Consider the following 57,671-nt stretch of genomic DNA (forward strand, 5'->3'; position numbering starts at 1 on the left):
CTGGTGTTTATCAAAGTGAAAAAATAAGTACAATTGTTGAAGATACTGTAAATTATGTAAATAAAAATAAACTTGATGACCGGAGAAATAATTTATTGCATAGGATTAGAGAATACACTGTAGTGACGCAGGAAGATCAAAAACAATTAAACAAACTTCTAGTCGAAAAACTTGAACTTGATAAAGAAGTTCAAAGTCTAGGTAAAAAATAGGTGAGCATTTTTATGGATGAAAAAAGCGACGAAGCTTTACCCGTTAATCCTGCAGTTGAAAGACTTGTGGAATTTGCAAAAACCAAACGTGTGATTACATGGGACGATGTGATTGAGTATCTTGGGCAGGAATTTGTTAATTCTGATGAATTGATGGAGCCTGTATTAAAAATACTGAAAGATATAGGTTGCGAACCTATAGAAACCGGAATAATCGGTCAAGATGAAATAACCGAAGATGAAATTACTCCTGAAGATGAAGAAGAAGACGACGACATAATGCTTGAGCAAGACGATGATGTTGCTGCTTTGCCTCAGGAAGATGAATCGATTTCTGAACTTGAACAGGAAGAAAAAAAACTCACAGCTTCAAAAAACAAGCTTGTAAACAGCGATAAAGATTCAAGTGTCGATGATCCGATAAGGCTATATCTTCGTGAAATCGGTAAAGAAAATCTCCTTACTGCGGAGCAGGAAGTTGAGCTTTCAAAAACAATGGAAGACGGGAACAATATCATAAAAGATGTCATCAAGCAATCTGGCATAATGATTCCCGAATTTTTTTCAATTGCACAAAAAGCTTTTACTCGCATCGATATTCATGAGACAGGAAAAACACGCAAAGAGATCAACGAAGAGATGGCTGATAAGCGTCGTCTTAAAAGTTTTTATGGCGAAAATATAAAACCTGTTCTTTCGGAAATGAAACAGTATATGGCTTTGAAAAAGCAACTTTTTGAAGCAGAGCAGTCGAGCGCGATTTTTGAGAATCCTAAGCTGGCTGAGCTCCGTGAAAAAATTTTGCCGGAATTGCACAACATCGATATTCAGACTGAAGAACTCGACAAATTTACACAAAAATATCGCGATGCCACAGAGAAAATAGACGAATATCATCAAAAACAAGAAAAGAAGATGAAAGAACTGAAAATTTCCAATTCTTCTGAACTTCGCAACCTTGGTCGTAAAATTTCAATTCGTTCTCAGGCAGCAAGTCTTGAGCAAGATTTGAATATGAGTGCAGATGAGATCCGAGATATCTATACTCAGATTCAAAAAATTGAACGTAAACTTCACAGGCTTGAATATGAATTTGAAAATGATGTTGAAAAGATTTTGAAAATGGCAAAAGACATCGAGCACGGTCGTGTTATGATGGAAAAAGCTAAGAATCGCCTTATCAATGCAAACTTGCGACTTGTAGTTTCAATTGCAAAAAAATATACAAACCGCGGGCTTCATTTCTTTGACCTCGTCCAGGAAGGAAACATCGGTTTGATTAAAGCTGTAGAAAAATTTGAATACCGAAAAGGTTTTAAATTTTCAACATATGCTACGTGGTGGATTCGTCAGGCAATCACTCGTTCTATATCTGACCAAGCTCGTACAATCCGCGTTCCTGTTCACATGATTGAACAGATAAATAAAGTTGTCCGCGAAAGCCGTCAGCTTATGCAAAAATTAGGTCGCGAGCCTACTGATGATGAGATCGCACAGCAGCTTGGTTGGCCGTTGGCACGTGTAAAACAGGTGAAAAATGTTGCTAGAGAACCAATTTCTCTTGAAACTCCAATCGGTGAAGAAGAAGATTCTATTCTCGGAGACTTTATCGAAGATAAAGAAGTTGAAAATCCAGCAAATCAGACTGCGTTTACTTTACTTCAGGAACAGTTGCGTTCTGTTCTAAACACTTTGCCACCGCGCGAGCAGGAAGTCCTCAAAATGCGTTTTGGGCTTGAAGACGGCTATTCACTCACTCTGGAAGAAGTTGGACTTTACTTCGATGTAACTCGCGAACGTATTCGTCAGATTGAAGCAAAAGCTTTGCGGCGTCTCAGACACCCGAGAAGAGCAAACGGTTTGCGTGACTATATTGAAACGTAATTGCAGTTTAGATTCTGCATATAAGCGTTTCAAGTTTAATTCGGCATTAAACATAGCAATAGACAATTGTAGTAAATTATTATACAATAGCAAAATATTTTTAGAGGAACCATAATGGTAACAACAGAAGTTTTTGAAAATTTAAAGTCTTTGCAAGATATTCTTGTAAAAAAATACGAACTTGAAAAAAAAGTCAGCGATGCTCCAAAGCAGTTGAGTAATCAGGAAGATTTACTTGCAAAAACTCAGAAAGAATACATTGAGCAAAAAGAAACATTTGACGCAACTCAGGCTACTGTTACAGAGCTTAAAGAAAAGCTTTCTGAAGCTGTAAAAATGAGAGAAGAAGGCGAAAAGGGAATAGCAAACAGCGTCACTCACAAAGAATACGAAGCTCTTGAAAAACAGATAACAGAAGCAAAGTTTCAGGAAGATGACCTTAGAAAAGAACTTCAGCAGAAAGAAAAAGAACTCGCCGGCATAAACGACGATTTAAAAACTTCGGAAGATTCAATAAAATTTCAGCAAGATGAACTCAATGCCAACAAAGATTCTTTAAACAAAGAACTTGATTCATTTAATGCAGAACTTAAAGCTCTAAATTCCAAAGAAGAAAAAATTACAAACAATATAAAAGAAATCTATAAAGATGAAGAAAATGCAGAACTTAAAGTTCAGGAAATTCTCTTTAAGTTCCAGAGAATTATTCAGAGAAACTCGGAAGGTATTGTTTCTGTGAAAAACGGAGTTTGTTCCGGATGTCACATGATTCTTCCTGCAAATTTTGCAAATGAAGTTCGCGAAGGTGCAGACATCAACTTCTGTCCATATTGTTCGCGCATCCTTTATTACGAAGAAGTCAATGAAAACGAAGAAGAAAATTACTTTACAATGGGCATCGCTGGCTCACTTGCCGGTCTTAATTTTGACGATGAACCTGATGAAGAAGATGAAGATCTAAACGAAACAGATGAAGATTCAGACGAATTGGACGATGAAGAAATTTCTGATGAAAATGAAGACGGTGACTATGAAGATGATGATTCAGACGAATCTGAAGATTCTGATGATTCTGATGAAGAAAACGACGACGAATAATTTATTTTTTTAAACTTTAATTAATAGCAGACGGGATATAACCGCGTTGTTGTATCTTGATGATAAGATATAAAAATGAGATAAAGTCCGGGCTCCTTCGGAAAAAATGCCGGGTAACCACCGGGCATAATCTGGTAGTTGCATAATTTCTTGCATAACCCGGATTGTGACAGATAGTGCAACAGAAATTGTACCGCCTGAAAAGGTAAGGGTGAAAAGGCAGTGTAAGAGACTACCGCGTAAATGGTAACATTTACGGCTTGAAAACCTCATTTGGAGCAAGATTAAGCAGCAGTTATGTTATTCCGAGCAATACTGTGGGTAAATCGCTAGAGTCAGCTGGCAACAGTTGATGCGGATAGATGGTTATTGTGAATACCTTTCGGTGTTCATAGACAGAACCCGGCTTACAATCCCGTCTGTTTTTTTTGTGACTGCAATGAAAAACAAATTTGATATTAAAAACAATAATTATGCAAAAAAACATATTCATTTTCTGCCTGTATTGATAAAAGTTTCAGTTGTTGCAGTCGTAGTGACAGGAATTGTTTTACTTGGAATACATTTTATAAAAAAATATGAAGCAAGTCGGATCTCAATCAAAGATGTAAAACATGCATGGTCAGAATACGATTATAAAAAAGTTTACGAACATAGTAAAATTCTTTTGCAAGACAATGCGTACAACAATACAGTTTTGACATATTACGGTTATGCTTGTTTTTTCCTTTCTCAGGCGCAAACCGATACACAGCAGGCTCAAGCTTATCTTGACGAGTGTATCAACAGTTTGAGAATTGCCCTTTACAATTCGAAAAAAACTTTACAGCCACAGCTTCAGTACATGCTTGGGCGTGCGTATTTTTATAAAAACACAATCACTACTCATTATTATGCAGATTTAGCTGTAAAATACCTTTTACTTGCAAAGGAAAACGGATACAAAGCAGATGACATCGCTGAATATCTCGGTTTAAGTTATGCATCTCTTGGAATGACAATGGAGAGCATATCCGCATTCACAGAGGCATTGCTCGTAAGAGAATCAGATGCACTTTTACTATCAATCGCAGAACAGTATAATAATGCAAAAGAATTCAGTGCTGCAGAACAGTATTTGTTCCGAATCATAAATAACAGCGAAAACGAAGAAATTATAATAAAAGCTGAAAATCTTCTTGGAAATATATATATAGAAAAAGAAGATTATGATGGAGCAATGCGAGAATTTGAAGATGTTTTGAAAAAAAATCAAAATTCTGCTGACGCACATTATGGAATTGGTGTAATATATGAAAAACAAGGTAATATTGTGAAAGCCAGAGCAGAGTGGCGTAAAGCGCTAAAAAGCCAGGCAAATCATCAAGGTGCCTTACAAAAAATAACAGATAATTAAAAATTGAGAGGAATATAATGGGATTTTTCGATAGATTTTCTACTGATATTGGTATTGATTTAGGAACATGCAACACTCTTATTTATGTTAGAGATAAAGGAATCATCATCGATGAGCCTTCTGTAATTGCAGTAGAAAAAGGTACAAAGCGCATTGTCGCTGTCGGGGCAGATGCAAAACGCATGCTTGATAAAACACCCGGAAACATCATGGCAATACGTCCTCTTGCGGACGGTGTGATAGCCGATATAGACAGCACTGAAAAAATGATAAAGTATTTCATTTCGAAGATAATTCCACGCCATCAGTTTTTTAAATCTGTAAGGATGAAAATAGGAATTCCTTCATGTATCACTGATGTTGAAAAACGTGCAGTGATTGAAGCTGCCCTTAAAGCCGGTGCAAAAGAAGTTGAAGTAATTGAAGAAAGCCGTGCAGCTGCAATCGGTGCTGATATTCCTATTTTTGAACCTGCAGGTCACATGATATGCGATATAGGCGGCGGTACAGCAGAAATATCTGTAATTTCACTAGGTGGCATGGTTGTAACTCACTCAATTCGTGTTGGCGGAGACAAATTTGACGAAGCGATTGTAAAACACGTGCGCAGTGTACATAATCTTATAATCGGACAGCCTGCGGCAGAACGACTTAAGATTCAAATTGGAAATGCGGCTCCTGAAAAAACTATTGAAAAAATGGAACTCAAAGGAACCGACGCAATTACAGGTCTTCCACGACGCCTTGAAATAGACAGCGTAGAAGTTCGTGAAGCGCTAAAAGATCCAATCACAAAAATTGTTGAAGAAATAAAATCTGTTTTAAGCGAAACTCCTCCTGAACTTGCATCGGATATCATCGAAAGAGGCATTGTAATGACTGGTGGCGGTTCAATGCTGCGTGAACTTCCAAGACTGATTTCCAAAGAGACTGGTGTTCCTGTTATTCTTGTTGAAAAACCACTCGAATGCGTTGCACTCGGTTCAGGAAAAGCATTCAGCCTGTTCAAAGATATGTACTCAGAGCGTACAGTTTATGACAGCCTCAATGACTAATTTCAGTTATGTCTAGAAAACAACGTTTTTCGTTTCGTATAAAATTTTCAGAATTTCTTTTTATCTTGTATGTAACTATCGCAGGTGTGATGCTTGCATTTAGTTCTGGGAGTTTTGTCCTAAACTTTAAAAAAATAGGATTTTCAATTTTCACAACTTTAGACAAGGGCGTCCACGCAGTTGTAAGCGGAACAAAAAATACAGTTCTTGCTGTAGATAAACTGAGAAAGTTGAAGAAAGATTACAATGAACTTGTTATAAAACTTGAAAAATACGAGCAGATGCAGAGGACAAATGCCGATATCCGAAAAGAAAATCAGCGGCTTCGTGAGCAGTTAGATTTTGTAATCTCCATGGACGAAAAAAATATCCCTGCTCAGATTATATCCAGAGAGCTTGACAATGCTTTTTCGTATTTGACTATTGATAAAGGAAGTATCAATGGAATTAAAAAGAATATGCCTGTAATTGCGATGCAAAACGGTAACCGAGGTCTTGTCGGGAAAGTGATTCAAGTCGGTACGTTCACAAGCCAGATTATGCCTGTATACAATATTAATAACATTGTCTCTGCACGTGTTCAAAATACGCGCGATTTAGGACTTGTAAACGGGCTTGGAAGTCAGGAACAGCCGCTTCAGATGCAATATATTCGAAAAAGTGTTGCAAGCCAACTAAAATACGGCGATATAATCGTGACTTCTGGTGAAAATGACAATTATATGCGAGATATCACTATCGGAAGTATTTCTAAAATCGTAGCACTAGATTATAACTCTACGTTGAATATAGAGGTAAAGCCGATCATAGATTTTTCGCGACTTGAAACTGTCATAGTCGTAAATCAAAAGGAATTGAATGATAGAAAACAGGAGCACCCCGACGGTAGTGCAAACTCAGATTCTGAAAGAGGTTCAAAAAAATGACAAAATCTCTAGTTATAAGTTCAATCATTTTATTGTGTGCCGCGATTATAGAATCATCAATATTGTCTAATATTTCATTTTTTCTTGTAGTCCCTGATTTGGTTTTGATATGCTCAATTTATTTTGCTCTCGTAAATGGAAAAGTTGCCGGTGAAACGACAGGTTTTATATCGGGGCTGATATTAGATTTTATCACAGGGATTCCTTTTGGATTTAACTGTCTGTACAGGACGATTATCGGTTATCTATACGGATTATTGCATGAAAAAATTATCATTTCTTCTTTAGTTATTCCAATTTTTTGTGTTGGGGTAGGAACTCTGATAAAAGCTGTTTTAATTCATCTTATCGCTTTGCTTTTTCCGAATGTCAACATTTATGTCACAGGATTTATTTCGTACGAATTTTTATTTGAATTTGTTGAAAACATCGTCATCGCTCCGTTTATTTTCCGATTTTTAAAATTTTTTAACAAAGCTATATCGATCAGAAATTCTGAGGATAATATAGAAAATGTATAAAATTACAGAAGACAAGATAAGCAAAGTCTCTAAAGTTATGATATTGACGATTATGATTGCTTTCGGATTTGCAGTGTATCTGTACAGGCTTTTTTCTATGCAGATAGTGCAAGGCGAACATTATCGCTCTCAATCGCAGAGAATCTCGAGCCAGATAAGTATTATTTCTGCACAGCGCGGAGAAATATTTGATCGTAAAGCAAATCTTCCAATCGTGACAAATGAAAATTCTTTTGCTGTCGAAGTCACTCCCGGCGAGATTCCTTCTGGGCGATATGATACAGTAATTTTAAAACTTGCAAATTATCTTGGTATAAGCAAAGCCGAAATAGATAAAAAAATTCCAAAAAATATACGCCGTTCATATACAGCAATTCAAATTAAATCAAACGTGCCGTTTACAGTTATTTCAAATATTGCAGAAAATAAAACAGATTTACCCGGCGTTTCGTGGATTTCAAAACCTATCAGGCGATATCTTCATACAGGTTCTCTTTCTCACATTGTAGGTTATGTCGGTGATATAAATAAAACTGAAATCACCGTACTTTATAATCAAGGTTATACCCAAAATAGTATCATAGGTAAAACAGGTATTGAAAAGCAGTATGATTCTCTTTTGCAGGGAAAGCCCGGTCGTGAACTTTCAACAGTAGATGTTCACGGTAGAATTATATCTAATACTCCTACAATTGAACCGCCGACGATGGGAAACAGTCTTGTTCTTACAATCGATTCAGACATTCAAAAACTTGTAGAAGATGCTTTGGGAGCGCGTGTCGGCGCTTCTATCGTATTAAAACCTTCAACAGGCGAAGTCCTTGCAATGGTTTCATATCCTTATTTTGATTCAAATATCTTTAGCTCTGACGATTCTGCTGTTGAATATGCAAAACTTACCCGTGATCCATTGAATCCGCTTTTAAACCGTGCGGTTCAAGTCTCTTATCCTCCTGCATCTACTTTTAAGATAATCATGACTGCTGCAATGCTTCAGGAAAAAGCTTTCCCGTCTTCGAAAGCGATTGAATGCAAAGGAAAAATGGTTTACGGAGGGCGAGTTTTCCATTGTCACGTAAAAGATCCGGGTCATGGCTGGCTCGATATGAAAAACGGTCTTGCACAATCTTGCGACGTTTATTTTTGGACAATTGGTCGTGACTATCTTGGCATTGAAAAAATCGCTTCGTATGCACGGGAATTCGGCTTTGGAAAGAGTACACAAATCGATCTTCCGAGTCAGGCTAACGGGCTTGTTCCGACTGCTGAATGGAAAGAGAAAAAATTCCACGAAAAATGGCTTGGAGGCGACACAATGTCATGCTCAATTGGGCAAGGCTACATGGAAGCGACTCCTTTGCAGCTTGCAAATATGGTAGCGATGGTTTCCAACGAAGGGACAATCTATAAGCCGCATATTCTAAAAGAAGTTCGAGACTCTGTGACAAATGAAGTTATTCAAGAAATTAAACCTACCGTTCTGACTCAGTCAACAATCGATAACGATGTCTGGAAAGAAGTTCAAGATGCTATGAGATATACGGTGACTGATGGAACGATAGAGTGGGTTTTTCATAGACAAAAAATTCAAGTTGCTGCAAAGACGGGAACTGCCGAAGTCGATCAATATAAAAACTCTTCAGATAACAAACATTGGCATTCATGGCTTGTAGCGTACGCACCATACGATGCCCCTCCTGAAGATAGAATTTGTGTTGCCACGATTGTAGAAGCTATCAACAATTGGGAATGGTGGGCTCCATATTGTACTAACATTATCATCCAAGGGTACTTCAACAATCAAAATTATGATGAAGCGGTAAACGCTCTGAGATATCAGTCAGTGATTGAAGAGTTGCGCAAAAACTCAGGTGCAAGGCGAGAATAGGAGAGTTTTAATGAAAAATAAATTTTTTGCCATGTTCGACTATCTCTTGATTTTAATTATACTCGTACTTGTTTCTATGAGTGTAATGTTTATCTATTCTTCAAGCATCAACTCGAAAGGCGTTTCTGTCACAAACGAATATATAAAACAGATAATATGGGCTTCAATCGGGTTTATAATCATGATTGGAATCACTGTTTATGATTACAGAAAATTTGAATCGATTTCTCTTTATCTGTATGCCTTTTTGATTTTGCTGTTGATATATACGCGTATTTTTGGACGTTTTGTAAACGGCGCAAAAAGCTGGATCGGAATAGGGGAGTTTGGGATTCAGCCATCGGAATTCGGGAAAGTTTTCTTTATCGTTTTTTTAGCCCGTGTTTTTGTACAGACGCAAAATTTTACTCCTTTTAAGAGATTTGCATATGCTACCGCCGCTTTAATAGTTCCAATGGGATTGATTTTGATTCAGCCTGATTTAGGGACAGCGAGCGTTTATATTCCAATTTATCTTGTTATGTGTTTTATCGCAGGAGTGCCGCTTACATATATAATGTATGTGTTTTCACTTGGTATGCTGACTATTTTATTTGCAATTCTGCCTGTTTGGAACAATGAGATTGCAGTTTCGCCACATATTTTTATCTCTATTTTTACGAATATGAAACTTCGCATAGTTTTGACCGGTGCGATTTTGATTATCACCTTAGTCGGATACATAATCAGAAGGTATTTGCACGGTCAAAAATATATTTTCTGGATTTCATACGCATTTTCTATTATAGCTTTTGCTCTTATTTTTTCACTTGTGCTCGGAAAGGTGCTAAAAGATTATCAGATAAAGCGCCTGATAATTTTTATGGATCCAAACAAAGATCCACTCGGAGCTGGATGGAATATAATTCAGTCAAAAGTTGCAATTGGAGCGGGTGGTCTTTTAGGTCAGGGGTATTTGATGGGAACGCAGAGCCATTACCGTTTTCTTCCTCAACAAAGCACTGACTTTATATTCAGTATTCTTTCAGAAGAATTCGGATTCCTTGGTGGGTGTGTAGTTTTTATATTGTATTTTTTAATTCTGCTGAAGATATTGTATATAATTCGTAAATGTTCAAACAAATACGGCATGTATATATGCGCAGGTATTTTTGGAATGTTTTCGTTTCATTTCTTTATAAATGTCGGAATGGTTATGGGAATAATGCCTATAACCGGTATTCCTCTATTGTTTTTGTCTTACGGCGGTTCTTCTTTGTTGACTGCAATGTCATGCATAGGTCTTTTGATGAATATAAACTACCGTAAGGCTGATTTGAAGTAATTGCGGCACAATTAAAATTATCAATTACAGCCGCATTCACTTTTTTTACCCATCATTTTTTTCAAATCAGAGTAATGTCCTTTTTCATCTGTGTGTGCTGAACTATGGGGCTGCGTTTGTGCAATTCCACGCATTTCTTCAAGATTTTTGTATCCATGCGACTTCATAAAGCTACGCAATCCGTTTACAATGTCGATTGCAACATTTGGATTGGTAAACTTTGCCTGTCCTATTTCAATAGCACTTGCGCCTGCCATAATAAACTCGACTGCATCTTGCCACGTGCATATTCCGCCGATTCCGACAACAGGGACACGTTGCTCTTGTGGAAGCTTGTTTATTTCTTGAACAACATCGTAAACCATGCGAAGGGCTACTGGTTTTAGTCCCGGTCCTGAGTAGCCTGCATGGACGTTGTTGAAAAATGGTTTACCTGTATCGATGTTGATTGCAACGCCGTGAATCATATTAATAAGACTTATAGCATTTGCACCGGCTTTTATACACGCAATTGCAATAGGTCTATTGTCGGGAGCGTTTGGAGATAATTTTACCATAAGAGGCTTTTTTGTAGCTGCTCGCACTGCTGATACGCAGTAAAATGCAGTTTCTGCGGACATTCCCCAAGCAAGCCCAGCAGCTTTTACGTTCGGACAACTTATATTCAATTCGATCATTGCGACATCTGTTTTGTCTAAAAGTTTTGCACCTTCTACATAAGATTCAACATCACTTCCTGCAAGGTTTGCGATCACTTTTGGACCAAGTGTCATCATCTGTGGCAAAAGGTTTTCAATAAAATATGGAACTCCAGGATTGTTCAGCCCGATAGAATTCATATTTCCGCCGGCAACTTCGAGACATCTCTCTCCATGATTGCCTTCACGCGGTTCTAATGTAATTCCTTTTGAACAGATTCCGCCCCATGCGTTTACATCGCTTACTCCGCGATAATTTTGTCCAAATGAAAAAGTACCTCCGCTAGCGATTACAGGATTTTTAAAATCGACTCCTGCAATTTTTACGCTTAAATCAGGTTCAGTTTCAGGGGCCAAAGGTTTTCTGCGTTGCTGAGGAGGGTCAAACTTTATGATTTTGCCATCAAACACAGGACCGTCTTTACAGCAGCGTTTAAGACCTTCTGTAGTTTCAATAGTACAGCCAAGACATGCCCCAAGTCCGCATAGCATTCTGTGTTCCATGCTTATCCAGCTTTTAATCCCAAGTTCGTCCGAAAGTTTTTTTATGTATGCAAGCGCAGGTGTCGGACCGCATGCATATATCACTTTGTATCCGGCTTTTTGTACGGCTTCTTTTGTTAGAGCGACAGGTAAAATGCCTTTTATTCCGACACTTCCGTCATCAGTCGTGATTACAAGATTTTTTGCATGAACATTTTCAAGACCGTATGAACCGCTTTTAAAACTGGCATAAAAATCATAAGAATTGTCGGGGAGGGTAGATGCAAAGTTCGCAACTGGGGCAACTCCGATTCCTGCTCCTACAATCAGAATTTTATCGACACCTTTCTCCGGTTCCGGCCACTGTGTTCCAAGCGGACCGATAACAGTCATCATATCTTTTTTTGAAAGATTGCAAAGTTCATCGGTTCCACGTCCTTTTTTTAAAATCAAAAATTGAACTTCAACATCTTTTGAGCCATCAGAATTGAAGAGTGTTTTTGAATGATAAACGCTTATAGGTCTGTTATAATTTACACAAGAGTGTTTTGCGCGGATCAGATAAAATTGTCCCGGTTTGGGTTCAGATTGAGAATTTCGCTCAAGGTGAATTGAAGTCTGTAAAAGATATACATTAGGCTGTCCCTCTACAATTTCACATTTTTCAACAACTGTATCTCCAAAAAACTGAAGCCCCTTTCCTGCTGCGTCAATTTCTGCTGCATCCATCCTAAAACCTCCAAAGTGCGATGTAAAATATGTCACACAATCTTTTTTTTATATTTATATTGTCTCATAATAGAATATAATCAATTAATATACAAGAAAGTTGTTGCACAGGTAACAAGTAGAAAAATAATTTGAAGTATGATAGATATATAATAAAGGAGGTGTGATAAAAAGTGTCGTCTGAAATATCGCCGATACTTTTTATTTCGAGTTTGCCTGGATGTTTGCAGAAGACGTGTATACGTGTCGTTTCGATAAAAATCAAATGAATACGATACGCTTTATTTTGCAAACTCGACTATTGAACGTGTGCGCTCTTGCGCACGGCTAAAAACTTTTTCGGAAATTGCTATTTCCTGCAAAAGTTTTTATAGGAGGAAAGAATATGCCAAGCATAAACGAAAACAGAAGATTTTTAAAAACTTATTTCAGCGATTTAGATGGAATCACAACCGATTCAAAAAAAGGTTTGCCAAAACCGTCTGCTGAAAAAAATTGGTCAGAAAATTATGTGCTGATCGATTTACCTGAACCCGATCCGAAAATCATCAAAAATGACAGCCTTTATAATTCGTTCAAAAATAGGAGAAGCGTAAGAAAATATGCAGAACAAGCATTATCGCTTTCAGAACTTTCCTACCTTTTGTGGGCAAGTAATGGTGTAAACCAGAGGGGAGAGGGTGGAATTGTAAAGCGAACAACTCCTTCCGGCGGCGCTTCTTACAGCATAGAATCATATATCATTGTTCAAAATGTAGATGGACTCGAAAGAGGCGTTTACAATTATCTTCCGATCGAGAACAAACTTGTTTTTATCAAAAAAATTGAAAACATTTCAGACATAATAGATAGTTTTATGCTTGATTCAAAACAACCGTTCCTTCCGTATTTTGCAAGAAAAGCTGCCGCAATTTTTGTCTGGACAACAATCCCATACAGAAGCGAATATAGATTTGACATCATGGCTCACAAGAAGATTTTAATTGATGTCGGTCATATATGCCAAAACCTGTATATTGCATGCGAAGGAATTGATGCAGGCTGCTGTGCAATCGGTGTTTATGAGCAGGACGTAGTTGACAAACTGCTTCAAGTTGACGGCAAAGACGAATTTACAGTTTATCTCGCAGCTGCCGGTAAAAAATAAAACTCAAAACAAAGCGGGGAACGCTGCAGAGGAAATTTTAAAATGAGTGAAAGCGTCATTCCATATAATCAAATTCCTCTTTTTGAAGGACTCAATGACAGAGAGTTGAACGAACTTTTTCATTGCATGCATACTTTTGTCCGCAAGTATCAGAAAGGACAGGTGATAATAATCGAAGATGAAAATATTATAAATGTCGGCATTGTCCTTTGTGGGACTGTCCACATGCTCAAATATGATTACTGGGGAAATCAAACTATGCTTGCTTATATGAATGAAGGCGAGCTGTTCGGCGAAACGTTTGCTGTCCAAAAACTGAATAATTCTCACGTATCTTTTGTCGCTGCGAGCAACTGTCAGGTGTTGTTTTTCAGGGCTGCAAACATAATTCACACATGTGAAAGAGGATGCCCGTTCCATCATAAACTTGCTGAAAACATGTTCAATTTGCTCGGTAAACAAAGTGTAAAACTCATGGAACGAATTGAAGTTGCATCAAAATCGACATTGAGGGAAAAAATCCTCGCATATCTTTCTATGCAGGCTCAAAGGAAAAACAAAAACAGGTTTGTAATTCCTTTAAACCGCAGCGAACTTGCGGATTTTCTTGACGCAAACCGCAGCTCAATGACTCGAGAGCTCTCTGCAATGAAAGACGAAGGGCTCATCGATTTTGAAAAAAATGAGTTTATTTTGAAGTCTTGACTGTGAAATCTTCAAGCATTTCAAGATACTTTTTTTGAACTCCGAGTTTTTCTTGTTCTTCTTCAAACTCTCTGCATTCCAAATCGATTTTATCTTTAAGTTCCTGACTTAGCATGCGTTCCGCATAAGTGTATACAACAGAGTTTTCCTTTTCTGTATGCAAAAGCAAAAGGTTTGCATATCCCATTGTTTCTGTAAGAATCGAAAGTTTTTGTTCGGTTTTCGGCTCTTCCTGATACATTTTAAGTGAAGTTTCCAATGCACGGATATGCGCTCTTCCTAAATCATGCTCAACAAGCATTCCGTGAGTGATAAGATTTTCTGCAATTTTGCCAAGATGCAAAGTCATCTGAGGAAAAAGAATTTTTTCTTCTTTCCCATGATGGTGATGGTCTGCATAGTTTCTTGTAAAATCTATGAAATTGTAAAATTCCTTAATTGTTGCGGGTAAGATATTATTGTTTGCATCACAAACTTTGTCATCATTGTCTAAAATCTGACAACATCGCTTGTGAATACAACTTATCATCTTTTGGATGTCGGAATGTTCTTTTACCATCAAATCAATTGAGTACATCAGTAACTCTCCTAAAATACTTTTTTGTTTGAAATAATCGAGTAGTGTAAATAGTCATGGCTTTCCAATGATAATCCTGAGTCTTCAAGCATGCCAAGCATCACTTGTTTTCTAAGATTGTAATAAAGTTCAGGAGAACCTCCGGCATTGTTCCAATATGAGCCGTGAATATCTTGAGTTTGTTCCCAACTGATGCGAAAATCATCTTGATCTGTAATCACGTTCACTCTGTCACAAGGCATTCCGTTTAAAAAAGAATCATCAAAAATCCTGTAAGCGTCTCGCACAGAAACTTGTCCGACATTGTGGAGTTTTCCAAACTTAAATGCAGCCTTTTCAAACTCTGGAAAGTTATCATTCTTATCTGTAAGTTTTACGATAAGTTTTGCGTAACGGTTTTCAGCATCGTGAATACAATCTTGAAGCCAGCTGTGAATATTCATCGCATCGATCAATTCATCGAGCGGGCGAAGTTGTTTCTTTACAAGAGAACTGATTTCTGCGTCGTCGGCAACAATGTTGTTATCTACTGCGAAAGTATAAAGGTAAAAGGTGAGCTCTTCTTGAAATTTGACTTTGTTGTACAGCCAGAAGTGAATCGGCCCAAGAAAAGAACTCATGCAACTCCTCCGTCGATTTTTTTATTTACAGCATCGACAACCATTTGAGGATCAAGACCGTGAACATAAGCTGCATCAGCGAGGCTTTCCATCTGTGCAGAAGGGCACCCAAGACAGTGCATTCCAATTCCCATCAAAGTGTCAATTACTTCTGGATGTTCGTTTACAATCTGTCCTACAAGCATGTCTCCAGATACGTGTTTTTCCAAATCTGCCATAAAATAACTCCTTATTCTATAAAAACTAACATGATAATATCAGATGTGAAAATAAATGTTTGTTGCATACGCAACATAAAAATTATATTGATAAAAAATACGCTTTATCTATATAATAAAAAATATTATATATCGTGGAGGCACGCATTTATGTTCCGAGAAATGAGAAGAATTAAACAACAAATTCCATTTGAAGAGTGCATTGCGATTTTAAAAAGTGAGCCTAGAGGTGTTCTTTCAATGCTTGGCGATGATGGCTATCCGTATGGAATTCCGCTTACTCATTGGTATTGTGAAGAAGATGATAGAATCTATTTTCACTGTGCAAAAGTTGGTCATAAAATTGATGCAATCACAAAATGCAATAAAGTTAGTTTTTGTGTTTACGATAAAGGATTTCGCAAAGAAGGTGAATGGTCTTTGAATATAAACAGTGTAGTTGTGTTTGGGATAATAAAACCTGTAACAAATATGATTTTAGCTCGTAAAATCTGTGAAAAGCTTTGTCGTAAATTTTATGATAATGATGAATACATTGAAAAAGAAATGGAAAAATCATTTTCAAGAGTTTTGTGTTTGGAATTAATACCGGAACATATTACAGGAAAACTTGTAAATGAATCATAAAATCAATGTGAAAATAGTGGTGGTTGACAGAACGTGCATTATAAAATGTTGAGTTTTACTATTTATTAGCTTTTTGGTCAGAACCCCGTTAACGTTGCTATTTTTAATCGGTGAACCCCAAATAAGGTTACGGTCAAAAAAGTACTGAACCCAATTACAGGTGACGCTTTTTGCAAGGTGTTTTTATGTTACCAAGTCCTGCAACAAAAGCGGCAGCAATTTCTGATTATCTGGCTGGTAAAGGCGGATATTTCAAGATTGCAAATGAGTATGGTATCAGTCCATTTACATTAAAAAAATGGGTTGAATCACCGGAAAAAGCCTTAAATCAATCGTCTCAAAAAGGTATAATCGAATTAGAAAGTTCTAAAAGCGATTATACAGGACTTATTGAGAGAAATGAATTGGAAAGCGAAGAACCTGAGTTTAAAACGAAAGATGCTGAAATTCGATATCTCAGAGATAAAGTTGCTTATCTGGAAACGTTGTCTGAACTGATGGGATATAACCCTAATCAGGTTGCTAAAAAAAAAGATTCGAATGCATTTTCCATCTTCTCAGCTCAGGACGATGTTCCAACGTCACCCGTCTCTGCTCAATCGCCGGAGTCTCAAAGAAGTGCTACTACGAATACCTCAGCGGACGAGAAAAAGTAAATCCGGATGCAGAATTGATACAGCTTATTGGATCAATTCAAATACAGCTCGATTATACTCTTGGCTATAGAGCAATGACCAGAAAGCTTATTTCTATGGGATATACGATAAATCATAAGAAAGTAGCTCGAATAATGCGTGAAAACAGCCTTAATTCAGTTGTTAGACGCAAAAAATATAGTCCAGAAGTATATGCAAGACGTAAAGCATTAAAAGAGACTGTACCAGCAAATGTGCTGAACAGAAACTTTTACAGTCCGATTCCAAGAACAATTTTTGTAACGGATATTACATATCTTTATACGAGTGATGGCGTTTATTATCTAAACATCATTGAAGACCTGTATAATCGTGAAGTTGTTGCATGGAAAATTGGAGCAAGTCCGGACTCATATCTAGGAATGATTTTTCAGCATTTCAACCTTATGCCAAGCCGCAACGTTTTTGATAATGTCGCTTTTCCTCTCAAGTATTCATGTTTGTCAAAAAAACTGATATCCGAAAAAGTTCATCAACTTTTGGAACTTGTAGAAATTGATGAAAAAGCAAAAAACTATCCGGATCAGCTCAGCGGCGGTCAAAAGCAGCGCGTTGCAATTGCGCGAGTTCTTGCCAATGACCCTGATATTCTTTTATGCGATGAAGCAACTTCCGCATTGGACACTACAACGACTCGTTCAATCCTTAAACTGTTAAAAAATTTGAACAAAGAGTTGAATCTTACAATTGTGATTATCACTCATCAGATGGAAGTTATAAAAGATATCTGTCAACACGTTGCTGTTATGGAAAACGGTGTTATTGTTGAACAAAACTCGGTTTTTAATATTTTTGCAAATCCTCATAGCGAAGTTATAAAACGCTTTATCCGGGCAACTTCAAATCTCACAAAAATCGATCAGATGATTGCAGAAGATTCTCCGGTTATTCATCTTCAACATGGCGAAATGATTGTCCGTTTTAGTTACGTCAAAAAAGATGTTTTGGAGCCGCTTATCAGTGCTACAAGCAGACTTTACGACATAACTATGAACATAATTTTTTTAGCAGCATGCGAAAAAATTACTTAGTGACATCTGATACTGTTTGTGATATTATTTTTCGTATACAAAAATAGATGGAGGATTTCATTATGACTAAATGGGGTGCTTTTGCAATTGGTGCTGTGGCAGGAATCGCTGCCGTTCAGCTTTTTAAAACTCCGGGTTTTAAAAAAGCATGTGCAGCAGTTGTAGGTAGAGGTATGCAGTTGAAAGAAGATGCTGCATCATTTGCTGAATCTGTAAAAGAAGATGCGCAAGATATCGCAGCAGAAGCAAAATACAACAAAGAAAATGCATAGTTTGAAAACAGCGGTTATCTATTAATAGTTAATAGTCCAATAACCGCTGTTTTTTTTAGGAATATTTTTTTATGAAAGTAGAAATCCATCACTATTTGCCAGGTCGAATCAGACTTCATTACAATAAAAATAAATACACATCTAAACAAGCAATTTTAGCGACAACGTTGATCGCAGTTCAGGAAGGAATTATAGATATAGATGTAAACACTCACATCGGTTCTTTTTTGGTGTGCTTTGAAGAAAGCGTTATTTCAAAACAGGAACTGATAAACCTTTTTAAAGCATTGACTGGAAAATATCTGAATGATAAAAAACTTCTGGCAGAAGTTCAAGATATTCCTGAAAGTGAAAGTATTTTCGGCGTGATTGTGCAGACACTCGCCATTCACTATTTTAAAAAATGGTTTTTACCCATCCCTCTCCGTCACTGTATTTTATTTGTAAAAATCATGCCACGAGTATTAAAAGCAATTTATTCAAGTCTTACAGAAAACTTTTTCAATACGGATTTACTCGATGCGACTGCGCTCATAGTCGCATCTGTTATAGGAGATAGGCAGACGGCGTCAAACATCAACATGCTTTTAGGCATGGGTGAAGAGATCGAAGAAATAACAAAAAAACGCTCATACGATAATCTGGCACACCAACTTTTAAACATGGATGACAAGATTCAGAAAATTGAAGGCGATGAGGAAAAAACAGTTTCAATCTCGTCTGTCAAAGTTGGGAATCTTGTCGCATTCCGAGCTGGAACTCAGATTCTTGTAGACGGAATTGTTGAACGTGGTGAAGGAATGGTCAATCAGGCTAGTATAACAGGTGAATCTATGCCTGTTGAAAAAAAACAAGGAGCACCTGTCTTTGCTGGAACTATTGTAGAAGAAGGAGAGATTTTTGTTACAGTAAAATCTATCGGCAACGATACAAAAGTGAACAACATCATTCAGATGATAGATAGTTCTCAAAATCTTAAGGCAGCTGCTCAAAAGCGTTCCGAAGAGTTTGCGCAAAAGATTGTTCCGTTCAATTTTTTGTTGACAGCTTTGACATGGTTTGTCACAAGAAATATTAGGAAAACTGTCTCTACGCTTATGGTAGACTATTCGTGCGCTATGAAATTATCCGCTCCGATTTCTGTTCTCTCCGCAATGCAGGAAGCTGCAAAAATGGGAATCAGCGTAAAAGGCGGAAAATATCTTGAAGCTGTTGCAAGTGCAGATACAGTTATATTTGATAAAACTGGAACTCTCACTTATGCAAACCCGACAGTAAATATGATATATACTTTTGAAAAAGAGTCAAAAGATAAAGTGCTTACTCTGGCTGCTTGTCTTGAAGAACACTACCCTCATCCGCTTGGTCGCGCAGTAGTTGAAGCTGCAAAAAAGAAAAATCTGATTCATCCTGAACATCATACAAAAGTTGAATATATTGTCGCTCATGGAATTGTATCTAAACTGAACGATAAAAAAACATGCATCGGCAGCGCCCATTTTATTTTTGAAGATGAAAAAATCCCTCTCACTGAGCAAGTAAAAGAAATTCAGAGAAAAGAAATGGATATAGGAAATTCACTTTTATATCTTTCTTATGATGGAAAACTGATTGGAATTATTGCGATTGGAGATCCTGTACGCCCAGATGCAAAAGATGCTATATGTAGTTTGAAAAGACTTGGCATAAAGCAGACAATAATGATAACTGGCGATACGGAAGGTGCTGCAAAGAAAATCGCAAAACAGACAGGAATCGATAAATTTCATGCACATGCATTGCCCGAAGATAAAGTAAAGTTCGTTGAAAAAGAAAAAAAAGCCGGACATCAAGTTATCATGATTGGAGATGGAATAAACGACGCTCCAGCCCTTTCCGCTGCCGACATCGGGATTTCAATAGACGGAGCAACTCCAATTGCTGGAGACACTGCAGATATAAATTTGAGCAATGACGGATTACAAAATCTGGTAACTGTGCGGCTGCTTGGGCAAGAACTTCTTAAGCGGATGTATTTTAACGACAGAATAATCATCGGGATAAATTCATTTCTTTTGGCAGGCGGCATTATCGGTTTTATTCCGCCAACTTTAGCTGCAATTTTCCACAACACAGCGACGATTGGCATTTCGCTTTCATCGATGAGACCGCTTTTACCTGAAAACTCGGGAAATTTAGGAGAATTAAGATGATTGTAACAAGTTTTTTCCCGGGAAGAATAAGGCTTAGAGAAAAAGTATTTAAAGATTCTGTGATTGTAGAAGAATGCATCAAGATACTAAAAAGCTGTGATGCAATTAAAAACGTCCAGAATAATTATATAAACGGGAGCGTTTTGCTTGAGTATGAGCCTTCTAAAGTCCCGATGGAAAAACTTGAGCCGCTTGTTCCGTTTTTTAAAGATTTGGAAAAACTTGCTCACAATTACAGCGCTGAAAAACGCACTGCGATAATGGAAAAACTTCAAGAACTAAAAAAAATTATTGAAAAATGGTAGTTTTTAGAATCTTTTTTTGCGTTTCAAAACTTTGCCAATCATAATTTTATCCAATCATAGTTCTATCCCAACTGACTTAGTTTTTCCCTGATAAATTCAGATTTTTCTTTTAAGCCAATCTTGCCGAGTTTTATGAAGATGACGTTCGGCAGTTGCGGATTGAGGTTCACTGTTTCTGGATTCTCTTTGATCAGTTTTAAAATTTTATCGATAGAAAGATTTGAAACCTGCATAAACTCGATTTTTACTTCTCCTTGCCGTTCTTTTATTGAACTGATTGAAAGTTTTCGGCAGATTATCCTGATTTCAGCGAGTGCAAGCAAACTTGAAACTTCATCAGGAATCGGACCGAAGCGATCTGAAAGCTCAGCGAGCACAGAATCAAATTCATCTTCGTTCGTGATGCCTGCAATTTTTTTGTAAATCTCCATTTTAATCTGTGGATTGATTATATATGAGTCAGGGATGAAGCCTGTGTATTCGAGTTCCATAAGGACTTCTGCCGGCTCTTTGTAATCATTTTGCATTGCGAGTTTATTTACAGCTTCGTTTAGCAGACGAACGTACATATCAAATCCAACAGAATATACATCGCCGGACTGGTCACGACCGAGAAGATTCCCTGCCCCTCTTATTTCCATATCTTTCATCGCAATCTTAAAACCGCTTCCAAGTTCAGTAAAGTCTGAAATTACCTGCAACCTTTTCATCGCAACTTCCGAAAGCGCTTTATTTTCAGGATAGAGTAAATATGCGTATGCCTGCCTGTCGCTGCGCCCTACACGTCCTCTAAGCTGATAAAGTTGAGAAATTCCGTACATATCTGCTCGGTCTATTATGATTGTGTTTACATTGGGAATATCGATTCCGTTTTCAATGATAGTCGTAGATATTAAGACATGGAATCCGCCGAGCTTGAATTTCTGAAAAATATCATCGAGCTGCGTGCCTGACATCTGACCGTGAGCGACTTCGACTAAAACTTCAGGAACGATTGTTTCAATCTTTTTTTTAACTTCCATAAGAGTTTCTACTCTGTTGTGCAGATAAAAAACTTGTCCGCCCCGCTCTATTTCCTGTCTGATTGCCAACACGACTCTTTCATCAGTGTATTCGTCTACCACAGTTTCAATCGGCTGTCGGTTTTGTGGAGGCGTTGTCAAAAGGCTCATATCTCGAATTTTTAATAGGCTCATGTGCAGTGTACGAGGGATTGGCGTTGCAGACATTGTCAAACAGTCGATATTATTTTTCATGACTTTGAGTTTTTCTTTGTCTTTTACGCCAAATCTCTGTTCCTCATCTATAATCATAAGACCGAGATTTTTAAATTTTACATCTTTTTGAATAATTCTGTGAGTCCCGATTAAAATATCTAATTGCCCTTCTTCGAGCCGCTGTAAAATCTTTTTTTGTTGTGCAGGAGTGACAAACCGCGACATGTGTTCGATTTTTACAGGAAAGTTTTTAAAACGCTGCGTACATGTTTCGTAATGCTGCTCTGCAAGAATTGTCGTCGGGGCTAAAAAAGCAACTTGTTTTCCGCCCATAACTGCCTTAAACGCTGCCCTCATCGCAATCTCAGTTTTACCGTATCCTACATCTCCACAAAGCAAACGATCCATCGGAACAGGTTTTTCCATATCTTGTTTTATTTCTTCTGTAACTGTGATTTGGTCAGGCGTATCTTCATACGGAAATGCTGCCTCAAATGCGGACTGCCATTCTTTTTCCTTAGGAAACGCATATCCTGTAGAAGCCTGACGGCGAGAGTACAAATCGATCAATTTTTGTGCAATATCTTCAACTGCTTTTTTTACTTTGTTTTTACGATTTTCCCAAGATTTGCTTCCGATTCTGTCTAATTTAGGTTTATCACCCTCATTTCCAATATAACGTTGTACAAGGTTTACTTGTTCAATAGGGACAAAAGCATACTCTTGGTCTGCGTATTCGAGTTTGATGTAGTCTCTTTCATTGCCAAGAGCTTTTATGCGCTCAATCCCGTGAAATAGCCCTATTCCCCAGTTTACATGGACAATATAATCTCCGGGGTTTAATTCAACAAATGTGTCGATAGCTTTAGATTTTGCTTTATTTACAGATTTAGGGATATATTTTCGCCTTCCAAAAATCTCGTTTTCTTGAATTACAAGCAGTTTGAGTTCCGGCATGCTGAATCCTGATGAAAGCGGTTTTGGAATCAATGTTACTGCAATTTTTGATTTCTCATTTTCCGGCAAATCTGTATAATCTTTAAAAATTTCATGAATGCGAAGCTGCTGATTTTCGTTATCTGTAAAAATAAAGATTTTCCACTTGTCTTCTTGAAGTCTGCCAAGTTCCTCCTTCATAAAATTGATGTTGCCAAAGAAACTCCTGGATGGTTCTGAAGAAATTTTTATAAACTCTTTATTATCATGCTCTTCCTGTGTTAAAAGTGTCCTAAAAAATATACATCGTGAGATATTTTTTAATAATTTCTGAAAGCAAAATAAAACATCATCGGGAGGAAGAATCGGTAAGTTTTCTCGTGACGTTCTATAGAGTTTGTCGTATTCGCGACCGATTGTTAGCTCGGCATTTATCTGTTTGTCGTAATTGTAGATGAAAACAAAGCAATTTTCGTCTATGAAATCTGCAACCGAATATTGTCTATCCCACAAAAGTTGATAAAAAAATTCTTCACCTTCTGCTTCATGGCTTATCGAGAGTTCTGTCAGCATGTTTTCCATTCGTTCCAAAGCGGCATCTGTGAATGGAAGATGCACGTTTTTCTTTAGAGTAATGTCAGTTTCATCATTTACTTTTGGTCCTTCATCGATTTTTATAGCAGATTGCTGATATTCGATAAGTTTCTCATGAACCGTTTCAACAAGTTCATCGCTCCATAAAACTTCTTTCATAGGATATATCAAGACATCATCTCTGACTGCAACTGTCGCCTGCGAATCTGCCTCGAAAAATTTTAAAGAGCTTATTTCATCAAAATCAAAAATGATTCGAGTTGCATGCTCATCGCACGGCAAAAAAATATCTAAAACTTCACCGCGCAGGCTAAATTCGCCGCAAACAGATACTTTTGGGACTCTTATATATCCCATCGCCGCAAGTTTTTCTGCAATTTTTGTCGTATCAAGTTTATCGCCTTTTTTTAGCTTAAATGACAGATTTTTTAGATATTCAGGATTCGGAAGCTTTGTGATAAATGAACGCTGAGTAAAAATAAAAATCCGTGCTCTGCCTTTAAAAGTGATTTTTTTTTCTTTGTGCAAAAGCTCTGAAAGCACTCCGCAGCGGCGTCCGAACGTTATAGAGCCTCTTGCAGCAGGTCTGTATGGAACTGTTCCCCATTCAGGAAAAATAAAAACGCTTGCTTCTTCGTAAACTGTTTTAATATCGTTTGAAATTTCCTGAGCTTCAGCGTATGTCGGTGCAATTATGATGAGGTCGGAAGAAAATGATTTGTATGCGGGAGTGTTTTTGCTGCTTGAAGAATATTGTGCAGTTTGCAACGAACGAAAATGATTTGTAGCGCTCGTTTCTGCCACAAAGTAAGAAAACAAACTGCCGTTGATTCCAGAGATATTTTGCGGAAATATTGTTTTATCTGAAAAAAACTTTTCTATGCTGGCGTTGATTTCAGGGCATTTATGCAATATTTCATTTATAGTGATTAATGATTTCATTTTATTTTACCGATGATATAATAGTATAACTAAAGATTCACAGGAGAATACGTTGAAAATTCGTAAACTTTTTTTAATTATATCAGTTCTCTGTATGTTTGGACAGGTGGGGTTTGCACAGGAAACTCAAGTTCAGGATTTCAGCAATGTTCAAGTTTCAATAAAATATTACAACAGAACTGTTTATTACCCAGGCAATGCAGACGACTTGCCTATTTTTGTTCATATATCAGTAAAAAACAACGGTACGGAAACGCTTCGTTTTAAACTCGCCGATGACAGAGCATTCAGCATGGATTTTAATGCATATACAGTAAAAAACAAACGGCTTGAGCAGACTGAAAGTCTTATTGAGAAACGCACGACAAATCAGACTGTCTATTTCCGTGAGATTGCAATTGAACAAGGCGAAGAATATTCTTTCGTAGAAAATGTAAAAAACTTTTTGAAAATTGAAGAACCTTCAGTTTATTATCTAGAGCTTCAGTTTTATCCTGAATTATATAAATCAAAATACCTTTCAATAAAATCAAAAAGGCTTACGCTTGAAGTTAGACCCGCTCCATCATCTGCTGCTGATGTGTTGCCTGTAAAAGAAACTTCAGTCGAGTTACTAAAACCGCTAGACCTTTCTCCTGATAAAGTCGTTGAACAGACAATTATAGCGCGTCAAAAATCTCTTTGGGATCAGTATTTCCTCTACATGGACGTTGAATCTTTATTGCAAAAAAATCCTTCATTGAAAAAGAAATATATCACAGTCAGCGCCGAAGAACGTACAAGAATGCTAACATCTTTTAAAACAGATTTAATGCAGTCGAGAATTGAAAACGACATCGTATCAGTCCCTGAATCTTTCCAGATTGAAAAAACTACTTACACTCCTTCTGAGGGGCAGGTTGTCGTGACAGAATGGTTTAAATATCCGAACTTCAGCGAAAAGAAACGCTATACATACAAAGTTAGACAGCGTGAAGGAATCTGGCAGATTTATGATTACACAGTTGTAAATCTTGGGACAGAATAATTTTTATTGATAAAAAATCATAAAAGCAAAATATCAGAAGAATGAAAGCATTGTTAATTTCAGACAACAAGGAAATAATCGAGAATGTAAAGCCTGTTTTGGTTAAAAAAGGCTTCGATATTATCTCTTACAGATGGATTATCAAAGCTCTCGACAATATTGAAGAAATAAGCCCTGATTTAATCGTATTGTCACCTTCTGAATTTCCTCGTCATTGGAAAACTCTCGCATCTTTTGTAAAAAGCGGAATAGGCGGTAGAAATGTAAAAATTTATCTCTACCAAAACGAAAAAATGACTCAGGAAGAAAAGAAAAAAGCGGAAGAACTCTGTATTTTCGATTTTTTTGAACTTACAAAAGAATACACAAATTGCACAGTTGTTTTTACGAATCCTGACTCAAAAAGATTTGTAACCGAAAAAGCAAAGCACTATCATGATAAAAATTTGATAGAATTTTCTCTGCCATATTCTTATCTTGAAAAAAATAAAATTGTCAAACACCTTACGATTTATGAAAATGGAAATATTTCATCATTCAGTGCAAAAGTTGTTGATGGAATATTTAATAACCTTACTTTTGAATTGAAAAGTTTGCTATGAGACGGTCAAAAAAAGAAGCAAAGTTTTTTTGTGAATGCTGCGGAGCTGAAGTTACAAGAAATTCAAAATCCTGCCCTAAATGCGGCAAATTTTTTGCATCTGTACGATGCCCACAGTGCGGAAGAATCGGCTCCAACGAAGAATTTGTAAATGGCTGCCCTTCATGCGGATATGCAGTCTCTGACCCTCTAAGAGTAAAACAAAATAAAAATGTTTTTATTCCATCGAATTTTAAAAATAGTAGCGGTAGCGTCGGACGCGGGCACGGCATCTTTGGCGATTCAAACAGATTTCTTTTTGATCAAAAAAAATCGAAAAATGACAGATACGTTGATTCAGGTCTTCCAATCTGGGTATATATCGTCTCTATTGTAATCCTTGCCGCACTTGTAATCGTACTTTATAGCTGTTTATAATAAGCCATGAACAACATCGAAGTTATTTCAGAACCTACAGAAGAAAAGCCATTTTTAATCATAAATAAACCTAAAGGACTTCCCTCTGCCCCTCTTTCTTGCGATGACAAAGAAAATGTAATTTCTTATGCAATCAAGATGTTTCCCCAGATTGAAAATGTCGTTGGACACAAAAAGATAGAATATGGGTTGGTTCATCGCCTCGATACAGTTACAGATGGTTTGCTTGTCATAGCGACAAGTCAAAAGTGCTATGATTTTTTTATGGAAGAACAGAAAAACAAAAGATTTTTTAAATACTATACGGCGAGATGTGCAGATTTACCTTTAAATGCTAAAGAACTCGGTGGATTTCCTTTTTGTAAAGAATGTTTACGAGATACACAATCGGCTGTCTTGTCTTCATATTTTAGACCGTTCGGCTCCGGTTCAAAAGAAGTTCGTCCCGTAACAGAAGATTCAGGAAAAGCTGCCTTAAAAAAAATCTGCAAACAAAAAACATATTTTACTGATGTAAACATAATTGACAGCGGTGGGAAAAATAAATTCGGTCGTGAATGCAAAATCATTAAGTGCAAAATTGCAGAAGGATACAGGCATCAAGTCAGATGTCATCTTGCATGGGCAGGCTGGCCTGTAAACGGAGACGTTTTATACAATGCTGATTTAAAAAATGAAGAGAAAAAAAATACAGAACAACCGATTGAGTTTTCTGCAACAAAAATTGAATTTGAGTACCCGAGAGGAGACTTGAACTCCTATGAAATTGCTCTCACTTGGACCTGAACCAAGCGCGTCTACCAGTTCCGCCACCCGGGCTAAAATGTACAGTTATACTACAGAAAAAAGGGTGTTTAGTCAATATTTTGTGATTCTCGTGTGACCGTTTTGTGATATTTTCGTTATATAGGCAGTTCGTTATTTTTTCGGATTGTCCAAAAAGAACGACTATCAATCTTATTGAAACGGGGAGATAAATAGTCGCTTTTGCAACTGAAAACGACTTCCTTTAGATAACTACCCGTTTTCCAAAGGAAGTCTTTTTTTATTTAAACTTCAATTTTCAGCAGGGAAAAATCCACTATTGGGCAGGCGGACTTTCCTTGTTGGAAATTGTTTACTTTGAACAAAGCCCTGTGTTCAAAAAAGGAAGTATTATGGTTATCACATTTTCATCAATGAAAGGTGGTGTCGGAAAATCGACAGACGCAGTTTTGCTTGCCAACAATTTGGCGGCTCGTGGTTTCAAAGTTCTATTCTTTGATATGGATACAAACAATTCATCAACAATTTATTATTGTATGGGAATTGCAGATGAGTTTCCAACTCAAAATGTAGCGGAAGCTCTAACGCATAGAACAACAGAAGGCTATACAGTAAAGTCAAGGATTGAAAACGTTGATATAGTTCCTTCAAGTCTTAGGCTATTCGACATTCGTTCTATCGACTATCACGCATTAAAAAAGTGTCTTCCAACAGACAAATACGATTACATCATAATCGACACAGCACCGACTTATGACAACCTTGTGATGAACGCTCTTTATGCAGCGGATTATATTTTTACTCCAGTTCAACTTGACTTTTTCAATCTTACAACTTCAAGATTCTTGCGTTCTCATCTTTATGACGAACTGAATGAGCAAGTAGAGAAATGGTATATCTATTATACATTCTGGCAGGAAAATCTTGCCATGTTCGCTGATTCAATCCAGTCCCAGTTCGCTAATCTCTTTGAACAGGAATTTGACAACATCCTTGACATTCAGATTCCAAGCACGCCGGCAACACGCAAATACACTCAGACCGATGAAAAAGTTTCCGTCCATTCTCGTATGCTCGGAAGTCAGAGACTAGCCGTTGCGTTTAACAGACTTGCAAACTTGATTACTGGAACAGAGACCCAGAAAGACGAAAACGGCAACGAAATATTTTCTGTGGAGAGGTTTTAGTTATGTCAAAACAAATAACATTGAATAAACTTGGTGGAAAAGCACCTTTTGCAGACGGTGGATTAAAACTTTCAAAGTCAATCCGCATAGATGAAATCGAAATGCACCCAGACTTTCAATCTTTATTTCCAATAAAAGATGAAGTATTGAATCACATTGCAGATTCAATGGAAGAAAAAGGTTTCAAAGGAAATCACCCTGTAGATATTTGGTTCAAGACTGACGCAAACGGAACTTTGCATAAATATCTTATGGATGGATATACAAGAGTAAAGGCTGCCAAAATAGCAAAACTAGAAACTGTTCCGTATTACGAGTTTCATTTTGAAACTTTTGACGAAGCGTTAAAAGAAGCGTTGAGTGAACAGGTAGACCGCAGAAATCTTGAAGGAGCTGATTTGCTTAATGCCGTTGCAAAACTCTACGGAACTGATTTTATTCAGAATGCGAAAGGTAAAAAATCAGAAGCGATTGCGGAGGTTCTTGGAGTTTCAACACGAACAGCAGAAAAAGCGATAGCCGTTATGAAAGACGCTGATGAAGAAACTTTGCAGCAGATTGAAAACAACAAAATTTCCGTACACAAGGCTTACGAAAAGAAGCATCCCAAAAAATCAAAATCTGAAGAGCGCAACATTGCGGCTGGCGAAGATACCTCCGATATGGACAAAGGACTAGACGATATTGATGACCTCTCGGATTCCCTTGACGACAGTGATGGTAATCCAAGAGGAATTACAGTCAGAAGCCGTGATATGTCAGAACGTTTTGAAACGCCGGAAGAAAGTGAAATCGACCGCCGCCTTATCGAACGGTATACAGACGGTTTCTATGATGGCTTTGGCAAAGGCTTTGGGGAAGGCAGCTTTCAAGTTTTTGATAAAATTTCATCGCTCTTTAGCGAGGGCAAGACTTGGGATGAAATACAGAAAGACGATGTATTTTCCGATTTCACCTTCTATATAATCGCAAAGAAACTTGAGATTGAATCCGACAAGGACAGTATTCTCAAGGAATTCAACAAATAAGGAAAAAACTATGGAAGCAATTAAAAATAATCAATGTGAAAAAAAAGGAAACAGGATTATTTACTGCTCCAAAATGGCAGAAGACTTGGCTTTGAAAATACGATTTGAGGAAATATCACCTGGGAACATTTTGAGTATTCCAGATGATAAATTTATCAACTACTGTCCGTTCTGCGGATTTAATTTAAGGAAATAAAAAAATGATTTTAATTCTATGCGGAATATTTTTTTCACTGTTAACAACAATGCTTGCACTTACTAGACGAAAAGATGGAATAAGCCTGATACCGTTTGTTATGTATATATATTTATTGGTTCTAGCTGCATTGGATATTTTGTAACACATGGCAAACCTGCTTCAACACAGAGTTATCTCTTGCCAGAAAATTATGCTTATTCGCAAGAGACTGATGGAAGACAGTCACCTAATGTTGACTTAAGGCTAAAAGAAATGTAACGGCATTAAATAAAATTGCAGAGTCAATAATTGAACTATCAGAAAGCTGTACAAAAACGCTGCAAGAATTATCAAGTTTTAATGAAAAGGAGAATATGTGTGAAAAATGAACTATCCATGATTCATAAAAAATGTACAAAAAACGGCAAAGCCTTCAAGTACTGTACTTTATTACAGAAAGAACTTGAAGCAAAGATTCTGTTTGTAGAAATTTCGGAAGGCAATATTTTAAGCATTCCTGACAATGATTTTATAAAATACTGTTCGTTCTGCGGCAAAAACATACGCTTATGATAGAAATTGTTCTTACTTCAATTGCAATAATATTTATTTTTTTTGTTTCTATTGGTGGAATTGTAATAAATATTTTTGAAAAAGAAAAACGAAAAAAGAGAAATTAAATTATGCGTTTCAGTATCTTTGAATATTCGCAGGAAAAATTAGTATCTCTAGGACTTGATGTTTCAGACGCTCTGCTTTTGAACTGGTTCGCAAACTTTTTTGCTGGCAAGATGGAAAAGAGGACATTCAAGGATGCAAACGGCAACAACAAGATTTTCGGATGGGTGAAAATCTCGAAAGTCCAGGAAGATCTTCCTGTATTGGGTATATCTACAGAAAGAGGAATTAGACGAAAGTTCGACAATTTTGTTGAAAAAGGAATTCTTGAGCGAGAGACAATAATCAGCCAAGCCGGAAAGAAGTCATACTACAAACCGACAGATTTATACGAAACTCTTATAAACACAGACGCTATCCAGAAGGAAGATTCTTCAAAAAGTTCGCAAAGGAACTCCAGTTCCTATGCGGAAGAAACCACTATACAAAACGAAGAGAAAATTCCGCAAAGGACAAAAATGACCTATGCGAAAAATGAAGACAAAAATCAGACTTCAAAAAGTTCACAAAGGAACTCCAGTTCCTATGCGGAAAGGAACTCTAAGACCTATGCGCAAGGGAACTCCAGTTCCTATGCTTTAAACAATTCTTTAAATAAAGATTATGTAATTAAAGATACTACTGCTATGCTGTCCTTGTCTGAAAGATTTTTCGGAAAAAATGCCTTTGATTCAGGCTTTGCAGAAAAAGCAGCAGCATTTCTTTCATCACAAAATATCAAAGAATATGCCTGTTATTTTGAGTTTATAAAAAACAAAGTTACTGAAAAATCTAAGACACAAAATACTGTAAATAATCCAAGAGGATTGGCATACAAATTATTTTTTCAAGTTGATGTCGTTCAAGAATACAAGGATAAAGAGCAGCAGCTTATTCTTCAAAAACAAAAAGCAAAGGAAAAACTTATGGCAGAAGAGAAACGAAAACTAACTTGTCCTGTCTGCGGAGAACATTTTCTTCCGGATTACAAAGAAAACTGTCCTTCGTGCAACTTTGAAATACTGAAATTTTCAAGTCAAAAAGACATAGCGGTTCACAAGCGTTTTATCAGTTTGCCTGAAAGTAAACGCAAAGAATATGAATCAAAATTAAACGAAATTTATCAGATTGATTTTTTTGATTTTATAAAACTCAACCCAGCCCAAAAAGCCGAAAAACAAAAACAACGGGAAATAAAACTTCATAAATTGTATGCAGAATTTGGTTTAATAGGGTAAAAAGCGCAAGGTTGCGCTAAAAAATATACACAAGGAGGACATAAAATGTCAGATTTAAACGATTTAAAACTTCAAGGAAGAATCGTCAGGGATGCGGTTATTAAGACTGCAAAAAACGGAAAGCAGGTTGCTCTGTTCACTTTGGCCGTAAACCAGACGCACAAGGATGCAGAAGGAAATTATGTGGAGACTGTAAACTATTTTCCAATCTCTACTTTTGTGAACTCTGAAAAGTTTGCATCTCATCTAAAAAAAGGACAGCCTTTGATTTTGGAAGGTTATCTTAAACAGAAAACAAACGACTTGGGCGAAGGTTCTGACGGAAAGCATAAGTATGATTCCAGAACTTATATCTGTCCTACAAAAATTCACCTTATATGGACCGGCAAAAAAGAAAATGCTCAACCGCAGAATATTCCAGAAGTTAATGAGGAAGATTTTATTATCGAAGCTGAAAACTCACAGGATGATGTTTTCCTCAGTGATGATTTTGTCTAATTTTTGGAAACAGAAATGTCAGGTATTATCCACAGATTCAGTCCTGCATTAAGAAAACTTTCTGGTTCTGTTGAACGAATAATTTATGGTTGTTTATATTTTTTAGACAATCATTTTACCTGGCTTTCAGTTCTTGTTTTGGCGATAACCGGAACAGCCTTGTATTATATATTTGGTTATATGTTCCGCTATTCAAGACCTGACTGGTGGAACTGGAAAAGGAAAGCCTTTTTTAAAAGCATTTTGCTTTTGGCTTTCCTTATTATGATTAAAGGAGTTTTTCAAATAGTGGTATGAATATAATTACATTGCATGGAAAAGTTGTAAAAGACGCAGAATCAATTCTTGTTAATAATGAAGGAATAGAAACTCCGCTTGTAGTTTTCTCTTTTGTTGACAACGGAACTCCGTATCAGAAAAACAAAGACCCGATGTTTATTGAAGTTCATTTTATGAAAGAAGCTGCAATGCACATTTTCAAATATCTTAAAAAAGGTAAAGAAGTGATTGTCCTTGGTTGTTTAAGAATGAAATCATATACAACAAAAGAAGGAGAACCAAGGCAGAAATATTATATTTCCGCAGATTCAATAACTTTTACAGGAACTTCAAGCAGATAGGAGGTAGGGCTAATGACTTTCAGAATTACTTTAAGAGATATAGATATGGATAAAGTTGCAAAAATTGCCGAAGAATCGGAAAACAATGAAAGTTCATTTATCCAGAATCTTTGCAAGGAACTATTAAGTGCTATCGCTAAAGAATCTCAAAAACTGAGCAATGAAATGAAAGCTATAAACATGGAGAATCCGCATGGATTTCCTGGAATATAAATACACGAGGAGATTAAGGTATGAAAGATTTTAGGGAACTGCAACACGTTCGCATTATCACAAGGGAAGGAACAATCGCAAAGGGTGATATTTGTGAAGATGATGTAATTATCCGTTGTGACGACCATGGATTCTTACATGACAGTATTGATGAAGACGGAGACAGATTACCTGCCATTGAGACAAGAGACGGTTCACACCGTGAATACTGGACACATGGAGTTTTAAATTGTCCTGTTGACAATGAAGGACACTTCAAGCCAGCCGTTGTAGACAACATAGACAAGTATGAACTCTGGTTCGTAAACGGAAAGGAATATCCGCCGATGAAATAAAGCTTCTGCTTTTTGCCTGCCCAACACACTTTGGCAAAAAGGTGAAGCCGCAAGAGTTTAGAGAGTGCAAGTCTCTAATTTATATTCAAAAAGGAAAGAAGAAATGGAAACACAAACAAACGATAAAACAACAGAAAATCAGAATACACAGATAGCACTAGAAGAAAATAAAATCGACCAGACAGACAAGGGAAAACTTCCGGTAAAGAAAAATCTGATAGCAGATGTAAAACTTCCAGTAAAACCGCAGCAAGAATTGATCCCCTATGAAAAGGAAAACTATTCGACGATTGAAAAAGCGATTATTGAACTTCGAGAAGAACTTTCCAATATTACTGAATTGAAAGAAGCTATTGCACAGTCTTTTGAAGATAAAAGTTCTGCAGAAGACAAGTTCCAGGAAAACGTTACATCATCATTCAATTCGCTCCGTCAGCAGCTTCAAGAATTTAATGAAAAGTTTAACCGTGAAATTGATTATACACGAGAACTTAATCTTAAAATCAAGAAAAACGAACTTGAAGGTCAGGTCTATTTGTTGCAAAGGGAACTTACCGAAGAACGCGCATCAATTACTAAAACTCTCGATGAAATCAGCAAGCTTACAAAAACGACCTTGCAGTCAGTAGATGACAAGTGCAAGGAATTGAAAACCGCAGACAACATTATTCAGGAAGCAATCACCAAGTTCAGAATTGATTCAAGTTCTGCTTCTGAAAATGAATACAAAGCGTTGAAGGCAAATACTTTGGAAATGCTCAAAGATTTTACCGACAATGCCCAGAAAACTCTAGAAGTTGTAAAAAAATTGTCAAAGGATTTTATCAGCCAGTGTGAAAAAGAGAACAAAAATCTTATAAGCAAAGTTCCTGGCATCAAGGGGAAACTTTCTGTAGAAAACTGGATTGTCCTGATTTTTGGCAGCCTTGGAATTGCAAGCATGATAATCAAACTGATTATAAAATAAAAAAAGATTTGATTGAGAAATTCAATTATCTAAAAGAAATTTTCAGTGATGGCTCTTACTTTAATTATGTAACGGAATTTTCTGAAAACAATTTCTTCGCAGTTCATACCTACATTCCCAATGATATTTTAAGAACCTTAAAGGACTTAAAAAAAAATATCAATATAGACTATGAATTAATAACACTCGCCTTGTCCTATAGAATGAGCAAGGATTATGGAGATTCTATAAAGGTAACTGTAAAAATCTACAGAGAAACGAGCATTGAATATACAAGAAATGGAAATTATAGTATTAAAGGAAATGGACCTTGTTTTAATTACTTCGACTTGTATTTTATGTATGACAAAAATAAGAAAAAAATAAAACTGATGCAATCGAGCCTTGCAAAGTGCTTCTTTATTCCATTCAATTTAAAAAAGTTCCAGCGAGTATATCTCAATGCCCTCAATAATAAAGATGAAAAAATGCAGGGGTTTTTAGACGAACTAATTTTTTCCGATTTCAATAATTACTTTGCGAATGACATAAAAAGCGATTTAATAAAAGGTCTGGCAGGAATCTCATACGATTTTAATAAAATGAAGGAATTCCACAACAGAAAAGAGTTGTTAATGCAAATTGGAAAAATAGAAGAGAACGAGAATGTAAATTATTTGAACAAAATGTCTTTGCAAAAAGGCTGTGCGCTGATACTCTTAAAAAAATATGTGGAAGAAAGACACTTTGATTATCTGAAAAAAATGCCTGAAGAATTCTTTAATGAATACATAAGACACCCCTATATTCTATCCAAAGTAAAATCTCTTTTGTCAAAATATTATATTGAAAGGCTCAGTATTCACGTCTATTTATTAGAATGCGATAAAAAGACACTCAAAGATTACATTGACATGAAGATTCAATTAAAACAGAAGATTCCGCTAAATATATGCAGCATTAAAAAACTGGAGTCTCTGCATAATCAGGCAGCATTGGACATAATAAACAAACAGAAACGAACTGAAAAAGAGAAACTAAACATCGGCGATAAATTCAAGAATTTGATTGCACGGCTTCCAGAAGAATATGAGGTAATCGATGACTCGGCAAGATTGAAGGCAGAATCCATCATGCAGAATAATTGTGTAGCGTCTTATAAAGAGAGGATTAACAAAGGCCGCTCCCTTATTGTCAGCTATTTGAATTCAAGTTGCAGATATACAATAGAAGTTATTGTATCGAGAAAAAAATACCAACTAGCTCAGTTTCTTGGAAAGTGCAACAGGCAAGCCCCCCGAGAATTGATAGATAATTTCGAGAAAATACTGGTTGAAGCAAATACATCTCATCCAAAAAGCGATTAAATCATCTTCCGATTTCCATTCGCATCGAATGATGTTTGAATTCTTTAGCCTGTGCCTTGCGCTCTTTGATTTCCTGATGTGCGTATTCTTTTAAGAAGGTATCTCTTGGAACATCGTAGAAAGATTTTTTGCCGTCCATAAGAGTTACAAGGTTTCCTTCTTTTGAAGAAGAAATAATTGTAACTTCTGATGATACGCTTTCTTTTCCTTTGCCAAAAACTTTATCGGCTTTGAATTGGATTTTCACACTGTCGCCGATTCTGAGGTCAAAATCTCTGTCTATTTTTTCGCCTTTGCTGGAAAACGTATCATACATAGGTCGGGCAATCATCTTGTCATATCTTTTGTTGTTCAAATATTCTTCATTAAGAGGAACTTCTTTTACAGCTCCGTTATATGTTTCAATAAGAACTTCGTTAATTGACTGTCCTTCTTTGCGAAGAGTTTTTAAAAGTTCCTTCGTCTTATGTTTTTCTTCCTTGGACATTTGCTTGATAAGAGAGTTTGCGATTTTGAGAGAATCCAAAGGAGAATTCGCTTCCTTGCGGCAGTAGACAGAAAGATTGTGGCGGAAGTTGTTTGCACAGTTGCTTCTTTGCTTGAAAAAGTCCTGATACTGTGATTCAATCATTTTATCTTGAATCTTCATCTCATCGTTATAAGACTTTGCCTTCGCCTGGTATGGTTCGCTCATAAGTTCCTTCAGTGTAGCGGCAGTAACTCGGACACTATTTTTCCCATCTTCTGATTTTAAAAGATATGAATTAGAACTTTCTTCACGACTGTCTACAATCATATTTTTGAAGTTCTCAAAACCGTGATTTGTCATCATTGCAAATTCCGGAACTTTTGTCTTGCCATAAATTATCACATCTTTATCAGTTTTTGATTTGTCTTGTTCTTTGTTTTCAGGCTCTGTCTTTTTCTCAATTTTCTGAGGTTCTTCAAGAGATGAGACATGATAATACTTTGTGCCTACAAAACGCTTTATGCCGTCAACCTCTACTGGAGTTGTAAGCATAACATAAGGCTGATTCTCTTTTACTTTTGTTCCGTTTACATTTGCTTCCAGCTCATTTACAAGAATGAATTCATCTTCCGCCTTTACAAGACCTTTTTCAATAAGTTCATCTTGAAAGTCCTGCGTAGCCTTAACATTGCCGCCAGTAAAAACGTTTCCTATGATTGATTTTATTTCGCCCTTCTTTTCAGGAATTTCTACAGTCTTTAGTTCTTGTTCTTTTATTTCGTCTGTTGAAAAGGCAAAATCAAAATTTTTGTTTTCCTGATTGTAGCTTAGCAGAACTGGAGTAAGGATTTTTGCATAGCTAGATTCTTCACGATTGTATTCTTCAGAAAGAAGATAATTGTTCAAATTTTCGATAGTTTTGTCTTTGTCATTGCCTTTGATTTGGCTAACATCAATAAGATGTACGACTGCTACTTTGTCTTCTGGAGACAGATTCCATTTTTCACTTTCGATTTTTGAGAAGTTTTCAATGACTTCATAAAGCTCTATTGGGTCGTGCGGATTGTTGTAGGTGTCATAGAAAAACGGCACTACTTCTTGCTGTGGCTCTTCCTCGTCATACCAGTGCGGATTTCCGTCTGCGTCAATGTAGTCCGCTCTTGCGTTTTCTTGAGCAGCAATGTCCGCTTCGATTGCAGTGTCCGACATTCCGCCGTTTGCTTGTAGTTGTTCCACTGTTTTGTCTAACTCGCGTTGAATGTATGCTTCGTGGGCTTCTTTTTCTGCTTGGATTTTTTCAGCTGTAGGCGGTGTGTAGAAAGGATTATTGTTATGGAAGTCTTCAAGTGCTTCTATTGGGTCTAGATGTTCCAAGTCATAATCTTTAGCAAGTTCCTTGATTTTTTCTTTCAATTCTCTTGTGGTTTCATTGTCCGGTAACTTTGTGGTCTGGATTTTTTCCGTAGGAGAAATGCTTTTCACCATTTCATATTCGTCACCGTTCCGCTGCATTATGGAAGCAAAGAAATCATATTCTGATTCTTCTGTGTTAGTCCACTTCCTGTATTCGACAACAAGACTTTCGCCCGGATTCAAATTGCGGAGTTCTGAAGCGATTTGATTTTTTAGCTCGCTTGAAACAAGAACATAGTAATGGTCTCCGCTTTTTTTATCGCTATTAGCGTAAACTGGTTCTGTATGGTCAATGATTTTTGGAAAAATAGGCTCAACTTGTTTTTGAATATTTCCGCTTGACATATTTTCAGAGTATGGTATATTTTGATTAACCGTTGTTGGTGATGGGTTCAAACGAGTAGAACCGAGCGATTCAGGATTTCTGAGAGTTGTTATTGTAGGTGCAACTCCTACCGCTACAACGGCATTTTCAAATCCTGACTTTGTTTTTACAGAAAAAGATTTGACATTCCCTGCCGAATCTGTTATATTGATTTCATCAGGCTTGGTTAGCGTCAGCAGAAATTGTATCTGTCTATCTTCTAACCAGCCTGATATTTTTTTATCGTCAACATACTTCATAAGTCCTTTTTCAGTCCATTTTTGAAGCATATTTTCACCTTTGCTATTTATGAGCGTAGAACGTGTGTGAATACTATGGATTTGATTTATTGTATGCTCAAATCTATCACCTTTCTTTTGAGTTGACATCTCAAAGCCTATGACAAGCGGATTGTTGTTTTTATCAATTGCTTCAGTAAAAATAAGAACACTGTTATTTTTAGCTTCGCTTCTATCTTTATCTGAATTAAAAATAACAATCGGGTCGAAAATTCCTTTCAAGGCATTTAAAATTTCTTCATCGGTTAGATTATGATTCTCGTTTTTTGCTTTGTTTATGACCTTAGTGGTCATAAGAATTTCATTGTTGTCTATTCCAGCAAATTGCAAAAGTTTTGGAGTTTCTGAAATAAGGAATTCATTATGTCTCGGTGATACACCGTTTTTCATATAGTTTTCTACAGAGTTGAAGAAATCTTTATTTTCTTGCCGTTCGGTCTCAATCATACTTTGAATGTTTTTACTTCGCACATTTTCCGTTATCTTTACACCATCAGTTAAATCCTTCATCGGTTGAGCCAAAAACTCTTTCAAATATTCGGACTTTACAGAATCTGAAATGTAATTCTCGCTGCCAAGTTCCGGATTTATATTGAGTGTTTCTAAAAGCTCATTTGCGATGTATTCCTGGCACTCCTTGTCCCAGTCAATCACCTGGTCTTTCTTCAGTCCGCCGTCTTTTTCTGCGATTTTGTTTAGAACCGCTTCCGCCATTTTGCCTACAATTCTTGCATGGCATTCGGATAGAATCTCGTCATCGTTGGAAAGGTTACGGTAGTTCTCGTCTGCAAGAACTTCTTCCCAAAGACTTGTTCCTTTGAATATGTCCTTGCCCTTCTGCCAAAGTTCCGGATTTTTGTTTTGCGTGTATGAATCCCAAAGGTGTGTGAATTCGTGTGCGTAGGTGTTGCTTGTGGCAATTTCTGGGTCTGCGTAGATTTTTCCGTCATAGGCAAAGCCGTAGATGTTATTTTCACCATCAATCATATATTGAACACGGTTAGAAATGCTCATATCGCGGTCGTTGAATACGATGTAATTAGAACTGTCCATCTGCATACCGACATAGCCGCAGTTCTTCAAGAATTCGCTAGTCTGCTTCTGGTTGCCCTTGAAAACATTTTTTGCAAGGACATCAAAATAAATATTCTTGCCGATGTCGTTTCTTGAAACTCGCCAATCGACATTCAACTTTTCAAGCTGTTCGTTTATGCGGTTAGCGTTTTCTATTCCAATCGGATTGTTGTATAAAAGATAGTTCGTATTGTCGTTGTCCGGAATATCGACAGAATAGAGGAATGTCTGCTCTCTTTTGTATTCAATCAAATCCAGAGAGAAAAGCGTTGTTATTGCTTCGTGTTCTTTTTGCAGTGCGGCATTGCCTTTTACATCTGCGTTGATGAAATCGCTTGTAAGGCTGTCTATATCGTTACCTTTGAACTGCTCCAAGCGTTTTGTCCAGTATGGAGAGAAATTCTTTTCCTGCAAGAATTCATTGAACGGCTGATCGTTTATATAGAAAGTTCCGCCGTATTTTCTCGCTGCAATTTTGATTCCAAGCTGTTTTGCATTTTCTTCATTCACAGAAACAACATAAGTTCCAAAACCGTTGAAAGACTCTTCATTTTGAATGTCTTGATTAGTTCCGTATTTGACCGCCATCTTCTGGACATTCTTTCCGGCATCAAGAATTGAACGCATAATGCTCGTATCTTCAATTACTTCTATATCAGCCCTGGCACAAAGGTTCTTCAAGAACTGTTCGGGGGTGAGTAGTTCTTCGTTTGTGTTTTCCATAGCCTGTGTGTTTTCGTTTGCCATAGTTTTTTCTCCTTGGATTGAGTTTATTTGGAATTGGATTTTTTCAGTTGATATTTTTTCTGATTGTGATACAATGTTGTCGTAGTCATTAGTTGCCACTGTCGGATTAGCTATCGACTGTTCTTTTTGAATACGCTGACTAATCAATTGCCCGATTTCAGAGCTTTTATAAAGTATCTGTTCGGGCATTTTTATTTTATTAACCAAATTGTTTATATCTTTTTCGTGTGTTGATATAGAAACATTATCGTTTCCAATTACAACTACTACAGATTGAATTCCTTTTGATTTGTTTGCAATCAAATAACTTTTTGCATAAATATGAGATTTTTCTTCAGTTCCAAAAACATTTTTGCGCAGCTCATCAATAATCAAATCTGGAGTATGTAATACTTCATGAACAGCACCAAGAATAAATTGCCTTTTCTTTGCATCCAGTTTTTCAAATTGATGACTTCCAAGTTTTACATTTTCTATAGGTGTCTGAATTCTACCGCGAGGGAAAAGAGCATCATAACTTTTTTGCGAAAACTCTATTCTTGGAAGTTCTTCAGCTTTTTCTTTAAGAACTTCTTTAAGAATATCTTTTAATTTTTCTAGGTCTCGTTCATTAACCATTCGTCAATCTCCGTTTCTATCTTTCAATCTCATTACTCTTGTCGTGCTTATATTGCTGTGTATGCTCTATATGCAAAGGCTTTTCGTTTGAGAACTGGCACATAAGTCTTGCTGCTTCGTTCAAGTCCTTTATATCGTAATGCCCGTTGTTCAAAGAATTGGTTTCGGAATTGTAAGATGTCCATACTGTGTAAGTGTGGTTTTTGTTGTTTTGAGCAAGAACTGTATAAAGGTTCTTGTCGTCTGGGTGTCGGCTTATAAGCAGAATCGTTTTTACCTTGTCTTCTGGCGCAAGGTATTCACCAATTTTTATTTGTGCGTCTCCTATTTTAACCATCTGTTCGGTTGTCATTGTTCGTGCAAATGTAGCCTGTTTATAATTCATCTGGTCCGTGTAATAATTGTCTGTGGGCTTGTATTTTGGCTCGCAATATAATTTTATGCCTATCATATTCTGGTCATTGATATTGCCACCCTTTTGTTCGAGTTCTTTTGTTTTTTCATTTATTATTACATACCCTTTGTTAAAATAGTCGCCTTGTGTAAATCCTTTGCCGATTGCCATAGATACTTCTAATGAATTTGCCTGTTCAAATGATTTTGGATTACCAATAAAATTGTCTTGGTCAAACTTAAAAATTATATAATCCATTCTTTGTTTAGGAGGAATATTTTCATTTATAAAATCATCAAGTGGGGTTTCTTCAAGTTCCGGACAGATTGCGCCTGTATGCTGATTTATAAGATGAAGAACATCTCCAAGATTTATTTTTGATTTGAAACTTTCAGAAATATTTTCCTTTACAATTTTTGCCTTGCCGTCTTGAACAAAAACAACAGGAACAGACTTGTAATTTAATTTCCAATACTCCTGGCTGTTTCTGTTTGAGTATTCAGAAATCAATTTCCAGTTATCGTGCCAAATGAAATCGTATTCGCCGTATACTCTGTTTCCATCCTTTGTTTCGATGTAGAGGCTTTCCCAGTCTTCCAATACTCGTTCAAAATTCCGCATATCTTTTGAGTAAGGGCGGATATTGTCTTTTGTAAGCTTTTCCACAAAAGGCTTTACTTCTTCGTAAGAGGAATATTTGTCTTTGGCAATATCCATACCGATTTTGGCAATTTCATCTGAAAGATTTTCATTCCAGTTTCCGTTATAGTTTTCTTCAATTTTAGATTCAATTGCACTGGCTGCAAGCTTGCCCAAGATATATGTTTTCTCTGGACTCTCTTCATTCTGCAAATCGTATAGTTTTACAACTTCATCAGAATAATAGTTCATTTTTTCAATTGCTTGCATAAGTTCTTCCGACGAAAATTCGTGATGGAAAAATGCTTCAATATTTTTTACGTCATTCATAGTTATACTCCTTTAAAAACTCCGCGTTTAGCGGCACGACAGGATGTCGTGTATCGCAGTTTTGCCGAAGGCAAAATCTGCAGTGATAAAAATTACACGGATGTAATTTTTATCACATCTCCCTCTTATTCTTTTCAGACAAGTCAAATCTTATTGCTAGTGCCAGGTCATTCTTTTTGAAGAATTTATCTTTAATTACTTCGTGCGATTTATTGAGCATATAAGGTGCGCTTGGTTCTTGTGAAAAAGCCTTCCAGATATACATAAAATCATTCCAAGAAGTTTTATAAGACAAGAATGTAAAGATGAAATCGCGGATAGTAAGCTGGTCTTTCAAGTAAAGTTCAAAATCGACTTTTGCTTTGTTTACATGATTGATTGCGTTTACTATCTGCTCCTTGTCGTATTTAGTTTCATAAAATTTTTCAAGTTCAAGTATTCTATCCATAATCTTTACTCCTTATCTTGAATATCCAGTTTTTATTGGCTTAGGTGTTGAAATAATAAGATGTTGGTCTGCCCATTCTTTTGACGCTCCAGTTTGTTCAACAATCTTGTCTTTTATCTGCTGTTCTACATCAGTTACAGAAGATTCTTTTACATTGTCTTTAAGTTGGTAGCCATTCAGTTTTAGAACTTCATTTGAAAAGGCTTGCTCTACAGGGAATGTTCCATACTTTGATTCAATCATCTTAGTGTCTATATTGTAGACAACATAACCTGCTGAACTTTCATCAAGATTCCATTCTTTAAGCAGAGCCTTACCTTTGTTTTGTGCTTCTGAAAGAGTTGTATATTCTGGTTGCTCGTCAAATCCGTTTCCATCGCTATCATAAGTAATTAGTTGATGAACTTTTTTCTGTTCGGTAACAGATTGCACTTGAAGTTCTTCCTCGTTAAAAAGCCAGCCTTGTGTGTCTTGTTGAACTTTGATTTTAACTTCAACAGGCTCTTTTGAAGATTTTGCAATTTCTGTAATCTTGTCCGCAACTTCTTGAACGACTGCCTGAACTTTTGCCTTTTGCTCTGCTTCTCTTACTACAGGTTCAAGACTTTCAAGTTCACCGTCTAACCATTCATAGTAGGCTTTATAACCAGCGGCAGAATAGTTCTTCTTTTCTTCCGTTGTAATTTCGCCTTTCTCCCACTTCTTTGAAAGCATTTCTTCAAATCTTTCTTTGCGGATTTCCGGCTCTACTTCTTTCATTGCTCGCAAGTTGTTTTGAATGTCAGAAGTAAAACTTTCTATCTGCTTTTCTACTGGAGGAAGAAGAATTTTCTGCTCGTTCATTTTGAGCGTTTCTCTTTCAAGAATTTTAGGCAATTCTTCTTTCTTTGTTTTTAGCAAAGATTCAAGCTCGTGTTTTTTACTGTTAAGGGACGGAACAAAATTGTTCAAGTCCTCTTCAGATTTGATTCCCCAAGAATTGAATTTTTTTGCAATAGTTTCCAACTGACGCTCATAACTTTCTCTATACTTGAGTTTGTCTTTAAGGTCTAGTTTGCACCATTCAGGAATTTCCAAATCTCTTGACTTGTAATCATCAATGCTTTTTTCCAAGCGTTTAATATCGATATTTGTTTCTTCAAGATTATCTTTGAGATTTTTACGCTTTTCATAAACTTCGTCATAAGATTTCAATCGGCTTTCAATTTTGTTCAGTTCGTTTTGAATTGAATTAGTTCCTTCAAATTTAAAAATGATGTTGCCATTTGAATCTTTTTCTTCAATTCCTTGTTCCAAAATCATCTTTGCCCTTTTTTGTGGGTCTTTAATCAAGTCAAACTTCAAGTCTTCCGGATTTATGTTTTCAATATTTAGAGTATCGCCGTCTTTGTAAGTCCAAAGCTCGTTTATTCGTCTTCGCTTTTCATCGTGCTTCTGGTATAAAACAGAATCAATACTGTCATTCATTACAGGATAGCAGCAATGAGTATGTCCCTGCATATTTCCCTGTCGCCAAATACGACCTTCCGCCTGTATTGTTTCAGAAGGATTCCAGCCAAGAGAACAGTTATACATAACAAATGAATTTCCGTTAAGGTCTATTCCTTCACTTGTGTTTTTTCCACCGATAAGGATTTTGCATTTTTCGTTTGGGTCATTAAACTTGCTTGTTACCTTGTATTTCTTATCAGTTGAATTGTTTATTTCACCGTTGATAATTTCAACCGCTTCTTTTGAAATTCCGTGTTCAACAAGATAATCATTAATCATTCCATGAGCTTCTTTACCAAAAGGCAGATACAAGAACTGTCCTTTTTCGGGATTTTTCTTGTAGAGTTCAATTATAGAATCGCAAACAAACTTTAGTTTTGGCGAGGTTTCAACAAGGTCTTTCATTGAAGGAAGTTTTATTTCAAACTCTGAATAGCGTGCTTCGTCCGCAAGAGCCGGAGCGACAAGCGCAAGTCTCATTGCGTTCATAGATGTTATGACAGCTGCGGTGTTTCCTTCTTTTACTTTGCTCATTTTGATAGTGTCTATTTCCATCATCTTTTTCTGCAAATCAGACATTTCTATCTGCTGAACATGAGTGAACTTTTTAGGACGGATAATTTCTTTTAGTTCCTCTCCGTCAACCTTATCAATAAATTCTGTAAGAATTTTCTGCAATGCAGGAAGTTCTTTCCAGTCTTTCATTACCTGCTTTTGGTCAATTTCGCCTTTAGAATTTACTCCAAGTTCAAGTTTTGTATGAGCAAACTCGTTGCAGAAATCTCGCAAAGAATACAAACCTGCATCTAAAAGACGTTTACGACCAACATAAGAAAGCATTGAATATACTTCTAGCGGTGAATTAGTAAACGGAGTTGCCGTTAGCAAGAATACATTACGGTCTTCGTTCTGCCGTTGTGTTAGTTGCGTCATCGCATAAAGTTTTACAGCTCGTGCGCTAGGCTTACCAGAAGGAATACCTGCAAACTCATTTGACTGTCCTTTTGTTTTAGGTTTTGGAACGGTCCACAAGTTCTTGAAGTTGTGGGCTTCATCTACAGTTATATTGTCCCAACCACAATCTTCAAAGAAAACAAAGTCATCATTTTTGACTTGTGATGCTGCGCCAATAACACCTTTAATCTTGTCTGCGTTCTTAGCGTTTTCAACTGCTGTTCCGTCCATATCTTCAGATAGGAGTTTTGAAAAATCATCGAACAATTCATTTTCGCAAGAAGAATCTGTAAATGTGATATTTTTCAATCCTTCATAAGTTACAAGAGAAATTGAGCATTCTGGAATATTGAGTTTGTGCGGATTTTCAGTATTTCTGAACTTTGCACTAGACGGCTTATTCAAGTTGTATAAATCGTTTACTTTGATATTTGGAAATAGTTCTGTAATATCTTTGAGCCACTTTGAATAAACAGCATTAGGAACTACAATAAGCGGTCTTGAACTTCTTCCAGTCTGAATCTGACTTACATTTGCGACAATTCCAGTTGCAGTTTTACCGACACCAACATCATAAGCTAACAAACCATTTCCTTTATTTGAAAGGAATGAAACACCTTTTATCTGCTGGTCGTAAAGTTTGAACTTTTCGTTGCCTTTTGTCCGGCTCATTCCAGAAATAAACAATGGAAGTTTTGAATAGTCGGGTATGATGTAAGAATTAAAGCGTCTGTTGTATTCAGCAACTACCTGTTCTCTGACTTTTTCGGAAAGACCTTCGTGCAAATATTTGTCAAAAAGTTTGTCGGCAGTCTCGCTTCTTGCCATTCTCTTTTCATCAGCTTCTTTTTTATGCTGCGCTTTTTCTGCTTTTATTTCGTCTTCGTCTTTTCGCCATGTTCCTAGAACTTTATCTGCCTTTACAGGCTTTTTGTCTATGTAGTCTACAATATCGTTCCAAGAAACATTTGGCGGAAAATCTTCTTCAGAAATATTGGCAGTTGCAAAATCTATTCCGCCTCTCCAGTAACGGCTATGGTCTGAATATGCGGATTGCAATGTGTGTCCGGCAGCCCAGAGAATAAAGGATTCTTGCAAGTTGATTTTTTCAATTTTGCCTTCTTCATTTATCTGCTCTATTTCAAATTCTTCTGCCAATGTTGTGTTTACACCAAAGTGCAATCTTTCCATTGGAATTAAAGGCGGTGTAACACTTTCAAGCTGTGCAAGGTTCTTTTTATAAAGTTCGAGTTTTGCGCTGTCAGTTTCTGTATTTATTTCATTCTGGTAGTGGACTTTCTTTTCTGCAATATCGCCAGATTCAAAAAGAACTTTGTGAGTAAACTTGCCTGGTTCAACTTCGACATAGTTAGGATTTGAATGAAGCTGATTGTCTTCTTCAAAAGAAAGTTTACTGCGATCAATAATTCCTTCCCAGTTTGTAGCCTTCCAAATCGGCAAATCTTCTTCTTTGAATTGCTTGCCATACAGTTTGTTGAAGTCTTCGGCAGTCATTACAGGTGATTTTGTAAGAACAGGCTTTTTCTGTTCGACTGGTTCTGATTGCAAAGAAGATCCTGGAGTAACAGAAGGTTTTATTTCTTCTTTTAGGCTATCATTTGCCCATTCAGAAACAACCTGATTCATCTGCTTGTCAAAAACATCATGTTCATTTATAAATTCCGGCAATTTAAGACCTGTGTTTTCCTCAAAGATTTCCTTGACAAGTTTTTTCTCTTCAAAGGAAATCCTGTCATTATTCAATGATAAATGGCTTCGGATAGTTCCAACATCAGCCAGCCGCCTTGTTTCCAATGCAGATGCAAGTTCCTGAGCAATTTTGCGAGCATATCCTTCTTTGTCTGAAAAAACAGGTTCAATATCAGCTTCGATATATTTCTCGTAAATCTGTTCTTTAAGAGGTTTTGATAAAACAGGAGAACGAGCCGCATTATAATTTACTCCAAGCTGTTCACCAATCTTTGCAAGTTCATCTTCGAGCGTTACACCTTCCGGCAAGTTTACACAGTTCTCCTCGCCAAATCTTCCACTGCGAGTTGATTCTACGCCGAGAATTTTTTCCGGGTGTTGTTTGAAGAATTGGTCATTATTGAAATAAGAAAGATGTTCTCTCCATTCAAGTCCAAAGAGGTCTGCATCCCAGTCGCTTTCACCTCGCGTTTCTTTCTTCAACAGAACAATATCCGTTCCAACATCTGTTGAATCAAAAGCACCATTCGGCAAGCGGTAAGCGTCAATCAAAGTTCCTTTACTTGCGATAAGCTCCTTTATTTTATCATTGCCACTTCTAAGCCAGCCAGAAGGAACTATAAAAGCAAGAAGCGAATTCTCGTCTTTAAGAGAATCAAGTCCTTTTTCTATGAAGTATTCTTCTATGCGGTTATGATTTTTTCCTTCGCCACGACCTTTCCATTCATTTGAATAAGTGCCATAAGGCGGATTGCCAATTACAAGGTCATATTTTATAAGCTCTGTATTTTGATTGTAAACTCTACCTGTTTTATCAAAGAATTGCGCCTGGAACGCTCCTTGAATTACTTCTGCTTCTGGGTGTAAGATTTTTGCGATGCGCGCGGAAGTTTCGTCAAGTTCACGCAAAGTAAATTCATTTTGCGGTCTGTTTTCTGCAAAGCGACCAATTCCACTGGAAGGCTCTAAAACTGTTTTTGCGTTAGGTGCATAGTGGTCTGCAAGCTGCCAGACAGCATTTACAATATTTCTTGGAGTGTAGAAAGCATTTAGAACTTCTGCGTTTGTGCGACCATCTTCATTAAGTCCGCCACCACCTTCATATTGTGAGAGAAGATTAAGATATTCCTTGTTTGCAGAAATTTCTTCGTCCGTGTGGTTTGCAAGAAGTTCTTTTACCTGCGAGCGAATATCGCGCGGAGTTAAGTTTGTATTTTGTTCAATTTCTTCATGATAAAGTTCCGGCATAATCACTGTGTCTGGATTTACAATTCCCATTGCAAGGTCATATTCTTCTTTTGAGACTGTATGTATTCCAGCTTCAAGCTGCTCTTTTGCGTAGTCGCAAAGTTCTTTTAATGATTCATTTCCATTTAATGTTACACCGCCGATTTCAAGTTGCTCTTTCATATCTTCAATAAAGTGGTCGTTGATGTATATATCCATTCGGTCAAAGATTTGTTCGGCAGAGTTAAACTTCAAATCGTCTTCTGGATTGTCGTTTTCCTGTCTGTTGTCAAGGTATTCGTTTCGTTGGGTGTCGTAGACTTTCATTGTTCCGTCATTCTGAACTTCAATATTGAAATCCATGACATTTAGGATTTCTTCGAGTTCTACAGGGGAAGCAGTTATTTCTTCTTTCTTAAATTGAGCTTGCACCAAAGAAATATTTCTACCGTTCATCAAGTCTTTCATTGGCATGGAAATAAAGTCGGTAAAATTTATTCTATCTAATGTATGTTGATTTACTTTTCCATAACCAAACGCTTTTTCATTGATAAAAAAATTCTTGTGTAGATAATCCCAGGTTTCATTATCCCAATCAATCACAGTGTCCTTTGTAAATTCACCGTTTTCCTTTGCGATTCGGTCAAGAACCTGCTGTGCAATCTTTCCGCAGATACGAGTGTGGCACTCGCTTAAAACAAGGTCGTCATCATCTGCTATGTCCTGATAGTTCGGGTCTGCTTTTACTTCGTTCCAAAGGTTTGTATGCTTGAAAATCTCCTTGCCCTTTTCCCAAAGCTCCGGATTTGTCCGTTGTGTGTAGGCATCCCAGAGGTGGGTGTATTCGTGGACAGCCGCTTCTGCGGTCATGATGTCAGGGTTCAGGTAGATTTTGCCGTTGTGGGTAAAGCCGTAGGTCTGGTTGTCTTGGATGAAGAATTGTTGCTTATCACTTGCTTTTTCTGTGGATAGTGATAAGATATTCATAGAAGCGTAAGCAGCTCCCACTTGAGCGTAAATTCCGAGAAACTCAGGTGCATATCTATAGTTGGCGATTACCGCAGCTATGGTTTCTGCCGCTTCCATTTTTGTTTCATCTACGTCAAATCCTGTAACAACATAAAATCCACGTTCATCTTTGTTTACAACAGTTTTTATTCCATTCCTAAAGATGCCATAGCTACCGTTAAGTTCTTTTAGTGCTGGAGATTTGTCGATGTTGTTTATTGCACAAAACATTATTGCACTTGTCTCCAATAAAGCCTTTTCTTCGCTTGCTTTATCGTGCTCAGCAAGTTTGTTCATTCGTCTGTGGATTATATGAGTAAGCCCTTTGGCGGCAATTCCATTTTCTGTTCCCCTGCGAACTCGAACAGCGCCTAATGTTTCATTTTCTCGTAAAAACGATTCACCTTCTTCAAGTGCGTTTATAATATCGGACATTAAGGATGTGTCTTTGTTTAAATCAAAATCAAGTTTCACAAAACCTTTTAGTAAGTCTTTATTCTTTTCCCGGAATTCTTCAACTTCCTTATCAAAATGCTCCTTATTTTTTGTTTCTGTATTGAAGGAAACAATTCCCGAATCTTGATAAGGCATACAAAAGCAGCCCTTTTCGACAGAATAGAAAATGCTTGCAACAGTTTTTGCAGCATCATAAAAGTTGTCATGGGTGTAATTTTGTCCATTAGCAGGCTTATGAAGAACTGCACCTTTGAAAGACAAGTTTTCTTCTACAAATTTTATCTCTTCATTGTCCTTGAAATTTCGGACAGGAATGAAATGTAAACTTTCATATTCAAAGACTGTCGGCTCGAAAGTATTTTTAAAAGCTTTCGATGATTGAACAGTATTTTTTAGTGCTTTTTCATGTTGTTCAGCCTTTAGGCTTTCTGAGTTCAAATTTTTCAAATAGAACTCTTCAAGTTTTTCATCCAAGAGAACCGACAAATCTTTTTCAAAAGCACTATACAAGGTATAGCCTTTATATTTTTCGATACTACAATTCTCAACATTATTCCAACTTTCTTGGATGCCGTTGCCGTGCATGTAAATGGATATTTTGTTCTCTTTGCTATCTAGTTTTACGCTAAGGCTTCGATTATAATATCCTTCATCTATCAAATGAAAAGGTTTGTCGTATGGTAGAAGATTTTCTTTTTTAAGTTCGTCTAGGTGGGCATGGAATTTCTCAATATTATTCCGGCAAATGTCCGCAAGTTGTCTGTTGACATTTTTTTGAAGTTCATCTTTTTTATTTTGAATTTCTTCATTTTTTTGTGCAAGTTCTTTCAAATGTTCAAGGCTTACAGCCATCTTCTGCAAGACTTTCTCGTTTTCCAAAATGCGGTTGAATTCTCCCTTGTCCTGCACAACTTCAATACCGGCTGCAGAAAGTTTATCGAGAACAAAGTTTAAAGATTTGTTTTGTTCAACTTCTTCTGTCTGTTCTTTACCGTTGTTTTCCTCAAGTTCTTTTGGAACTGCAATGTCATACCCAGCTTTTTGGAATGTATCTACAAGTTCATTCACCGCATGAATAAGCAATGGGTCGTTTCTTGTTGTTGCCTGGTCTGCTTGTAAGAATGTATCGTCAATATAAATTTCATTGCCGTTATCACGAGTTGAAAGAACATACATTCCGTTTCCATTTGTATCAAGAACAAAGTTAGAAGGAATATAGACACCAATATTGGCACTTCCATTCTTACCATCATGCTGTTCAAATTCTTTCAACGCTTCTTGTGCTGTAAGATTTGTAATTGGCTCAAAATCCGCAAACTGTTCAAACTCTGCTGAATCCTGAACATAGAAAGAATATGATGGTTGTGTATTTTCGTTTTCAGCTGGATTTTCCTGCAATGCAGTTTTTTGCTGCTCGTTGTTCAATCTTTCATCATAGTTTTTCATTTCTTCGTTGAGGTCAAATTTCCATTCGCTTTCAGGAAGTAGTTCAAATCTTAATTCCGGGTAATTTTTGCAGATAGCGTGTTCCATTGACTGTGTATCATCAATGTAAAGGTCTATTTTTGTTTCAATCATTCCGCCGATTTTAAGGCTAGTTATTTCATCTAAATTGATATAGCCGAATTCAGCCATTTCGGTATCGCCATTCAATACGGCAAAACCAAAACCGATATTGTCATCGTCAATTTCTGAAATATACCAATCACTGTTTCCGATGTAGTAATGGACAAAGCCCTTGTCGTGCAGTTCTGTTTCTTCGTTGTAAGATTTTCCGTTTGCGTTTTGACGGAGTTTCCTTCCCATATGTGCAATATGCTTGATACGCTCTTTGTAATGCTCCTGTTCTTCGCCATGAGTTGCGTAATCAAGCATTGTCGCATATTCCATTGGCGGAACAAGTTTTTTTGCAATATCAAGGTCTTCAATTTCCAATTCGACAGAATTTTGTTCATTGTTTTGGGTGGGGGGTGTCGAACTGATTTCTTCGTTTATTTCTTTTTCTTCTTCGTTCCAAACTTCGATTTTTGTTTCAACTTGATTGAAATATTCGCTTTCTGCCTGTTCCAGATTTGTATAATCGCCGTTGATAATGTCCCATGCCAACCTATGGGCAATTTCTTTTGGAGCGTCAAGATTGCTTTCGTCATTTGTAAGCTGGTGATTCAAGTTGAAGTCATTTACCAAAATCGCTGCGGCTTCTTTTGCCATCAAGTCCTGCAAGTCGGAAACATCAGCTCCAGGTAAATGTTCAAGGTGTTGATTTCTTAATTCCTGTTCTGTATAGTCTGTTTTGAAAAACTCGTTGAATTGGTCGATTGTATTTATTTCAAAATAATTCCCCACTTCTTTTGCAGCTTCAAGTGCAAAGTCCATACCTTCTCTTAAATCTTCCGACATATCATGTTCGGCTTCCGGTGAAATATGCTCTTCCAGATTTTGTATATCATTTACAATTTCTTTATTGTTTTCGTTTATTTGCTCTTGAACTGTATTTTCCAATGAGTGCATGGCAACAGCAAAATCTTTTGCCTGTTCGTTTGAAACATCAATCTTACTTCCATCGTTGGAAATGACTTCTTTAATGGCGGCAATCTTGCGGTCAAGTTCCGCTCTTTGTTTTACCATTGCCACAAGTTCATCTATTGTTATTTCTTCGAGCTTGTTTTCCACTTGCTCTGTTGGAATAATTTTGAGTGATTCCAAGAATGATGAATTCTTTATCAAGTTTTCATCAAGAACTTCTTCGTTTTTGCTCTGTTCCCTCGCATATTGAATTTGAGGGTCTTCTATAGCCTGTCTTTCTTCTTCGTAGGCAGATTCAATGAGACTAACAAATTCAATTGATTTTTCATTCTGGTAGGCATACCACATCTGCTGTCTTTTGGACCATCTAAAGCCAGCGTCTTTGATTTCTTCAATTTGGTCTTCGGTCAGTTTCTTTTCGTAGCGGATTTCAATTCCATTCATTCTGTTGTTTATTGTTACTGAAAAATCGTTGTTCTTGTAATTTCTTAATTCTGCCATATTATTTGCTCTTGTTAGAAAGTCTTAAAATTAAAAAACTGGACGGAAACCGAAATTTCCGCCCAGTAAAAAGTGAAAAGGAATCAGCTTCTTTCAATTCCCTGTTCTTTTTTTTTCCCCTGTTCCTGTTTCTGCTGATGTTCCTGCTTTACTTCCGCATAAAGTTTCTGGTTGATTGCATTAGCCTTTGTATCAACCTTGAACATCAGCTCGCTATACTTGTCCACACCTTCTTTGCGGTCGGCAGGTTTTGAAAGCTGATTGTTGAGGACTTCAGTAAACTTTTCTATAAACGCTTTTGCAACTTTGGGACTTGCAGTTACGGTAGCGCCAGACTTGCAGGCTGCAATATAAGCGCCAAGATATTCTTCTGGTTCTGCAGATGTGATTTCGATTGTCTTGTCGAGTTTTCGTTCACCGTTTTTCTTTACCTTTTCTTCAACGGCTTTTGCGACAGCTTCTGGATTTGCAGTCTGTTCTGGAAAGAAGAACTGGCTTGTCCCTATTGTGTTTGTTTCTTTATCTTTTACATAATTGTAGAAGAAGCCTTTTTCGCCTTCCTTTACCTGTGTTCCGGCAGCATTTACAGTTTTGAAGGTTACTACAACATTTGATTTGTCGCCGTTTTCAACCTGCAATGGTAGAAGGTCCTTTGCGTTCAGACAGAATCCAGTGTTGCCATTGTAAATAGCCTTTGCGTCAATCTTTCCTGTCTGGTCTGGCAAGAAAGGCGCTGTGCCGTTTTTAATACCGGCTTTGATTACTTTTGCATTGTGGGCTGGAACAAAATATCCGTTGAACTGCTTTTCGGATACATCGTTGTTGAAAGGTTTGTTGGAATTTAAGGAACTCATAATTGTTTCTCCTTAAAAAGTTAAATTTTCTTAAGGAGAAACAAGTCTCCTTAAAATTTAATGCACTTGTCCCATCAGACTAGGAGTTCCGACTGACAAGATATTCAAGGGCATTAAAGGTAGTTTCTAACAGAAACTGGTTACGCAAATGGAAACGGAATTTTTTATTTGTATAACTAACAATATTATAATTGCATTTATTACATTATGCAATAGTAAGATTATATTTTTTACAATATTGATAATTTGAGGTTTTACAATTATATTTTATGTATGAGACACAATGTTTTGGTAAATGTGCCTATAAAAGATACAGTTTCATACACTCTCTTTGCACAGGGATTATTGTTAGATATTCCCAAAGACAACGAGCAAAAGGACAGTGTTGAATTTAAATTCCTTGGCGGAAGTGTATTCGCACTTTTCTACACTTTCGCAAATTTCCGCAGGGCATACTTGGCAACTGAATGGCAGAATAAAGAAGACGGAGAACCTTTTTATTTGCCAGGAATTGATGTTCCGCTATACGTTCTTTTTAAAGCAAAAGGAAGGAAAATTGACGAATTGAAACACGCTCTGCATATAATGACAAAAGAAGACCATTACGCTCCTTTCCGGCTTTCAATTGAATTTTGGAAGAAGCTGGCTGCACAGATAGAGTTTTACGGAAGCAACAAAGAGGATATTTTTTGGCTTTACAATAAATACGCAAAAAAAGGAAAGAAACTTGTATGAATGTTACGAAAGAATTGTTAGATGATTTCTCGGTAATTGGAATGTTTTTCAATCAAGGATAAAATGACATAAATTGTGTATTACGCAGATCTGATAAAAGAAATTATTTTTTTAGTTTTACAGGAAACTATAAATACTGGTTCAAGGACCTTTGCAACGATTTCGTGCCAACTTTTAGAGCCGATTAACTATATCTGGAAAGAAAGAGTAATCAATATATTGGAACAAAATCAAGTTGCCAAATAATATTTTTTACTTTATTATAAATGTATAAACTGTAATTATGCAGATTATGAAGTATTAGGTTTATGTTAAAGAGAATACCGGAGCGTATTACATACGCACAGAAAAAAATTATTGCGCTCATAGAAGACCGCAAACTCCGCCAGTGGTGTATTGATAACGATCTTGAACACTCTGCAATTTACAGAATCGGTATCGGAGAACAAAACCCGACTTACAAAACAATCTCGCTTATGGTTCATCTTATTCCGCCTATAGAGTGGCTTTTTTATACAGACGAGAAATTACCCTACAAGCCGCAGCTTTTACCGCAATGGGATTCCTCAAAAAAAAGCAAGTTCATCAAATCACACAAATATGACTACAAGGAACTTGTAAAACGATATGGAATCAACGAACTTTCCGCCTACAATATGTGCGTAGCGTTCAGGGCGATGCCGGGTGTCGCTTTTATTCGCGAGTGCTGCAAGGATACAAATCCAATAGATTTTTTTATAGACGGAGAAGAGCCTGCCGAGCCTAAGAAATTTTCTCCAGACCGTGGCGACATAATCAACATAAGCGGAAATATTGTTCTTGTTCTCTCAAAAAAGCAGGGGATTGAAAATACAAATTATATTACCTGCGTTCCCATTGTTGCAAAAACAAAAGACGGCATAGAGCTTTCCGACACAAAGACAAAAGGTTTTGCGGTTGCAAAAAATCTCACCACTTACCTTTTGTCTTCAAAATGCCAGGCGAATTATATTGAAACAGTTTCCAAAGAAATTATTGCAACTGTCTTGGAAGAAGCAAGAAATGTATTGAGATAAAATTTAGTAAGGAGATTTTTGTTATGGGATTTCTAAGCGATTATACAAGTGCAAAATTTTTAGGTGCCTCAACTGACGATGCTATGAAGTATGCTGCTGTGAAAAGTTTTTTATCTTCAGACCAACCTAATAACAATGCAACGCAAAACACAAATACAAATCATTATTACTATGATGACAAAAAAAAGCGTTCTGGTAAAAACGAGCAACAACAATTACCCAAAAAAACACAGCCTAAAGGTCCTGTATTACCCATTGTTGAAGAAGAATTGACGGAGCTTCAAAAACCTGTTGCATTTGATGACAAAAATCTTCCAATGGATTATATGAAGACAGAAGCAAAAAAAGAATTTCAAAAAGGAAAAGGTATTTTTAATGAACGATGCATAATAAAAATGAACGAAATACAAAAAAAGTATCTTGAAAACTACATAAATGAATTATTACATTGCAATACTATTCAAGAAATTCAAAAAATTCACTTGTTATACATATATTCAGGTCTTAGTTACTTAGATTATTTCACTTTATATACGAACAATATAAATCAGATAAAAATACACTTTCAACGTATTTTGACGATGAAGATAAATTATGTTTGAAGGAAAAGATTTTTCCCTTCAAGTGATATAACTTATTCAACTTGCCGAGTTCCGACATTAGGATCATCTGGCAGGTTGTTTTTCTTTGTTTCAGGTTTCGTATTCTGATTATTAAAATCAAATTCAGCAGGATTAACAGTTGATATATAGTTTTTATCTGAATCAACAGAATCCCTTCCGGCACGATTAACATCTATATTGCTTTGTGGCATATTATAACCGCGTCCTTGCATAAGCGTTTGTTTTGGATTGAGAATTGCTCCAGAATAATGTGCCATAAATCTACCCGCACTTCCTGCAACTCCGCCATGTTTTTTATATTCGGCTTTCTGCATTTCTTTAACTTCTGAAGAAGCCTTGTGTCCTGCACTATTAAGTTTTTCTTTGATTTCTCCTCTGTTTTCACCGCTGCGTCTTTCTTTATTCCAATCCATTTGCAATCGCTTTTGCTCTGATTTTGAAGAGCCATATCCATTATTCTTTCCCCACTCATCCCTTAGTTCTGCATTTTTCTTTTGTCTTGCGGCAGTAGAAGCACCAGACCTCTCGCTCCAATCATGAGCTTTCTTTTGAGCCAATGCTTTTAGAGGTGATAAAGCAGTTCCGGCAGTATTCTTTGCCATCATTGCTCCTGTTCCAAGAGTTGCCGCTGCTTGCATAAGTTCACCCATAGAAAGTTGCGGTTGTCCAGTAAGAAATGTCATAGCTATTTTTGGTGCATTACTTGTAAGAACAAATGATAGTAAAATTATAAAAATACCTTCTGCAAAAACAGGTAAACTCATGCTACCGCTAGAAGGTGAAATTTGTTGTGCTGCATATTTTAAGTTTAAGTTCAAAACAAACATCATACATATTGTAATTACAATAATTTTAATTACAAATCCAGTAAAAACATTGACAAGTTTCTTTGGAATTTCTTTTGTTCCGTCAAATAAATATAAAGGAACAAAGGCTGCTCCAAGTCCCTGAACAATAATATATTCCAATACGCACATTACATATTGGATAACACAAAATACCCCGGCCGCAATTAAACAAAATGCCAAGACATCAGCCATAATGCAATCGGCCAGATAATCAAAATCAAGATTAGTTATGGATATACCTTTCCTTTTTTGAACTTTGTATTTAATTTCACCGTCATCATTAGGTTCTTCAACAACTTCCATTCTGGCCTTTTCTTTGATAATTTGACCACTTAAGAGAAAGATACGAAGAATGGCCGCACCAGAAAGATAACTAGTTGCATTTGCAACTTCATTGCCGTTTTCGTCTTTGCTTTTTTTTGAAAGCCACATATTTACATCGGGTTTATCTACAACATAGGCTTCTGTAATATTCGCACTTCGTTCGCCTTTTGTATTCCGCATTATCAATACTTCGTTCAATGCGTTCAATGTTTTCTGCCCATAAATAGTGTTTTCTTCTTTAGGTCTTGTTTTTTTATATGCTTCAACTTTTTTATTGGCAGCTTTAATTTCTTTGCTTGTAGAAAGAGGGTTCATTTCAATTTCAAGTTCTGCTTCCTCAAGGTCTTTCAAACCCTTTTCCCATTGTTTTTGAAATTCCAGTTCTTTTTCAATTCTGGATTTTAGACTTACGAAATTTTTAACAATAGTAGTTTTTCCTTCACCGGCATTAGTTCCAATGTTGTTTGCAATAGCGGAAATTGCATTTGTTCCCACAACGTAGAAATTCAAGAGCAAAACAAAAACAAACCATTTTGAAAGCATACTCCACCAAGCGTCTCGCATAGTTATTCTTGAATTGATAAGCTTTACAGAAGTCCAGATTATTCCAAGCAATCCGAAGAAATTGCCATAAGCAAGTGCAAACTTGAAGAAGTAGACCAATACACCTTGGAAATAATCTATCGCTTCGATTATTGGTGAGTCTATAAAATCCATAAAATAAACTCCTTGTTAATTACTTTCTGCTTTTGAATGTCCGCCGACAAAACTTGCAGGCAAATCATTTTGATTAATATCATTTGTTTTTTTTGCTTGACCTCTTTGACTGGCTTCAATTTCTTTCTGCTGTTCTTCTGCTATCAGTTTCTGACCAATCATAGCGCAAGCGTCTTCTATCGCTTCGCGGAGTGATTCATTGTCATCGAGCATAAGTTTCTGCATCATAAGGATTGCTTCTTGCAACGCCCCTTCAGGAATCGTTCCGTCTGAAGTTTTTTCTTTTAAGGCAGCCTGAATAATCGGGTCGAGCATTGCGGCTTTTTGTTCCCTAACTAGTTTTCTAGCCTCTTCAGTTGTTTTCGCGATATTCTTTGAAGCTGCATTTCTAATCTGCTTTGAGGTCTGTGCCACAAGATAATAGTTTCTAGGCGAGATACCGTATTTTGCCCATATTGCCATTTCCTGTTCTTCAGAT

47 protein-coding genes, 1 tRNA gene, 1 other RNA gene and 1 pseudogene (2 of these 50 only partly in view) are annotated in these 57,671 nt (G+C 36.7%); 37 read left to right on the plus strand and 13 right to left on the minus strand.

Features of this window, described 5'->3' with window-relative positions:
• The 10 genes from dnaG to rodA form a co-directional block, all read left to right on the plus strand.
• Window positions 1-212: the final stretch of a DNA primase gene (gene dnaG, locus H9I37_RS06010; RefSeq protein ID WP_187381550.1), read on the plus strand. The gene continues 1,597 nt to the left of window position 1, outside the view; only the last 212 of its 1,809 coding nucleotides appear in the window; its start codon lies off the left edge, out of view; its stop codon occupies window positions 210-212.
• 12 nt (window positions 213-224) lie between these two features.
• The gene (gene rpoD, locus H9I37_RS06015; RefSeq protein ID WP_187381551.1) at window positions 225-2,096 is read left to right on the plus strand and encodes an RNA polymerase sigma factor RpoD; all 1,872 of its coding nucleotides are present in this window, start codon (window positions 225-227) and stop codon (window positions 2,094-2,096) included.
• Between the two features lie 114 nt (window positions 2,097-2,210).
• The gene (locus H9I37_RS06020) at window positions 2,211-3,194 is read left to right on the plus strand and encodes a zinc ribbon domain-containing protein (protein WP_187381552.1); all 984 of its coding nucleotides are present in this window, start codon (window positions 2,211-2,213) and stop codon (window positions 3,192-3,194) included.
• A 27-nt stretch (window positions 3,195-3,221) separates the two neighbouring features.
• An RNA gene (rnpB, locus tag H9I37_RS06025) (RNase P RNA component class A) lies at window positions 3,222-3,620 on the plus strand.
• A gap of 13 nt (window positions 3,621-3,633) precedes the next feature.
• A complete protein-coding gene (locus H9I37_RS06030) occupies window positions 3,634-4,590 on the plus strand; it encodes a tetratricopeptide repeat protein (protein ID WP_187381553.1) in 957 nt (318 codons plus the stop codon).
• A gap of 17 nt (window positions 4,591-4,607) precedes the next feature.
• Window positions 4,608-5,645, plus strand: a complete 1,038-nt coding sequence (locus H9I37_RS06035) for a rod shape-determining protein (RefSeq protein WP_187381554.1) — start codon at window positions 4,608-4,610, stop codon at window positions 5,643-5,645.
• Between the two features lie 8 nt (window positions 5,646-5,653).
• Window positions 5,654-6,571 (plus strand): rod shape-determining protein MreC, encoded by a 918-nt coding sequence (gene mreC, locus H9I37_RS06040; RefSeq protein WP_187381555.1) that lies wholly within the window; start codon window positions 5,654-5,656, stop codon window positions 6,569-6,571.
• Window positions 6,568-7,092 (plus strand): rod shape-determining protein MreD, encoded by a 525-nt coding sequence (gene mreD / locus H9I37_RS06045; RefSeq protein ID WP_187381556.1) that lies wholly within the window; start codon window positions 6,568-6,570, stop codon window positions 7,090-7,092. Before mreC ends, mreD begins: the two co-directional genes overlap by 4 nt.
• Window positions 7,085-8,980 (plus strand): penicillin-binding protein 2, encoded by a 1,896-nt coding sequence (mrdA, locus tag H9I37_RS06050; RefSeq protein WP_187381557.1) that lies wholly within the window; start codon window positions 7,085-7,087, stop codon window positions 8,978-8,980. The genes mreD and mrdA overlap by 8 nt, the downstream gene beginning before the upstream one ends.
• A gap of 10 nt (window positions 8,981-8,990) precedes the next feature.
• The gene (gene rodA, locus H9I37_RS06055; protein ID WP_187381558.1) at window positions 8,991-10,304 is read left to right on the plus strand and encodes a rod shape-determining protein RodA; all 1,314 of its coding nucleotides are present in this window, start codon (window positions 8,991-8,993) and stop codon (window positions 10,302-10,304) included.
• 20 nt (window positions 10,305-10,324) lie between these two features.
• On the opposite strand, the gene H9I37_RS06060 is transcribed toward rodA, so the two are convergent.
• A complete protein-coding gene (locus tag H9I37_RS06060; RefSeq protein ID WP_187381559.1) occupies window positions 10,325-12,214 on the minus strand; it encodes a dihydroorotate dehydrogenase in 1,890 nt (629 codons plus the stop codon).
• 385 nt (window positions 12,215-12,599) lie between these two features.
• On the opposite strand from H9I37_RS06060, the gene H9I37_RS06065 reads away from it, so the two are divergent.
• Window positions 12,600-13,361, plus strand: a complete 762-nt coding sequence (locus H9I37_RS06065; RefSeq protein ID WP_187381560.1) for a SagB/ThcOx family dehydrogenase — start codon at window positions 12,600-12,602, stop codon at window positions 13,359-13,361.
• Between the two features lie 42 nt (window positions 13,362-13,403).
• Entirely contained in the window at window positions 13,404-14,066 is a 663-nt protein-coding gene (locus tag H9I37_RS06070; RefSeq protein WP_187381561.1) for a Crp/Fnr family transcriptional regulator, read from the plus strand.
• Here H9I37_RS06070 and H9I37_RS06075 read toward each other — a convergent pair.
• Genes H9I37_RS06075 through H9I37_RS06085 form a run of 3 tightly spaced genes read right to left on the minus strand, consistent with a single transcriptional unit; the run spans window position 14,050 to window position 15,481 of the window.
• Entirely contained in the window at window positions 14,050-14,643 is a 594-nt protein-coding gene (locus tag H9I37_RS06075; RefSeq protein WP_187381562.1) for a hemerythrin domain-containing protein, read from the minus strand. The two genes, H9I37_RS06070 and H9I37_RS06075, sit on opposite strands and share 17 nt — an antisense overlap.
• Before the next feature lie 11 nt (window positions 14,644-14,654).
• On the minus strand, window positions 14,655-15,263 hold the full coding sequence (locus tag H9I37_RS06080; RefSeq protein ID WP_187381563.1) for a hypothetical protein: 609 nt from the start codon (window positions 15,261-15,263) through the stop codon (window positions 14,655-14,657).
• Window positions 15,260-15,481, minus strand: a complete 222-nt coding sequence (locus tag H9I37_RS06085) for a DUF1858 domain-containing protein (RefSeq protein ID WP_187381564.1) — start codon at window positions 15,479-15,481, stop codon at window positions 15,260-15,262. The genes H9I37_RS06080 and H9I37_RS06085 overlap by 4 nt, the downstream gene beginning before the upstream one ends.
• Before the next feature lie 162 nt (window positions 15,482-15,643).
• Between H9I37_RS06085 and H9I37_RS06090 the strand changes: the two genes are divergently transcribed.
• The 6 genes from H9I37_RS06090 (at window position 15,644) to H9I37_RS06115 (ending at window position 20,603) form a co-directional block, all read left to right on the plus strand.
• The gene (locus H9I37_RS06090) at window positions 15,644-16,108 is read left to right on the plus strand and encodes a pyridoxamine 5'-phosphate oxidase family protein (RefSeq protein WP_255422506.1); all 465 of its coding nucleotides are present in this window, start codon (window positions 15,644-15,646) and stop codon (window positions 16,106-16,108) included.
• Window positions 16,109-16,278: 170 nt separating this feature from the next.
• Window positions 16,279-16,764 (plus strand): hypothetical protein, encoded by a 486-nt coding sequence (locus tag H9I37_RS06095; RefSeq protein WP_187381054.1) that lies wholly within the window; start codon window positions 16,279-16,281, stop codon window positions 16,762-16,764.
• 14 nt (window positions 16,765-16,778) lie between these two features.
• Entirely contained in the window at window positions 16,779-17,834 is a 1,056-nt protein-coding gene (locus tag H9I37_RS06100) for an ATP-binding cassette domain-containing protein (protein WP_255422507.1), read from the plus strand.
• 62 nt (window positions 17,835-17,896) lie between these two features.
• Complete coding sequence (locus H9I37_RS06105; protein ID WP_187381566.1) at window positions 17,897-18,106, plus strand: hypothetical protein; 210 nt, start codon at window positions 17,897-17,899, stop codon at window positions 18,104-18,106.
• A 71-nt stretch (window positions 18,107-18,177) separates the two neighbouring features.
• Entirely contained in the window at window positions 18,178-20,298 is a 2,121-nt protein-coding gene (locus tag H9I37_RS06110; RefSeq protein WP_187381567.1) for a heavy metal translocating P-type ATPase, read from the plus strand.
• The gene (locus H9I37_RS06115; RefSeq protein ID WP_187381568.1) at window positions 20,295-20,603 is read left to right on the plus strand and encodes an HMA2 domain-containing protein; all 309 of its coding nucleotides are present in this window, start codon (window positions 20,295-20,297) and stop codon (window positions 20,601-20,603) included. Before H9I37_RS06110 ends, H9I37_RS06115 begins: the two co-directional genes overlap by 4 nt.
• A gap of 62 nt (window positions 20,604-20,665) precedes the next feature.
• Here H9I37_RS06115 and mfd read toward each other — a convergent pair whose 3' ends face one another.
• Window positions 20,666-24,292, minus strand: coding sequence for a transcription-repair coupling factor (mfd, locus tag H9I37_RS06120; RefSeq protein WP_187381569.1), 3,627 nt, complete (start codon window positions 24,290-24,292; stop codon window positions 20,666-20,668).
• A gap of 52 nt (window positions 24,293-24,344) precedes the next feature.
• Here mfd and H9I37_RS06125 point away from each other — a divergent pair, with 52 nt between their 5' ends.
• The 4 genes and pseudogenes from H9I37_RS06125 to H9I37_RS11635 form a co-directional block, all read left to right on the plus strand.
• A complete protein-coding gene (locus H9I37_RS06125; protein WP_187381570.1) occupies window positions 24,345-25,319 on the plus strand; it encodes a hypothetical protein in 975 nt (324 codons plus the stop codon).
• 41 nt (window positions 25,320-25,360) lie between these two features.
• Entirely contained in the window at window positions 25,361-25,921 is a 561-nt protein-coding gene (locus H9I37_RS06130) for a response regulator (protein ID WP_187381571.1), read from the plus strand.
• Complete coding sequence (locus H9I37_RS06135) at window positions 25,918-26,337, plus strand: zinc ribbon domain-containing protein (protein ID WP_187381572.1); 420 nt, start codon at window positions 25,918-25,920, stop codon at window positions 26,335-26,337. Before H9I37_RS06130 ends, H9I37_RS06135 begins: the two co-directional genes overlap by 4 nt.
• A 6-nt stretch (window positions 26,338-26,343) precedes the next feature.
• A pseudogene (locus tag H9I37_RS11635) lies at window positions 26,344-26,898 on the plus strand (pseudouridine synthase); the annotation flags it as partial.
• A 174-nt stretch (window positions 26,899-27,072) separates the two neighbouring features.
• On the opposite strand, the gene H9I37_RS06145 reads toward H9I37_RS11635, so the two are convergent.
• A tRNA-Leu gene (locus H9I37_RS06145) sits at window positions 27,073-27,156 on the minus strand.
• A gap of 338 nt (window positions 27,157-27,494) precedes the next feature.
• On the opposite strand from H9I37_RS06145, the gene H9I37_RS06150 reads away from it, so the two are divergent.
• The 12 genes from H9I37_RS06150 to H9I37_RS06205 all read left to right on the plus strand — a co-directional run bounded on the left by H9I37_RS06150 (window position 27,495) and on the right by H9I37_RS06205 (window position 35,369).
• Window positions 27,495-28,289: a ParA family protein gene (locus H9I37_RS06150; RefSeq protein WP_187381573.1), complete on the plus strand. Its 795-nt coding sequence runs from the start codon at window positions 27,495-27,497 to the stop codon at window positions 28,287-28,289.
• Window positions 28,290-28,291: 2 nt separating this feature from the next.
• Window positions 28,292-29,317: a ParB/RepB/Spo0J family partition protein gene (locus tag H9I37_RS06155; protein ID WP_187381574.1), complete on the plus strand. Its 1,026-nt coding sequence runs from the start codon at window positions 28,292-28,294 to the stop codon at window positions 29,315-29,317.
• Window positions 29,318-29,327: 10 nt separating this feature from the next.
• Window positions 29,328-29,513 carry a hypothetical protein gene (locus H9I37_RS06160; protein ID WP_187381575.1) on the plus strand — a complete coding sequence of 62 codons (186 nt, stop codon included), beginning with the start codon at window positions 29,328-29,330 and terminating at the stop codon, window positions 29,511-29,513.
• A 360-nt stretch (window positions 29,514-29,873) separates the two neighbouring features.
• On the plus strand, window positions 29,874-30,068 hold the full coding sequence (locus H9I37_RS06165; RefSeq protein ID WP_187381576.1) for a hypothetical protein: 195 nt from the start codon (window positions 29,874-29,876) through the stop codon (window positions 30,066-30,068).
• A gap of 110 nt (window positions 30,069-30,178) precedes the next feature.
• Window positions 30,179-31,390, plus strand: coding sequence for a hypothetical protein (locus H9I37_RS06170; protein ID WP_187381577.1), 1,212 nt, complete (start codon window positions 30,179-30,181; stop codon window positions 31,388-31,390).
• 45 nt (window positions 31,391-31,435) lie between these two features.
• Complete coding sequence (locus tag H9I37_RS06175) at window positions 31,436-31,888, plus strand: single-stranded DNA-binding protein (protein ID WP_187381578.1); 453 nt, start codon at window positions 31,436-31,438, stop codon at window positions 31,886-31,888.
• A gap of 15 nt (window positions 31,889-31,903) precedes the next feature.
• Window positions 31,904-32,185 carry a hypothetical protein gene (locus H9I37_RS06180; protein WP_187381579.1) on the plus strand — a complete coding sequence of 94 codons (282 nt, stop codon included), beginning with the start codon at window positions 31,904-31,906 and terminating at the stop codon, window positions 32,183-32,185.
• Window positions 32,182-32,508 (plus strand): single-stranded DNA-binding protein, encoded by a 327-nt coding sequence (locus H9I37_RS06185; RefSeq protein WP_187381580.1) that lies wholly within the window; start codon window positions 32,182-32,184, stop codon window positions 32,506-32,508. The genes H9I37_RS06180 and H9I37_RS06185 overlap by 4 nt, the downstream gene beginning before the upstream one ends.
• 12 nt (window positions 32,509-32,520) lie before the next feature.
• Entirely contained in the window at window positions 32,521-32,721 is a 201-nt protein-coding gene (locus H9I37_RS06190; protein ID WP_187381581.1) for a hypothetical protein, read from the plus strand.
• Between the two features lie 20 nt (window positions 32,722-32,741).
• Window positions 32,742-33,056 carry a hypothetical protein gene (locus H9I37_RS06195; RefSeq protein ID WP_187381582.1) on the plus strand — a complete coding sequence of 105 codons (315 nt, stop codon included), beginning with the start codon at window positions 32,742-32,744 and terminating at the stop codon, window positions 33,054-33,056.
• A 103-nt stretch (window positions 33,057-33,159) separates the two neighbouring features.
• Window positions 33,160-34,023, plus strand: coding sequence for a hypothetical protein (locus H9I37_RS06200; protein WP_187381583.1), 864 nt, complete (start codon window positions 33,160-33,162; stop codon window positions 34,021-34,023).
• An 8-nt stretch (window positions 34,024-34,031) separates the two neighbouring features.
• Complete coding sequence (locus H9I37_RS06205; protein WP_187381584.1) at window positions 34,032-35,369, plus strand: PcfJ domain-containing protein; 1,338 nt, start codon at window positions 34,032-34,034, stop codon at window positions 35,367-35,369.
• Window position 35,370: 1 nt separating this feature from the next.
• On the opposite strand, the gene H9I37_RS06210 is transcribed toward H9I37_RS06205, so the two are convergent.
• The 5 genes from H9I37_RS06210 to H9I37_RS06230 all read right to left on the minus strand — a co-directional run bounded on the left by H9I37_RS06210 (window position 35,371) and on the right by H9I37_RS06230 (window position 52,891).
• The gene (locus H9I37_RS06210; protein WP_187381585.1) at window positions 35,371-40,353 is read right to left on the minus strand and encodes a MuF-C-terminal domain-containing protein; all 4,983 of its coding nucleotides are present in this window, start codon (window positions 40,351-40,353) and stop codon (window positions 35,371-35,373) included.
• Window positions 40,354-40,369: 16 nt separating this feature from the next.
• Window positions 40,370-41,716 (minus strand): hypothetical protein, encoded by a 1,347-nt coding sequence (locus H9I37_RS06215; protein WP_187381586.1) that lies wholly within the window; start codon window positions 41,714-41,716, stop codon window positions 40,370-40,372.
• Window positions 41,717-41,828: 112 nt separating this feature from the next.
• A complete protein-coding gene (locus H9I37_RS06220) occupies window positions 41,829-42,164 on the minus strand; it encodes a hypothetical protein (RefSeq protein ID WP_187381587.1) in 336 nt (111 codons plus the stop codon).
• A 12-nt stretch (window positions 42,165-42,176) separates the two neighbouring features.
• Complete coding sequence (locus tag H9I37_RS06225) at window positions 42,177-52,037, minus strand: SNF2-related protein (protein WP_187381588.1); 9,861 nt, start codon at window positions 52,035-52,037, stop codon at window positions 42,177-42,179.
• 83 nt (window positions 52,038-52,120) lie between these two features.
• On the minus strand, window positions 52,121-52,891 hold the full coding sequence (locus tag H9I37_RS06230) for an ArdC-like ssDNA-binding domain-containing protein (protein WP_187381589.1): 771 nt from the start codon (window positions 52,889-52,891) through the stop codon (window positions 52,121-52,123).
• A 273-nt stretch (window positions 52,892-53,164) separates the two neighbouring features.
• Between H9I37_RS06230 and H9I37_RS06235 the strand changes: the two genes are divergently transcribed.
• The 3 genes from H9I37_RS06235 (at window position 53,165) to H9I37_RS06245 (ending at window position 55,283) form a co-directional block, all read left to right on the plus strand.
• Complete coding sequence (locus H9I37_RS06235; RefSeq protein WP_187381590.1) at window positions 53,165-53,626, plus strand: hypothetical protein; 462 nt, start codon at window positions 53,165-53,167, stop codon at window positions 53,624-53,626.
• Between the two features lie 308 nt (window positions 53,627-53,934).
• Entirely contained in the window at window positions 53,935-54,681 is a 747-nt protein-coding gene (locus H9I37_RS06240) for a hypothetical protein (RefSeq protein WP_187381591.1), read from the plus strand.
• A gap of 23 nt (window positions 54,682-54,704) precedes the next feature.
• Entirely contained in the window at window positions 54,705-55,283 is a 579-nt protein-coding gene (locus H9I37_RS06245) for a hypothetical protein (RefSeq protein WP_187381592.1), read from the plus strand.
• Window positions 55,284-55,315: 32 nt separating this feature from the next.
• Here the strand turns inward: H9I37_RS06245 and H9I37_RS06250 are convergent, their stop codons facing one another.
• Complete coding sequence (locus H9I37_RS06250) at window positions 55,316-57,019, minus strand: hypothetical protein (RefSeq protein WP_187381593.1); 1,704 nt, start codon at window positions 57,017-57,019, stop codon at window positions 55,316-55,318.
• Between the two features lie 189 nt (window positions 57,020-57,208).
• A protein-coding gene (locus tag H9I37_RS06255) for a hypothetical protein (protein WP_187381594.1) crosses the window boundary here: on the minus strand, window positions 57,209-57,671 show its final stretch. The gene runs 512 nt beyond the window's last position; 463 of the gene's 975 nt are visible here — the last part of the coding sequence; its start codon lies beyond the right edge, outside the window; it ends in the stop codon at window positions 57,209-57,211.

It is taken from the genome of Treponema sp. Marseille-Q3903 (assembly GCF_014334335.1).
GTDB lineage: Bacteria > Spirochaetota > Spirochaetia > Treponematales > Treponemataceae > Treponema_D.

What these genes read in the sequence shown, in the direction of transcription:
- rpoD (WP_187381551.1), top strand. Translation starts at nt 225, where the DNA reads ATGGATGAAAAAAGCGACGAAGCTTTACCCGTTAATCCTGCAGTTGAA.
- H9I37_RS06020 (WP_187381552.1), top strand. Translation starts at nt 2,211, where the DNA reads ATGGTAACAACAGAAGTTTTTGAAAATTTAAAGTCTTTGCAAGATATT.
- H9I37_RS06030 (WP_187381553.1), top strand. Translation starts at nt 3,634, where the DNA reads ATGAAAAACAAATTTGATATTAAAAACAATAATTATGCAAAAAAACAT.
- H9I37_RS06035 (WP_187381554.1), top strand. Translation starts at nt 4,608, where the DNA reads ATGGGATTTTTCGATAGATTTTCTACTGATATTGGTATTGATTTAGGA.
- mreC (WP_187381555.1), top strand. Translation starts at nt 5,654, where the DNA reads ATGTCTAGAAAACAACGTTTTTCGTTTCGTATAAAATTTTCAGAATTT.
- mreD (WP_187381556.1), top strand. Translation starts at nt 6,568, where the DNA reads ATGACAAAATCTCTAGTTATAAGTTCAATCATTTTATTGTGTGCCGCG.
- mrdA (WP_187381557.1), top strand. Translation starts at nt 7,085, where the DNA reads ATGTATAAAATTACAGAAGACAAGATAAGCAAAGTCTCTAAAGTTATG.
- rodA (WP_187381558.1), top strand. Translation starts at nt 8,991, where the DNA reads ATGAAAAATAAATTTTTTGCCATGTTCGACTATCTCTTGATTTTAATT.
- H9I37_RS06060 (WP_187381559.1), bottom strand. Translation starts at nt 12,214, where the DNA reads ATGGATGCAGCAGAAATTGACGCAGCAGGAAAGGGGCTTCAGTTTTTT.
- H9I37_RS06065 (WP_187381560.1), top strand. Translation starts at nt 12,600, where the DNA reads ATGCCAAGCATAAACGAAAACAGAAGATTTTTAAAAACTTATTTCAGC.
- H9I37_RS06070 (WP_187381561.1), top strand. Translation starts at nt 13,404, where the DNA reads ATGAGTGAAAGCGTCATTCCATATAATCAAATTCCTCTTTTTGAAGGA.
- H9I37_RS06075 (WP_187381562.1), bottom strand. Translation starts at nt 14,643, where the DNA reads ATGTACTCAATTGATTTGATGGTAAAAGAACATTCCGACATCCAAAAG.
- H9I37_RS06080 (WP_187381563.1), bottom strand. Translation starts at nt 15,263, where the DNA reads ATGAGTTCTTTTCTTGGGCCGATTCACTTCTGGCTGTACAACAAAGTC.
- H9I37_RS06085 (WP_187381564.1), bottom strand. Translation starts at nt 15,481, where the DNA reads ATGGCAGATTTGGAAAAACACGTATCTGGAGACATGCTTGTAGGACAG.
- H9I37_RS06090 (WP_255422506.1), top strand. Translation starts at nt 15,644, where the DNA reads ATGAGAAGAATTAAACAACAAATTCCATTTGAAGAGTGCATTGCGATT.
- H9I37_RS06105 (WP_187381566.1), top strand. Translation starts at nt 17,897, where the DNA reads ATGACTAAATGGGGTGCTTTTGCAATTGGTGCTGTGGCAGGAATCGCT.
- H9I37_RS06110 (WP_187381567.1), top strand. Translation starts at nt 18,178, where the DNA reads ATGAAAGTAGAAATCCATCACTATTTGCCAGGTCGAATCAGACTTCAT.
- H9I37_RS06115 (WP_187381568.1), top strand. Translation starts at nt 20,295, where the DNA reads ATGATTGTAACAAGTTTTTTCCCGGGAAGAATAAGGCTTAGAGAAAAA.
- mfd (WP_187381569.1), bottom strand. Translation starts at nt 24,292, where the DNA reads ATGAAATCATTAATCACTATAAATGAAATATTGCATAAATGCCCTGAA.
- H9I37_RS06130 (WP_187381571.1), top strand. Translation starts at nt 25,361, where the DNA reads ATGAAAGCATTGTTAATTTCAGACAACAAGGAAATAATCGAGAATGTA.
- H9I37_RS06135 (WP_187381572.1), top strand. Translation starts at nt 25,918, where the DNA reads ATGAGACGGTCAAAAAAAGAAGCAAAGTTTTTTTGTGAATGCTGCGGA.
- H9I37_RS06150 (WP_187381573.1), top strand. Translation starts at nt 27,495, where the DNA reads ATGGTTATCACATTTTCATCAATGAAAGGTGGTGTCGGAAAATCGACA.
- H9I37_RS06155 (WP_187381574.1), top strand. Translation starts at nt 28,292, where the DNA reads ATGTCAAAACAAATAACATTGAATAAACTTGGTGGAAAAGCACCTTTT.
- H9I37_RS06160 (WP_187381575.1), top strand. Translation starts at nt 29,328, where the DNA reads ATGGAAGCAATTAAAAATAATCAATGTGAAAAAAAAGGAAACAGGATT.
- H9I37_RS06170 (WP_187381577.1), top strand. Translation starts at nt 30,179, where the DNA reads ATGCGTTTCAGTATCTTTGAATATTCGCAGGAAAAATTAGTATCTCTA.
- H9I37_RS06175 (WP_187381578.1), top strand. Translation starts at nt 31,436, where the DNA reads ATGTCAGATTTAAACGATTTAAAACTTCAAGGAAGAATCGTCAGGGAT.
- H9I37_RS06180 (WP_187381579.1), top strand. Translation starts at nt 31,904, where the DNA reads ATGTCAGGTATTATCCACAGATTCAGTCCTGCATTAAGAAAACTTTCT.
- H9I37_RS06185 (WP_187381580.1), top strand. Translation starts at nt 32,182, where the DNA reads ATGAATATAATTACATTGCATGGAAAAGTTGTAAAAGACGCAGAATCA.
- H9I37_RS06190 (WP_187381581.1), top strand. Translation starts at nt 32,521, where the DNA reads ATGACTTTCAGAATTACTTTAAGAGATATAGATATGGATAAAGTTGCA.
- H9I37_RS06195 (WP_187381582.1), top strand. Translation starts at nt 32,742, where the DNA reads ATGAAAGATTTTAGGGAACTGCAACACGTTCGCATTATCACAAGGGAA.
- H9I37_RS06200 (WP_187381583.1), top strand. Translation starts at nt 33,160, where the DNA reads ATGGAAACACAAACAAACGATAAAACAACAGAAAATCAGAATACACAG.
- H9I37_RS06210 (WP_187381585.1), bottom strand. Translation starts at nt 40,353, where the DNA reads ATGGTTAATGAACGAGACCTAGAAAAATTAAAAGATATTCTTAAAGAA.
- H9I37_RS06215 (WP_187381586.1), bottom strand. Translation starts at nt 41,716, where the DNA reads ATGAATGACGTAAAAAATATTGAAGCATTTTTCCATCACGAATTTTCG.
- H9I37_RS06220 (WP_187381587.1), bottom strand. Translation starts at nt 42,164, where the DNA reads ATGGATAGAATACTTGAACTTGAAAAATTTTATGAAACTAAATACGAC.
- H9I37_RS06225 (WP_187381588.1), bottom strand. Translation starts at nt 52,037, where the DNA reads ATGGCAGAATTAAGAAATTACAAGAACAACGATTTTTCAGTAACAATA.
- H9I37_RS06230 (WP_187381589.1), bottom strand. Translation starts at nt 52,891, where the DNA reads ATGAGTTCCTTAAATTCCAACAAACCTTTCAACAACGATGTATCCGAA.
- H9I37_RS06235 (WP_187381590.1), top strand. Translation starts at nt 53,165, where the DNA reads ATGAGACACAATGTTTTGGTAAATGTGCCTATAAAAGATACAGTTTCA.
- H9I37_RS06240 (WP_187381591.1), top strand. Translation starts at nt 53,935, where the DNA reads ATGTTAAAGAGAATACCGGAGCGTATTACATACGCACAGAAAAAAATT.
- H9I37_RS06245 (WP_187381592.1), top strand. Translation starts at nt 54,705, where the DNA reads ATGGGATTTCTAAGCGATTATACAAGTGCAAAATTTTTAGGTGCCTCA.
- H9I37_RS06250 (WP_187381593.1), bottom strand. Translation starts at nt 57,019, where the DNA reads ATGCTTTCAAAATGGTTTGTTTTTGTTTTGCTCTTGAATTTCTACGTT.